General features: G+C 58.2%; 34 protein-coding genes, 1 tRNA gene, 1 rRNA gene and 1 pseudogene. 28 read left to right on the forward strand and 9 right to left on the reverse strand.

What is annotated here, in order from left to right; translation table 11 throughout:
* The 7 genes from rrf to pgaD form a co-directional block, all read left to right on the forward strand.
* A 5S ribosomal RNA gene (gene rrf / locus BLO97_RS28600) occupies positions 1–93 on the forward strand; the annotation flags it as partial.
* Between the two features lie 174 nt (positions 94–267).
* A complete protein-coding gene (locus BLO97_RS28605) occupies positions 268–906 on the forward strand; it encodes an NADH:ubiquinone oxidoreductase subunit N (protein ID WP_092150303.1) in 639 nt (212 codons plus the stop codon).
* A gap of 158 nt (positions 907–1064) precedes the next feature.
* Positions 1065–2570 (forward strand): YdgA family protein, encoded by a 1506-nt coding sequence (locus BLO97_RS28610; RefSeq protein WP_092349484.1) that lies wholly within the window; start codon positions 1065–1067, stop codon positions 2568–2570.
* 246 nt (positions 2571–2816) lie between these two features.
* Positions 2817–5297, forward strand: coding sequence for a poly-beta-1,6 N-acetyl-D-glucosamine export porin PgaA (gene pgaA, locus BLO97_RS28615; protein ID WP_092349487.1), 2481 nt, complete (start codon positions 2817–2819; stop codon positions 5295–5297).
* Positions 5298–5309: 12 nt separating this feature from the next.
* Complete coding sequence (gene pgaB, locus BLO97_RS28620) at positions 5310–7307, forward strand: poly-beta-1,6-N-acetyl-D-glucosamine N-deacetylase PgaB (protein ID WP_092349490.1); 1998 nt, start codon at positions 5310–5312, stop codon at positions 7305–7307.
* Between the two features lies 1 nt (position 7308).
* Positions 7309–8664, forward strand: a complete 1356-nt coding sequence (gene pgaC / locus BLO97_RS28625; RefSeq protein ID WP_092150291.1) for a poly-beta-1,6-N-acetyl-D-glucosamine synthase — start codon at positions 7309–7311, stop codon at positions 8662–8664.
* The gene (gene pgaD, locus BLO97_RS28630) at positions 8661–9167 is read left to right on the forward strand and encodes a poly-beta-1,6-N-acetyl-D-glucosamine biosynthesis protein PgaD (protein ID WP_072347222.1); all 507 of its coding nucleotides are present in this window, start codon (positions 8661–8663) and stop codon (positions 9165–9167) included. The genes pgaC and pgaD overlap by 4 nt, the downstream gene beginning before the upstream one ends.
* 65 nt (positions 9168–9232) lie before the next feature.
* Here the strand turns inward: pgaD and BLO97_RS28635 are convergent, their stop codons facing one another.
* On the reverse strand, positions 9233–10765 hold the full coding sequence (locus BLO97_RS28635; protein WP_092150288.1) for an FAD-dependent oxidoreductase: 1533 nt from the start codon (positions 10763–10765) through the stop codon (positions 9233–9235).
* A 140-nt stretch (positions 10766–10905) separates the two neighbouring features.
* On the opposite strand from BLO97_RS28635, the gene BLO97_RS28640 reads away from it, so the two are divergent.
* The 5 genes from BLO97_RS28640 to BLO97_RS28655 all read left to right on the forward strand — a co-directional run bounded on the left by BLO97_RS28640 (position 10906) and on the right by BLO97_RS28655 (position 14798).
* A complete protein-coding gene (locus tag BLO97_RS28640) occupies positions 10906–11466 on the forward strand; it encodes a YbhB/YbcL family Raf kinase inhibitor-like protein (RefSeq protein WP_092150285.1) in 561 nt (186 codons plus the stop codon).
* Between the two features lie 155 nt (positions 11467–11621).
* Positions 11622–11795 (forward strand): hypothetical protein, encoded by a 174-nt coding sequence (locus BLO97_RS31745; RefSeq protein WP_170862112.1) that lies wholly within the window; start codon positions 11622–11624, stop codon positions 11793–11795.
* A 38-nt stretch (positions 11796–11833) separates the two neighbouring features.
* The gene (locus BLO97_RS28645) at positions 11834–13147 is read left to right on the forward strand and encodes an MFS transporter (RefSeq protein ID WP_092349493.1); all 1314 of its coding nucleotides are present in this window, start codon (positions 11834–11836) and stop codon (positions 13145–13147) included.
* A 286-nt stretch (positions 13148–13433) separates the two neighbouring features.
* Positions 13434–13661, forward strand: a complete 228-nt coding sequence (locus BLO97_RS28650; protein ID WP_256572444.1) for a Wadjet anti-phage system protein JetD domain-containing protein — start codon at positions 13434–13436, stop codon at positions 13659–13661.
* 96 nt (positions 13662–13757) lie between these two features.
* Positions 13758–14798, forward strand: coding sequence for a virulence RhuM family protein (locus BLO97_RS28655; protein WP_092349496.1), 1041 nt, complete (start codon positions 13758–13760; stop codon positions 14796–14798).
* A gap of 86 nt (positions 14799–14884) precedes the next feature.
* On the opposite strand, the gene BLO97_RS28660 is transcribed toward BLO97_RS28655, so the two are convergent.
* Positions 14885–15841 (reverse strand): LysR family transcriptional regulator, encoded by a 957-nt coding sequence (locus BLO97_RS28660; protein WP_256572447.1) that lies wholly within the window; start codon positions 15839–15841, stop codon positions 14885–14887.
* 107 nt (positions 15842–15948) lie between these two features.
* On the opposite strand from BLO97_RS28660, the gene BLO97_RS28665 reads away from it, so the two are divergent.
* The 7 genes from BLO97_RS28665 to BLO97_RS28695 all read left to right on the forward strand — a co-directional run bounded on the left by BLO97_RS28665 (position 15949) and on the right by BLO97_RS28695 (position 22225).
* The gene (locus BLO97_RS28665; RefSeq protein ID WP_092349499.1) at positions 15949–16950 is read left to right on the forward strand and encodes a zinc-dependent alcohol dehydrogenase family protein; all 1002 of its coding nucleotides are present in this window, start codon (positions 15949–15951) and stop codon (positions 16948–16950) included.
* Between the two features lie 103 nt (positions 16951–17053).
* Positions 17054–17635, forward strand: a complete 582-nt coding sequence (locus BLO97_RS28670) for a hypothetical protein (protein ID WP_092150273.1) — start codon at positions 17054–17056, stop codon at positions 17633–17635.
* A gap of 175 nt (positions 17636–17810) precedes the next feature.
* Complete coding sequence (locus BLO97_RS28675; RefSeq protein ID WP_092225633.1) at positions 17811–19481, forward strand: vWA domain-containing protein; 1671 nt, start codon at positions 17811–17813, stop codon at positions 19479–19481.
* A 175-nt stretch (positions 19482–19656) separates the two neighbouring features.
* Positions 19657–20229 (forward strand): RNA polymerase sigma factor, encoded by a 573-nt coding sequence (locus tag BLO97_RS28680; RefSeq protein ID WP_092150306.1) that lies wholly within the window; start codon positions 19657–19659, stop codon positions 20227–20229.
* Positions 20226–20843, forward strand: a complete 618-nt coding sequence (locus tag BLO97_RS28685; protein ID WP_092349502.1) for a hypothetical protein — start codon at positions 20226–20228, stop codon at positions 20841–20843. Before BLO97_RS28680 ends, BLO97_RS28685 begins: the two co-directional genes overlap by 4 nt.
* A 154-nt stretch (positions 20844–20997) precedes the next feature.
* Positions 20998–21699, forward strand: coding sequence for a hypothetical protein (locus BLO97_RS28690; protein ID WP_256572450.1), 702 nt, complete (start codon positions 20998–21000; stop codon positions 21697–21699).
* 1 nt (position 21700) lies between these two features.
* Complete coding sequence (locus BLO97_RS28695) at positions 21701–22225, forward strand: type II toxin-antitoxin system VapC family toxin (RefSeq protein WP_072347243.1); 525 nt, start codon at positions 21701–21703, stop codon at positions 22223–22225.
* Positions 22226–22417: 192 nt separating this feature from the next.
* Here the strand turns inward: BLO97_RS28695 and BLO97_RS28700 are convergent, their stop codons facing one another.
* The 3 genes from BLO97_RS28700 to BLO97_RS28705 form a co-directional block, all read right to left on the reverse strand.
* Positions 22418–23371, reverse strand: coding sequence for an HNH endonuclease (locus tag BLO97_RS28700; protein ID WP_256572453.1), 954 nt, complete (start codon positions 23369–23371; stop codon positions 22418–22420).
* A gap of 218 nt (positions 23372–23589) precedes the next feature.
* The gene (locus BLO97_RS31460; RefSeq protein WP_139197742.1) at positions 23590–23847 is read right to left on the reverse strand and encodes a hypothetical protein; all 258 of its coding nucleotides are present in this window, start codon (positions 23845–23847) and stop codon (positions 23590–23592) included.
* Positions 23848–24487: 640 nt separating this feature from the next.
* Complete coding sequence (locus BLO97_RS28705) at positions 24488–25408, reverse strand: AbiJ-NTD4 domain-containing protein (RefSeq protein ID WP_092349508.1); 921 nt, start codon at positions 25406–25408, stop codon at positions 24488–24490.
* A 316-nt stretch (positions 25409–25724) separates the two neighbouring features.
* Between BLO97_RS28705 and BLO97_RS28710 the strand changes: the two genes are divergently transcribed.
* The 4 genes from BLO97_RS28710 (at position 25725) to BLO97_RS31465 (ending at position 31546) form a co-directional block, all read left to right on the forward strand.
* The gene (locus BLO97_RS28710) at positions 25725–27140 is read left to right on the forward strand and encodes a class I SAM-dependent DNA methyltransferase (protein ID WP_092349510.1); all 1416 of its coding nucleotides are present in this window, start codon (positions 25725–25727) and stop codon (positions 27138–27140) included.
* A gap of 154 nt (positions 27141–27294) precedes the next feature.
* Positions 27295–28866, forward strand: a complete 1572-nt coding sequence (locus BLO97_RS28715; RefSeq protein WP_092349513.1) for a restriction endonuclease subunit S — start codon at positions 27295–27297, stop codon at positions 28864–28866.
* Positions 28863–30461 carry a restriction system-associated AAA family ATPase gene (locus BLO97_RS28720; protein ID WP_092349516.1) on the forward strand — a complete coding sequence of 533 codons (1599 nt, stop codon included), beginning with the start codon at positions 28863–28865 and terminating at the stop codon, positions 30459–30461. Before BLO97_RS28715 ends, BLO97_RS28720 begins: the two co-directional genes overlap by 4 nt.
* Complete coding sequence (locus tag BLO97_RS31465) at positions 30461–31546, forward strand: hypothetical protein (protein WP_139197743.1); 1086 nt, start codon at positions 30461–30463, stop codon at positions 31544–31546. The genes BLO97_RS28720 and BLO97_RS31465 overlap by 1 nt, the downstream gene beginning before the upstream one ends.
* Before the next feature lie 418 nt (positions 31547–31964).
* On the opposite strand, the pseudogene BLO97_RS28735 reads toward BLO97_RS31465, so the two are convergent.
* Together BLO97_RS28735 and BLO97_RS28740 are read right to left on the reverse strand one after the other, a co-directional pair.
* Positions 31965–32622, reverse strand: a pseudogene (locus BLO97_RS28735) (IS66 family transposase); the annotation flags it as partial.
* Positions 32623–32712: 90 nt separating this feature from the next.
* Positions 32713–32789: transfer RNA gene (locus BLO97_RS28740), tRNA-Arg, on the reverse strand.
* A 350-nt stretch (positions 32790–33139) separates the two neighbouring features.
* On the opposite strand from BLO97_RS28740, the gene gabD reads away from it, so the two are divergent.
* The 3 genes from gabD to BLO97_RS28755 all read left to right on the forward strand — a co-directional run bounded on the left by gabD (position 33140) and on the right by BLO97_RS28755 (position 37389).
* A complete protein-coding gene (gabD, locus tag BLO97_RS28745; protein ID WP_063323510.1) occupies positions 33140–34582 on the forward strand; it encodes an NADP-dependent succinate-semialdehyde dehydrogenase in 1443 nt (480 codons plus the stop codon).
* 173 nt (positions 34583–34755) lie between these two features.
* The gene (gabT, locus tag BLO97_RS28750; protein ID WP_092150261.1) at positions 34756–36033 is read left to right on the forward strand and encodes a 4-aminobutyrate--2-oxoglutarate transaminase; all 1278 of its coding nucleotides are present in this window, start codon (positions 34756–34758) and stop codon (positions 36031–36033) included.
* Between the two features lie 138 nt (positions 36034–36171).
* Positions 36172–37389, forward strand: coding sequence for an HDOD domain-containing protein (locus BLO97_RS28755; protein ID WP_092349525.1), 1218 nt, complete (start codon positions 36172–36174; stop codon positions 37387–37389).
* 280 nt (positions 37390–37669) lie between these two features.
* Here the strand turns inward: BLO97_RS28755 and BLO97_RS28760 are convergent, their stop codons facing one another.
* Both BLO97_RS28760 and desA read right to left on the reverse strand, forming a co-directional pair.
* Positions 37670–38659 (reverse strand): GGDEF domain-containing protein, encoded by a 990-nt coding sequence (locus BLO97_RS28760; protein WP_057450587.1) that lies wholly within the window; start codon positions 38657–38659, stop codon positions 37670–37672.
* Between the two features lie 296 nt (positions 38660–38955).
* The gene (desA, locus tag BLO97_RS28765) at positions 38956–40140 is read right to left on the reverse strand and encodes a delta-9 fatty acid desaturase DesA (protein WP_072347251.1); all 1185 of its coding nucleotides are present in this window, start codon (positions 40138–40140) and stop codon (positions 38956–38958) included.
* Positions 40141–40286: 146 nt separating this feature from the next.
* Between desA and dibA the strand changes: the two genes are divergently transcribed.
* Positions 40287–42194, forward strand: coding sequence for a phosphodiesterase DibA (dibA, locus tag BLO97_RS28770; protein WP_092349528.1), 1908 nt, complete (start codon positions 40287–40289; stop codon positions 42192–42194).
* A 167-nt stretch (positions 42195–42361) separates the two neighbouring features.
* Positions 42362–42526 carry a hypothetical protein gene (locus BLO97_RS31750; protein ID WP_175489872.1) on the forward strand — a complete coding sequence of 55 codons (165 nt, stop codon included), beginning with the start codon at positions 42362–42364 and terminating at the stop codon, positions 42524–42526.
* Positions 42527–42664 lie beyond the last annotated feature (138 nt).

Raw genomic sequence — 42664 nt, forward strand, 5'->3', positions numbered from 1 at the left:
ACCACCTGATCCCATCCCGAACTCAGAAGTGAAACGATGCATCGCCGATGGTAGTGTGGGGTTTCCCCATGTGAGAGTAGGTCATCGTCAAGATTGAATTCCCAGAACCCCTGTCTGCATCAGCAGCCAGGGGTTTTGTCGTTTTGGGCCGGTAATCGGATCAAGCCCCTGATGCCCCGGCAAACCCCCAATGCCGTTGCTATGCTGTGATAGTCGGGCCTTGGCGACCAAGGGCCCGCGACGTCACTGGTCATGGGGATTCCAATAATGAAAAACCCTTATGCTCCCGGCTTCTGGTGCGCCATTGCGGCTTTGCTGCTGCTTTCGGCCACTTATTTCTATGGCGTCATGCTCACTCACCAGATCGATAAAGCGCTGTTGTTCCTCGATAGCGCCGCGGCGCTGATCGGCGTGATATCCATTGCGATCGTGGCCTGGGCATCGTTTCAGGGTCAGCGCATCAAGAAAAAACACCTCGAACAAGGTAAGACACTGGTGCTGATTTGGGACACCAAGGTTGCGCTGCGACGTGTCGAAACGGTGTTTGACCGGTATTTCTGGGGCAGTTATTGGCAGCCTGGCCGCACGTTCCAGGAGGTCATGGGGGAGCTCACCGGTACCCCTTTGGAAAAAAGCCTGGAAGCCCTGAAAACCCAATGTGCTGCCCTGGACAAGCAAGTCACCCAGGACGGCTGGCATTGGCTCAACAACGCCCGAGAGTTGTGTGACGTGGCTAATGCCATGGCCCGTGAGCGCTATCAACTGGACTTCTGCGATTCACGCGCAGACTCATCATCGGGCGCGGCAGTGATCAATCGCGATTTCGAAGTGCTGGTGTACACCTGGACGGCCCGTCTCAAGACTTTCGACCATCAGCTCGACGAGATCGAAGTCCAATATTCGTAGACCACCTCGCAAGAAAACGTTTTTACCCCTTTAAACATTGGGCCCGCAGGGGTGCCTGATGGTAATCTCCCCTCCTCTTTTTCGGCGTCGAGCCACACCCTTTGCGGGTCAGGGAAGACGACGGCTTTGTTCAACCATGGATATCGATCGGGTCACTCATGAATAAATCAGCAAGCATACTCCTGGGAATCGTTGTGGCTGTCGGTGCTGTCAGCGCGGGCGGCGCCTGGTACACCGGGACCAAGCTCGAAGGCGTGTTGACGAACGCTATTGCCGATAGCAACAAGCAGATGCAGACAGCCTTGGCCGGGTCCAATAGCACCGCCACCCTGGAGCTGGTTTCCATGGACCGTGGAACGTTCAGCAGCACCGCCCACTACCGCCTCAAGGGCGAGGGCGAGATCTTCGGTGGCGAGCCGGTTGAGTTGCTCTTCGTCGACCAGATCGAACACGGCCCACTGCCATTTTCGCGCTTGATAACACTCAAATGGCTACCGGTCATGGCCACCAGTCACACCGCGCTTGAGCGCAATCCGCTGACCGACAAGTGGTTCGCCGCCACCAAGGACCAATCGCCGCTCAAAGGTGTGGTCAACCTGGGGTACGATCAATCCATCAATGGCACCTACGAGCTGCTGCCCGTGGATACCAAGCTGGATGAGCAATCCCAGCTCACTTTCTCCGGTCTTAAAATCGACCTGGCTGCCAGCGCCCAGGCACAGAAGGTCAAGGCCGACGGCTATATGGACAGCTTCAAGCTGACCACCGTCGCCGAAGACCAGACTCCCGTGCAGGTAGAGCTGAGCGGCCTGACATTGGCGAGCAACCTGAGCAAAAGCTCCTACGGTTACTACATGGGTGACAACACCCTGCTGCTGAGCAACACCAAGGCCACCTTTGGTGAGCCGAAGTCGGTGCTGGGCCTGAAGAACTTCGAGATGAAGAACAGCAGCACCGAGAGCGGCACCAGCGCTTCGGGGCGTGCCGATTACAAGATCGGTGAGTTGTCGTTCAACGACAAGACCATTGGCTCGGCGCAGATGGCAGTCAGCCTGAAGAACCTGGACATCCCGGCCACCATGTCGCTGATGCAGATTTACCAGACCAAGCTGCAACCCTACGAAAAAGCTGCAGCCGAGGCCGCAGCAGCCGGCGAACCGGCGCCAGAGCTGAGCCTGACCGAAGCTGAAGAAGCGCAGGTCAAGGCTGATCTGGAGAGACTCCTGGCCGGCGCCCCGCAAGTGGCGTTGGAAAACCTGTCGTTCAGCACCGCCAATGGTGAAAGCCGCGCCAACCTGATCGTTGATCTGGCCAAGCCGCAGTCCATGGACCTGCCACCGGATGAGTTGGGCCGTCAGTTGCTCGCGCTGCTGGATTTCAATCTCAAGGTTTCCAAACCGATGCTGGTCGACCTGATGACCGTACAGGCACAGATGGAAGGCCAGACGGATGCGAAGTTGATCGCCGATCAGGCCACTGCCACCAGCGATATGTTCAGCGCCATGGCGGTCGGTTCGGAACTGGCAACGCTTGAAGGCAACGATGTTGTCACCAAGCTGCACTACGCCAACAATCAGGTCGATTTCAACGGCCAGAAGATGACCGTTGAGCAATTCACGGCATTCGTGATGAGCAAGCTGGGTGGTGGCGTCGCCGTCCAGTAACGCGCTCGGGCAACACCCCAAACCCGGCCCGTGCATCACGCATGGGCCGGGTTTTTTTAAGCCTATCGATCAGCCCTGCGCCGAAATCTGTAGCGATTCTGAAGAATTGTGGCGTTCCTGAAGATGACCCGCCTGAGAGTGCAAGACTAGGCCCATTAGAGCTTGGCTGGATTCCTTTGATCCGGCTTCCTGTTTGATGGGCAAGGGGGCACTGCGACCCGGCTGGCCATGTAAGGATGCTGACGAATGCCGCGTACTGTGGGTCCTTTTATTCAACGTGGTTTGCGCCCGTTGTTTCGTGTCGCGCTGTGCAGCCAACTGTGCTGGCCGATGCTGGCGTTTGCCGATACCGCCTATGACCAAATGGTGCTCGACGCCCGTGCAGGCCATTACACCCCTGCGCTGACGGCGTTGCGCCAGGTGCCGGCCGGCCAGGCCAGCGCCGCACAGATCAGTGACCACCTGCAGATCGCCAGCTGGGCCGGCCTCGATACCGAGGTGGTGACGGTCTATGAGACCCAAGGCCGCAATCGAGCGCTGCCCGTCCAGGCGCTGACTGCGACGGCTCGTGCCTATCGCAACCTCAAGCGTTGGGATTCGGCGGCCGAGCTGTACCGCCAGGCTTTGGTGATCGACCCCCAGAACCCCGACTTGCAACTCGGCCTGGCCTTGACCCAGGCCGATGCAGGCCAGCCCGACGAAGCCGTCACTCGCGCCAAGGCCCTGGTCGCTGCCAAGCCGACAGATCCGGTGCGTCGACTGGCATTGGGTTATGCCTTGACCCGCGCCGACAGCCCCCACGAAGCGCTGTTCGAATACGACCAGGCCTTCACTCGCGCCGGCAACAGCCCAGAGGTTGCGCGCGAATACATCTACGCCCTGCAACGGGCACGGTTGCCGGAGCCGGCGCTGCGCCTGGCGCGCCTGCAGCCGGGGCTGATCGACCGTGGCGTGCAACGACGCCTAGAGGGTGACGTCGCCGCCGAACGGGTGCGCCTGGCGGACATGGCCAGCCGCAGCGAACATGAGCGCTTCGTCATTGCCGACCGCGCCCTGGCCGACTACGACAAGTTGCTCGCCACCTGGACCCCGGTGGCCGAGGCCCATGACGACGTACTCCGTTGGCGCATCGATCGCATGGGCGCGCTCAATGCCCGCGCCCGTCGAGCAGAAGTGATTGCCGAATACCAGAAGCTGATCGCCGAGGGCGTGAGCATTCCCACTTACGCCCTGCGCTGGGTGGCCTCTTCCTATCTGGAACAGCGTGAGCCGGAGATTGCCGTCGATCTGTACCGTCGGGTCCTGACTGCGCCGGATGCCGATCCCGCGGAGCGTTTTGAAGACAGCACCGCGCTCTACTATGCGTTGCTGGAAAGTGAAAAATCCGAAGAGGCCCGTGCACTGGCCGAAGACATGGCGAAAGCTCAGCGTCCGCGCATCGAGCTCAAGGGCCTGCCGATCGGCAACCCCAACGATGAATGGATGGACGCCCAGCAACTCGCCGCCCAGGCCGGCACGTACGGCGCCGACCTGCCTTCCGCCGAAGCGCGCCTGGACACCCTGGTCAACCAAGGCCCGGGCAACACCGGCATGCGCCTGGCCCAGGCCGATCTGTACCAGGCCCGTGACTGGCCGCGCCGTTCGGAAAACCTGCTCAAAGAAGTCGAGGCGACGATCCCGCGCAACCGTGACCTGGAAATCGCCCAGGCCCGCGCGGCCATGGATTTGCAGGAGTGGCGGCAGCTGGATGCCCTGACCGACGACGTGGTCGCCCGCTACCCGGAAAACGCCCATGTCAAACGTCTGCAGCGCCAGCGCGAGGTACACGACATGGCCGAGCTGCGCATCGAGGCCTACACCGGCAAGAGCTATGGCGGTGGCAATGGTGATGCCGGTGCAGTCACCGGCAGCCGGGACTTTGGTATCGAAACGCTGCTCTACAGCCCGCCCATCGATGAAGACTGGCGGCTGTTCGGCGGTGCCGGCTACGCCACCGGTGATTTCGAGGAAGGTACTGGTCACCACCGTTGGCAGCGCCTGGGCGTGGAGCGTCGCACCCGGGACATGACGCTGGAGGCCGAGGTCTCCAATCACTCTTATGGTTCCGGCGACAAGCAAGGCGCGCGCCTGGCCGTGGCCCAGGACATCGACGACCACTGGCAGTACGGCGGCAGCCTGGATTACCTCTCGGCCAATACCCCGCTGCGGGCGCTCAACAGCGGCATTCGCGCCAACGGCGGTAGCGGTTTCGTCCGCTGGCGGGCCCATGAAAGCCGCGAGTGGCGGCTGACGGTGAGCCCGTCCCATTTCAGTGACGGTAACAATCGCCTCGAAACCCAGCTGACCGGCCGCGAGGGCATTTACAGCACGCCGCGCCTGCAAGTGGAACTGGGTCTGGAAGTCGGTGCCAGCCGCAACAGCGGCTCCAATGAAGTGCCCTATTTCAATCCGAAAGCGGATTTCAGCGTCATGCCGACCGTGAGCGCCAACCACGTGTTGTACCGCCGCTACGAGACCACGTGGAGCCAGCAATTCCAGGTCGGTGCCGGTACCTACAGCCAGCGCGACTACAACACCGGGGCCATGGGATTGCTCGGCTACGGCCAGCGTTTCATCTGGAACGACGTGCTGGAGGCCGGTGCCGCGCTGAGCTGGCTCAACCGCCCCTACGACGGCGATCGCGAAAGCGATCTGCGCCTGCTTGTCGACCTCACCTATCGCTTCTAGAAGAGTTTGAAGATGCCTGTCATTTCGCGATTCATCCTTCTGCTGGGGGTCTTGCTGATCAGCGCTTGTGCCCAGCAAGCCCCGGCATTCACGCCGCCTTCGCAGCGTCCGCTGGCGGCCAATGACGCCCCGTGGCCGAAGAACCATGTGCTCGGCATTGCCTACCACGATGTCGACGACCGTGACCCGGACCAAGCGCTGGTGGCCGTGCGTACCGAACGGTTGATCGAGCAACTGGCGTGGCTGCGGGAAAACAACTACCAGCCGGTCACGGTGGATCAGATCATCACGGCCCGCAATGGCGGCCCGGAACTGCCACCGCGTGCGGTGCTGCTGAGTTTCGACGACGGTTACGCAAGCTTCTACACCCGCGTCATGCCCATCCTGCGTGCCTATAACTGGCCAGCGATCCTTGCCCCGGTCGGCAGTTGGGTGGATACGCCGCTGAACCAAACGGTGGATTTCGCCGGGGTGCCACGCAAGCGTTCCGAGTTCCTGACCTGGGAGCAAATTCGCGAGGTTTCCAAATCGGGCCTGGTGGAAATCGCCGCCCACACCGATGCCAATCACAAAGGCATCCTCGCCAACCCGCAGGGCAACCAGCAACCCGCTGCGACCACCCGGCGCTACGACCCCGCCACCGGTCGTTACGAGACCGAGGCCGAGTTCCAGGCTCGCTTGCGCAAGGACGTGGCGGCCATTTCCGAGAAGATTCGCAAGGTCACTGGCTACAGCCCGCGTGTCTGGGTCTGGCCGTACGGTGAAGCCGACGGTACTGCGTTGCAGGTGATTGGCAACGAGGGCTATCAAATGGCCCTGACCCTGGAGGATGGTCTCGACAGCCTGGATAACCTGATGAGCGGCCCACGCTTCCTGGTGGCGTCCGATCCGGATGGCGCCCATTTCGCCGAAAGCATCGTGTCGGTGCAGACGATGGATCCGATGCGCGTGGTGCATGTCGACCTGGACTACGTCTATGACCCGGATCCGGTGCAGCAGGACGCCAACGTCGGCCAGTTGGTCCAGCGTATTTCCGACCTGGGCGCCAATACAGTGTTCCTGCAAGCCTTTGCCGATCCGAAAGGCGACGGCCTGGTGCATTCGTTGTACTTCCCCAACCGCCACCTGCCGGTACGCGCCGACCTGTTCGACCGTGTCGCCTGGCAACTGCGCACTCGGGCCAACGCCAAGGTCTATGCCTGGATGCCGGTGCTCAGTTTCGCCCTGGACGCGAAGCTTTCGCGGGTACAGCGCTGGGATCCGGAAACCGGCAAGACTGGCGTTGCCCCGGACCAGTACGTGCGTTTGTCGCCGTTCGACCCGAACGTGCGCCAGGTCATTGGCGAGATCTACCAGGATCTGGCGCGGATGAGCTCATTGGATGGCGTTTTGTACCATGACGACGCGGTGTTCTCCGATTTCGAGGACGCCAGCCCCGCAGCCCTGAAAGTCTATGCCGCCAACGGCCTGCCGACGTCCATTGCCGCCCTGCGGGCCGATCCTGTAGCGATGCAACGCTGGACCCGCTTCAAGAGCCGCTACCTGATCGACTTCACCCATGAGCTGACCGCCAAGGTCCGGGCGATTCGTGGTCCGCAGATCCTGACGGCGCGCAATATCTTTGCCGAACCGATGCTCAACCCGCAAAGCGAAGCCTGGTTCGCCCAGAACCTTGACGACTTCCTCGGCGCCTATGACTGGACGGCGCCGATGGCCATGCCGTTGATGGAAAACCAGACCCGCCAGCAATCCGGTCCCTGGCTCGAGCGCCTGGTGGACACCGTCAAGGCCCGTCCCGGCGCGCTCAAGCGCACGGTGTTCGAACTGCAGGCCCGGGACTGGCACAGCAAGCCGGTCAGCGATATCGACGGCGAGCAACTGGCCGACTGGATGGGGCGCCTCAAGCGCAAAGGCGTGACCAGTTTTGGCTACTACCCGGACAACTTCATCGAAGACCAGCCCGCGGTGAAAACCGTGCGGCCGGCGCTCTCCAACAAGTGGAATCCTTGACATGCTCGACAGACTGCTCGCTCTGCTGGTGCTGGCGATCGTCCTTGGGGTGCCCCTGGGCCTGATCTTCCTGGTCACCGGGCAATTCCTGATGGACTTCGTGTTCTTTTACCCGCTGTTCATGTCCGGGCTGTGGATCGCCGGCGGCCTGTACTTCTGGCTGCACTGGGAGCGCCACTGGCCGTGGAAGGACGACACCTTGCCACCGCCCCTGGCCGGCGAGCCGTTGATCAGTATCCTGATCCCGTGCTTCAACGAAGGCGATAACGTCGCCGACACCATTCACGCGGCGCTGGGCCAGCATTACCCGAACATTGAAGTCATCGCCATCAACGACGGCTCCAAGGACAACACGGCCCAGATGCTCGATCAGCTGGCGGGTGAAGATCCGCGCCTGCGCGTCCTGCACCTGGCGGAAAACCAGGGCAAGGCCGTGGCCCTGCGCATGGGCGCCATCGCGGCGCGCAGTGAATACCTGGTGTGCATCGACGGTGACGCGCTGCTGGCGCCGAACACCTGTGCCTACCTGGTGGCGCCGATGCTGGACAACGCCCGCCTCGGCGCGGTGACCGGCAACCCGCGCATCCGTACCCGCTCGACCTTGATAGGCCGGGTCCAGGTCGGCGAGTTTTCCTCGATCATCGGCCTGATTAAGCGCACTCAACGGGTGTTCGGGCGGATCTTCACCGTGTCTGGCGTAATCGTCGCGTTCCGTCGCTCCGCCCTGCACCGGGTTGGCTACTGGAGCCCGGACATGATCACCGAAGACATCGACATCAGTTGGAAGCTGCAACTGGATCACTGGAGCATCTTCTACGAGCCGCGCGCGCTGTGCTGGATCCTCATGCCCGAAACCCTGCGTGGCCTGTGGCGGCAACGGCTGCGCTGGGCCCAGGGGGGCGCCGAGGTGTTGTTCAAGAACATCCGTGGCATCTGGCAGTATCGCCACCGCTACCTGTGGCCACTGTTGTTCGAATATTGCCTGTCCACCGGTTGGGCGTTCACGTTCCTGCTGTCGGTGATTTTCTGGGGGGCTGGCAAGTTCGTCGAAATGCCAGAGGCCATCGCGGTCGATCACCTCATGCCGCCAGCCTTCACCGGGCTGCTGCTGGCCGTGGTGTGCCTGCTGCAGTTCGCGGTGAGCATCCTGATCGACCGCCGCTACGAAAAAGGCCTGTGGCACATCATGTTCTGGGTGGTCTGGTACCCGTTGGTGTTCTGGCTGATCAGCCTCTTCACCACTCTGGTGAGCTTTCCAAAAGTGCTGTTCGGGCAGCATCAGAAGCGTGCGCGCTGGATCAGTCCGGATCGCGGTATCAAACCGTTCGATGATCAGGAAGAGGAAGTGATCCGATGAAAATTATCAGGACCCGGCAACGGCCTTTTCTGGTGCTCATCGATGCGTTTTTTACCGTACTGGCGTGGGTGGGGTTGTTGTACTTGCTGGTCAATGGGCTGTGGCCGCTGTTCGCGAGCCAGGCCGGTCCGCGCCCGGGAGGGTCACTGTTCGATACCCTGGGGACCTTGCAGGTCTATGGATGGATCGCCTTGGTCAACGCGGTGCTGTTGATTACCTGGGCGCGTTACCAACAGCGTAAAAGTCGCAGCTTCGCCCAGCGCCGGTCGCCGGCCCCGGTCGTGAATGACCAGGGCTTGAGCGCCAGTTTCAAGTTGACCGACGAGCGCCTGGACACGCTGCGCCAGCCCGGCTCGAAGACTATTCACAACAATCAGGACGGCGACATCAGCCACGTCGTGCCGCACTTCCACTTGCTCAGCCCCGACTTGCAGCCACCGCCCCTGGCGCCACTGGAGCGGCCGGGCGTGATTCACCTGCCGGCCGATCACTCCGTACATTGATGCAAGCCGTGCCGACGCTTTCGCGAGCAAGCCCGCTCCCACAGGGGATTTTTTGGGGGGCAGATCTACGAAGAGAAATCCCGAACCAGCCGCCATGCCTCGTCCACCGGCAACGGTTGTTTCATGCGCTGGGCCAACGCCGCCATGGCCCGGCCTTCATCACAGGCCACTGCAGCGGCTACGAGGCCGTCCTTGCCCAGCAGGGCAATGAAAGGCGGATGCTCGGGCGTGCCCTTGAATTCCACTTCGTCCCAATGTTCAGCGTGGCCAAGATAGTCGTAGCGTTTGCCAAAGTGATAGGTCCAGAAAAACGGCACGTCCAGATAGCGCTCGTCGCCGCCGAGCATGTTCGCGGCGGCGATGCGCGCCTGTTGCTGGGCCAGGCGCCAATGCTCGATGCGCACAGGCGCGCCGTTGAGGGGGAACGTCGCGATATCACCCACGGCCCATACGCCTTCAGCCACACGCATGCCTGCGTCAACGGACAGCGACTGGTCCTGTTCCCGTGGCAACCCGGCAAACGGCTCGGTGGCCGGGTGCACGCCAATGCCGACGATCACCAGGTCCGCAGCCAGACGCTGGCCGTTATCCAGCACCACGGCTTCGACCTTGTGCGCTCCCTCGATCCGTGCCGCTTCGCCGTCGGTGTGGTACACCACACCGTTGGCCCGGTGCCGGGCCAGGATGGCTTGGCCAACGCTCTCACCCATCTGTGCAGCGAACGGCACCGGATGCCGGGCCAGGACGGTGACGTCCAGCCCGCGCTTGCGCAGGGACGAGGCGACTTCCATGGCGATGAAACTGTCGCCGATGATCACCGCCTGTTGCCCTGGCCGGACCGTGTCGAGAATCTGCCGGGCGTGGGCGATCGAACGCAGCACGAAGACTTGCGGCAATTCGATGCCGGGCAGTGCTGGCATCTTGGGTGCCCCGCCAGTGGCAATGAGCGCGGCGTCGTAGTCCAGCTGCCGGCCATCGGCGAGTTGGATTTGCCGAGCGTCGGGGTCCAAATGGGTGACCTCGCCATGGAGCCTTTCGATGCGTTGCCGGGTGAAGTAGGTTTCATCGCGCAGCGGCGCTGTCTCGTTGACTGCCATGTCGCCGGCCAACACATACTTGCTCAGCACCGTCCGGTCGTAGCCGGCCTCGGCTTCGCGGTCGATCATCAGGATTCGACCGCCAAAACCCTTCTCCCGCAACGCCGCCGCGCAAGCCGTGCCGGCGGCACCGGCGCCGATGATGACAAACGTGCGTGCGTCATCGGCCGGCGGGACTTTATCGGTTGGCAATGGTTGATCGTCGACCCAGACGTCACCGTCCCGGACCTCGACGTGGTAGCGCGCCAGGCTGTCGAGGGCCGGCGGTTCGCACAGGGCGCCGTCTTCCGTGCGGAACGCGGCCTTGTGCCACGGGCAAATCAGCCGTCCGTGGCACACCGCGCCCTTGGCCAGTGGTGCGCCGGCATGCGGGCATTTGCCTTGGAAGGCGCGCACTTGATCACCGGAGCGCAACAGCAGGATGGACGTGTCGTCGATTTTGACTTCGAGGCCGCGATCTTCACGAACGTCGGCGAAACGGGCGACTTGATGCAGAGACATGGTCATTCTCCGGCAGGCGTTTCCCTTTGGAGTCGCAGGAACGGAGCGAGTTTCAGCATAATTGTCACTGCAACCTTGGCGAAGCTGCGGCTATAGTTCGCAAGCCGTCCATGGCCAGACACGCACAAGGTGCCCCCGGTATGACCCGATTGAATTTTTTCTCCCCTTGGCTGGCGGCCGTCGCCCTGGTGCTGTGCGCACAAGGGGCTGTCCAGGCCGAGGAGCGTTTTACCCTCAGCATCCCCGGTGTGTCGGACGACCGCCTCTTCACGGCGGCGGCAGCCAGTGATGCCAACACCTGTGGTGGCAAGAACATTTCTCCGGCCCTGAGTTGGAACGCCGGCCCACCCGGCACCCTCAGCTACGCCATCGTCATGTTGGACCCGGACGGCCAAAGGGGCCAAGGTGTCGACCACTGGGTCCACTACGGCATCAAGGCCACCACGCGGCAGATTCCGGCGGGCGCCGGCACCAAGTCCTCGTTGGAAGGCATGAGTGGTATCAACAGCAAGAACACCCACGGCTACGTCGGTCCTTGCCCGCCTGTCGGCGACAGCGCTCACCACTACCTGATCCAGCTTTTCGCCCTGGACCTGCCGCCGGAGGCACTGCCCGCCGACCTCACACGCGCCCAACTGATGGAAAAAATCAAAGGTCACGTGCTGCGCAACAGCAGCGTAGTGCGCCGCTACCACCGCTGACCCAAGACGACACAACCCCCTGTGGAGAGGGGATTTATCCCCGTTGGGGTGCAAAGCACCCCTTGCCACAATGGCGCCGTCCAGACACAAAATTGGCATCACGCGCCAAAAGCGAGCACTATCGAGCCCCTGTTCACTCATGCCGGAGGATGGCGATGACGCAGAAACCCGACGGCATCGCCCGCCTCCTGAACTGCCCGACCAAGGGCGACGAAATACGCCGGGCCATCGCCCAGAGCCGCAAGGATTTCCTGCCTGCCGACGAGGCCGAAGACGCCGAGCCAGGCCAGCCACCGGTTCAACCGGTGGACACTGATCGCGACGCCTGAGCCGTCGCCCTCTTTTAACTCATCGTTCAAATCTGCCTATGACTGCCATCCCTGTTCTACCCGGTGACCGATTCAGCCGATCCGATTACAAGACCCTGGGCCTGGCCGCCTTGGGCGGTGCGCTGGAAATCTACGATTTCATCATCTTCGTCTTCTTCGCCCTGACTCTCAGCCAGTTGTTCTTCCCGCCGGAAATGCCCGATTGGCTGCGCCTGCTGCAAAGCTTCGGGATTTTTGCCACCGGCTACCTGGCCCGGCCCCTAGGCGGCATTCTCATGGCGCACTTCGCTGATCGCCTGGGACGCAAGCGGGTGTTCAGCCTGAGCATCCTGATGATGGCCTTGCCGTGCCTGCTCATCGGCGTGATGCCGACCTACGCGCAAATCGGTTATTTCGCACCGTTGCTGTTGCTGGCGCTGCGTATCCTGCAAGGTGCGGCGGTGGGCGGTGAGGTGCCCAGCGCCTGGGTGTTCGTGGCCGAACATGCGCCGCTGCATCATCGCGGCTATGCCCTGGGTTTCCTCCAGGCCGGCCTGACCTTCGGCTACTTGCTGGGCGCCTTGACCGCAACGGCGCTGGCGCGGATCTACACACCGGCGGAGATTCTCGATTACGCCTGGCGCCTGCCGTTCCTGTTGGGGGGCGTCTTCGGCGTGATCGGCGTCTGGCTGCGTCGCTGGCTGAGCGAAACGCCGATCTTCATGGCCCTGCAAGCCAATCGCGAAGGCGCAGCGGAACTGCCGTTGCGCACGGTCCTGCGCGACCACCGCCAGGCCTTGCTGCCCGCCGCCATCCTGACCTGCGTGCTGACCTCTGCCGTGGTGGTGTTCGTGGTCATCACCCCGACCGTGATGCAGAAAAGCTTCGGCATGACCCCCAGCCACACCTTCGCCCTGAGCAGCCTGGGCATCGTGTTCCTGAACATCGGCTGCGTCCTGGCCGGGCTCATCGTCGACCGCATCGGCGCCTGGCGCACCGTCATGCTCTACAGCCTGCTGCTGCCTGTGGGCATTGCCGTGCTCTACGCCAGCCTGATCAGCGGCAGCGCCTGGCTGGGCCTGGCTTACGCCTTGGCCGGGCTGGGTTGCGGCGTGGTTGGTGCGGTGCCGTCGGTGATGGTCAGCCTGTTCCCGCCGAAGATCCGCGTGTCCGGCATCTCGCTCACCTACAACATCGCCTATGCCCTGTGGGCCAGCATGACACCGCTGATGCTGATTGCACTGGTGCCGTGGAGCCCGTGGGTGTGCGTGGGGTATTGCGTGGTGATGGGGGCGGTGGGCGTGGCTGCGTCGGCGTATTTCCCGGGGCGGTGGGCGCGCGTTTATGGTTCGGCCCTAGCGTCGGAATCCTGACTACAATCCGTAAGCTTTGTTGTAGGCCTTTTCTGAAGCAGTATGATCCTGCCTGATCCGAGGTAGATTCAGCGCACTTTGTGTTTACCATGGGCATCTCTTCTGTTGGGGAGCCTTGCATGAAAGCTAGTACAGCCATTGCTACGTTTCGTCGGTTGCGGACCCAGCCACTGTGGCGGCTGCTGGCTTTTGATCATGGGCCTCTGACCCTGGGACTGCTCCAGACCCATCTGTACGAAAGCGAGCGGGGTCTGCCCGCGTCCATCTTCCATGCTATCTGCCAAGCGTGAAGACGATACTGATGGATGAGCGTACTTTGTTGTCTTACAAACCATTGTGGGGGGTGGAGAAAGAGCCACACCCCTCCATCACGCTGGCTAATCTCACAGTAGAAGAGCAGGTCCTCTATGAGAAGCTCAAGCGCAACACACTAGGGCAAAACGTGCGTCTAGAGCAGGAGCGAATATCGTGGGATTTCGCCTGGAGAGAGATACAAGAGGTGGCTAGTGATTGAGGAGGGGGTTTATTCATCAGGCCCCGTACGTAGAAATATTGAGGGGGCTACATTGGGGGTTGGTCGCGCTGTTAGTCAAGGCGGAGTCGTTGAGCTATGAGCACGGATAACGCCAATCGCAATACCTCGCAGTTCATCATCTACCAGAGCGAAGACGGGCGAACCCGGTTGGACGTGCGCTTTGTCGACGAGACCGTATGGTTGACCCAAGCCTTGATGGGTGAGTTATTCAGTACCACGCCAGAGAACGTGTTGATGCATCTGAAGAACATCTTCAGCGAAGGTGAGCTTGATCAAAACGCAACCACTAAGGATTTCTTAGTAGTTCGTCAGGAAGGTACGCGTCAAGTGAAGCGCAATCTCAAGCACTACAACCTTGATGCCATTATCTCCGTGGGCTATCGCGTACAAAGCCATACGGCAACGCGCTTCCGTCAATGGGCCACTCGGCAGTTGCGTGACTACATCGTCAAAGGTTTTTTACTAGATGATGAGCGCCTGAAAAATCCCGATCAGCCGTTCGACTACTTTGAAGAGCTGACGCGGCGCATTCAGGATATTCGCACCAGCGAAAAACGCTTCTACCAGAAGATTACCGACATCTACGCCACCAGTGTGGACTACGACCCGACTCAGGAAGCCAGCATCAACTTCTTCAAGACCGTGCAAAACAAAGTGCACTGGGCAATTACCGGGCAGACTGCGGCTGAGCTTATTCACAATCGTGCCGACAGCGGTAAACCCCACATGGGACTGACCAACTGGCGCGGCGCCAAGGTGCGCAAACAGGATGTCGCTAACGCCAAGAACTACCTCTCGGCAGAAGAGCTCAGCGCTTTGAACAATCTGGTCGAGCAATACTTGGTGTTTGCGGAGGGCCAAGCCATGCGTCGCATTCCAATGTCCATGGCTGAGTGGGTGAAAAAACTCGATGGTTTCCTGACATTGAACGACCGCGAAATTCTTGATAGTGCGGGTCAAATTTCTCATGACCTGGCCAAGCAACACGCCGAGTCGCAATATGAGCTATTTCATCAACTGCGCCAGCAAGAAGATACTGCGAGCGCTGACCAAAACCTCATCAATCTGAGCGAGCTTAGTCAATCGCTATCAAACAAGACCCGATCCAGGCCTTGACGTTTTGACTACAAGATTTCCAATCTGTGGCAAGTGGCCACGTTTTGTTGGAGTGTGGCGTCTAGAATTTAGGCCTTTATGAGCAGTCAATGCCTGGCAAGGTTAGTGCTTGGAGCTCCAGCGTCGCCATCACCGACGCTTACGATTATTTGGCTACCGGTCGTTCTAAGACGCCCACGCAAAAAATCCACAAAAGCACGAGTCCGTGCCGAGCGGCGTCGATCTTGACTGAACACGGCGCTGATGGGCAGTGCCAGTGGCTGGTAATCGGCCAGCAGGGGGCAGACGGTACCCTGGCGAACATCGGCAGCGAACAACCACTGCGGTGAAAGCGAAACGCCCAGGCCCGACAGCACCATTTCCCGGATCGCCTCGCTGCTGTTGCAGGTGACGTTGCCCTTGATCGTTACGCTGTGCTGTCGGCCATCCTGGTCGAACCGCCAGACGTCATAATGCTCCAGCAGTGTAAAAGCCAAACAGTTATGGCCGGCCAGGTCAGCCGGTGCGAGGGGCGTGCCGTGCTGTTGCAGATAGGCGGGGGAGGCATACACCCGGCGCGGGCTGTCGCCGAGGGAAACCGCCACCAGTCCTTCGTTTTTCACCGCGCCGATGCGAATCGCAAGGTCGATGTTTTCCTTCAGCACATCTTCGTTCTGATCACTTAACCTCAAGTCGATACGAAGCTGTGGGTGAAGGGCCAGGAACTCGCCCACCAGGGGCGCAATACACAATCGGCCGAAACTGACGGGCGCCGCCACGCGCAGAAGGCCGGCGATCTGTTCCTGCCCACTGGCGAAACTGAGTCGTGCGGCGTCCACGCTGGCGAGTATGTCCTTGCTCTCGGCGTAGAAGCGCTGCCCCTGGTCGGTCAGCGCGAGCTGGCGGGTGCTGCGGGCAAACAGCGCCCCGCCGAGGTGTTGCTCCAACGCGCGGATCTGCTTGCTCACCGCCGGTTGGCCCAGGTTCAGTTCCCTGGCGACGGCCGAAAACGAGCCGCGCTCCACCACCCGCACGAACACCTGCATTGCGTCGAACAGATCCATCTGGATTTAGCCTCTGCCTGGAATAAATCCTATCCATTGTTGCTCACTTATCGGAATGCGTCTTCCCTCGCACTATGAACCTGCCCACTCATTGGAGGTTTACCGTCATGAACAACATCATGTCCGCCGCCGTTGCCGAAACCGCTCAGGCTGCGCTGATTGTCCGTTCCATTTCCCGGCCCATTCCCGGCAAAGGCCAGGTATTGATCAAGGTGCATGCCGCCGGAATCAACCCGCTGGACACCAAGATCGCGGCGGGAGGCGGGGCCCACGCACGTCAGCCGCTGCCCGCCGTATTGGGAATCGACCTGGCCGGGATGGTGGTTGAACGGGGAGAGGGCGTGAATGACTTCGCGCCTGGCGACGAGGTGTTCGGCATGGCCGGCGGGATCGGCGGGGCCCAAGGCGCGCTGGCCGAATACATCGCGGTCGATGCCCGCCTGATTGCGCCCAAGCCTCGCTCACTGAGCATGCGCGAAGCGGCCGCCTTGCCGCTGGCATTCATTACGGCCTGGGAAGGCTTGGTCGATCGCGCCAACGTTCGGGCCGGGCAACAGGGGTTGATTCATGGCGGGGCGGGCGGCGTCGGTCAAATGGCCGTGCAAATCGCCAAGGCCCGTGGCGCCGAGGTCTACGCCACGGGCTCGGCCGACAGCCAGGCTTTCATCCGCGAACTGGGCGCGTCAGCCATCGACTACCGGACCCAGGACACCGACAGCTACGTGCGCCAGTACACCGATGGCGAAGGCTTCGACATTGTCTACGACACCGTTGGCGGCCCGACCCTGGATGCGTCCTTCAACGCGGTAAAGACCTACACCGGCCATGTGCTCAGTTGCCTCGGCTGGGGCCAACACAGCCTCGCGCCGCTGTCGTTTCGGGGGGCGAGCTATTCCGGGGTGTTTACGTTGATGCCGCTGCTGACCGGCAAGGGGCGCGAGCATCATGGTCAGATCTTGCGGGAGGCCGCCGCTCTGGTTGAGTCAGGGCAACTGCGGATCAAGCTGGATCAGCGCCGGTTTGGCCTGGAGCAAGTCAATGAGGCCTTTGCGCAGGTAGCCGAGGGGCGTGGGGCGGGGAAAACGGTCGTGGACATTGGGATTGAGTGAGACGGGACCGCACTCCGTCAGGGCCAAACAACTTGAGCGCTCATACAAACCCCGTAGAATGCAGCCGCCATTATGCCGCTACCTCTCAAGGACGAATTCAAACATGCGAGTTTTTACCCTGTTGCTGGCCCTCTGCCTTATGGCCGGTTGCGCTTCCAAGCCCGACTACTACATTTCCCCTGCGCCGGTGGCGATCCCCGAGACCGCCACCTATTGGATCGACACGTTCAACGTTGAAGTCGTCGGCAAAAACGAACGTTTCCTGCCCGACGAAAAAGTCCGTGACCAGTTGCACACCGACCTGATCGTCCGCCTGCTCGACGGCAATCGCTATGCCTCCAGCAAGGAAACCGCTGATTATCTGCTGGACGTCAACGCCGTCTATGCGCGCCGTATCCAAGACACTCAAGGTGGTTTCATGAACAAAATCGTCGCCGACGGTACGTACCTGGCCAGTGTCGATTTCAATTATCAGGTCAAGGTGAAGAAGGCCGGTGTCGAAGTGCTGCACTTTGCCCAGGCCCGCCAGGGGCTGATGCCGGGTGGGGCGATCGGGCAGCTCGAGGCCATGAGAGGCATCGCGGGCGCCCTGACGAACAAAGGCAACTCCGATGTCGAAGACTATTACACCGGCCATTTGAGCGGATTCATCGCCGATGATCTGCGGGGCATTCCGTCCCGCTAACGATGCCTGCTGCAACGTGCTGGCGATTGGTCCGATCGCGGTAACGGCCTGGCCACCTTGAGGGGGCCAGCCCGGTTTTTCCAGCGTGCCAAAAAAAAACCTGATCGTTAACCCGAACCTCGTGTGCCTTGCGTCTGAGCTTGTGTACGAATCATTCATTCACGAGGTTCAGCCCATGTTCCGTCCACTTCCCTTTATGCGTCCTGCTGCCCAAGGCTTCGCCGTGACTTTGCTGGTGGCGTTGGCCGGTTGTGGGTTGTCTTCCCGGGAGGCTGCCAAGCCATCCGAACCGGTGCCTGTGGCACCCAGCGTTGTACCGCAAGGCGAGATCGCCTACGTGCGCCAACCCATGGCCAAGCGCATGGTCGCCCCGGCATCAATGCCCGCCCCTAGTATGGCGAACGATGCCATCGCCGGGGATTACCGCACCGAACCGCGCGAGCAGTACGCAAAACTGCCGGACAACCCCATCCATAGCGTCGCCGAAACGCCGGTCTCGACCTTCAGCGTGGATGTCGACACCGGAAGTTATGCCAATGTGCGACGTTTCCTCAATCAAGGCAGCCTGCCGCCCGAAGGGGCTGTTCGGCTGGAGGAAATGGTCAACTATTTCCCTTACCACTATGCCCTGCCCAGCGACGGTTCACCCTTCGGTGTGACGACCGAAGTCGCCCCCTCACCGTGGAACCCCCACACCCGTTTGCTGCGCATCGGCATCAAGGCCAGCGACCGCGCCGTGGCGGATCTGGCGCCGGCCAACCTGGTCTTCCTGGTGGACGTTTCCGGCTCCATGGACCGTCGCGAAGGCCTGCCGCTGGTCAAGAGCACGCTGAAACTGCTGGTGGATCAATTGCGCGATCAGGATCGGGTATCCCTGGTGGTCTATGCCGGTGAATCCCGGGTGGTGCTCAAGCCCACCTCGGGGCGCGACAAGGTGACAATCCGCAACGCCATCGATCAACTCGACGCCGGTGGTTCCACCGCGGGCGCCTCGGGTATCGAACTGGCCTACCAGATGGCGCGGGAGAGCTTCATCGACAAAGGCATCAACCGCATCCTGCTGGCCACCGATGGCGACTTCAACGTTGGCGTCAGTGATTTCGACAGCCTCAAGCAGATGGCGGTGGACCAGCGTAAAAGCGGCGTCTCCCTGACGACGCTGGGCTTCGGTGTGGATAACTACAACGAACACCTGATGGAGCAATTGGCCGATGCTGGTGACGGTAACTACGCCTACATCGACAACCTGCTCGAGGCGCGTAAAGTCTTGGTCGACCAGCTCAGCTCCACCCTGGCGGTGGTGGCGCGGGATGTGAAGTTGCAGGTGGAATTCAACCCTGCCCGGGTCAGCGAGTATCGCCTGCTCGGTTATGAGAACCGTGCGCTCAAGCGTGAGGATTTCAACAACGACAAGGTCGACGCGGGCGAGATAGGTGCCGGGCATACGGTGACGGCCTTGTATGAAATTGTCCCGAAGGGCCAACCGGGCTGGTTGGAGCCGCTGCGCTATGCCAGCACGCCCCAGTCGGAGGGGAAATCAGGCGAATTGGCGATGTTGCGCGTACGCTACAAACCCGCTGAGGGCGGTAGCAGTCGATTGATCGAGCATCCGATTGCTGGCGTGCAGAACGACGACAAGCCTAGCGATGACCTGCGTTTCTCCGCCGCCGTGGCGGCCTTCGCCCAGCAGCTCAAGGGGGACGGGCGTTATACTGGGACGATGAGCTTGAAGGACACTGCGCAATTGGCCCGTTCGGCCCGCGGCGATGATCCGTTTGGGCTGCGTGCCGAGTTTGTGCAGTTGGTGGAGCTTGCCCAGAGCCTCGAGCCTGCGGCCAAGCGCTGATCCCGAGCACAACGAGGACCAAAATGTGGGAGCGAGCCAGCTCGCGATAGCGGTGGATTGATCAGCATCATCATTGACTGATCCGACGCCATCGCGAGCAGGCTCTCTCCCACAGTATTCCCTTGTTGTCTGCCAGGATTGTGCTGCAATGACCGGAAAGGAGTTCGTCACCCACATGTCCGCTGCGCTTGATTCTCCCAGCGACGAATCGCTGCTGGCCCGCTACCGCAACGGCGATGGGGCTTCTTTCGAAGTCCTGTACGCCCGCCATCGGCAAGGGCTCTACCGTTTCCTCGTGTCCTTGAGCAACAAGGCCGAACTGGCCGAGGAAGTCTTCCAGGACACTTGGCTCAGTCTGATTCGCAGCACCACCCAGCCACAAGGCCGGGCGAGTTTTCGCACCTGGCTGTTCCAGATTGCCCGCAACCGTTTGATCGACCACTGGCGCAAGCAGGGTGTCCACAATCCGTTGCACGACAGCTACGACGAGCAGCTTCACGTCCAGCCCGACGACACCAGCGGCCCTGAGCAGCAGCTGAGCCTGAGCCGCGACCAGGCGCGTCTCGATGCGGCGTTGCAGGCCTTGCCCGAGGATCAGCGAGAAGTCTTCCTGCTGCGCCTGCACGGCGACCTGGAATTGCCACAGATTGCTGCCTTGACCGGCGCCCCACTGGAAACGGTCAAGAGCCGCTTGCGTTACGCCCAGCAGAAGTTGCATCGGCTGCTGGCCGAGGAGGTACCCGCATGATCGACTCCAAACACACCCCGGATCCGAACGACGAAGTGCTGATCGAGCATTTCCGCCAACACACCAGCGGCGAGCCGCCAGCTTCCCTGGACGCTTTCATCCTGGCCACCGCCCACCGCGAAGCCCCGACGCCTGCACCGAGCTTGTGGCAACGTTGGTTGCAAGCCTGTCAACGGCCGCGCTGGCAAATGGCATTCGCCACGATCGCCGGCGTGGCGCTGATGATCGGCCTGGTGCTGCGCTCGCCCGTGCCCCACGACGAACTGTCCTCACCCGCCTCGATGGAGTTTTCCGCCGATCGGCAAGCGCCTGCCGTTGCCGCTGCACCGCCGCCGGCCATGCCCGCCCCCGCCCCGATTATCCGCATGGCGCCCCAGGGCGAACTGGCCCAAGCCCCGGCAAGTCCGATGCAATCGTTGGCGGAAAAGCCTGCGGCGAAAATGAGCAAATCGGCGCCGGCTGCACTGCCATCGCTGGAGCAGGGCCTGATGGAAATCCTGCTTTTGCGCGAGGCGGGTGAGAGCAAGGCTGCTGATGAAAAGCTGCTGGCATTGCACAAGCGCTTTCCCGAGGAGGACTTGCCGGCGCGGTTGGAGGCGTTGCGCAAGCGTTGAGTGATCAGCGCTTACAAAAGCCCTGGGCATTAACGTTTCCGATCCAAAAAGTGAAGGGTCACTTTTCAGGCGGTTGATGCTCGGTATCGGGTTACAAATGCAGCCATAGCAGGAACACTTGAGCGGAACTATACTCGCCAGCATGAAAAAGCTGATGCTCGAACTCGACGGAACCGACCCAAGCAAGCTCTCCATGGCTCGCTTGACGGATTATCTGTGTGAGCTCGCTGAGCTTTTCGGCTCCCAAGATCATGTTCATTTTGACTCTGTCACCGAAGGTTGTGTCTGCCTGAATACGTGGGTGGAAGACGAGACGTACCCACACGTCTTGAACAGGGTGCGGGAGGCCGCTCAGGGGATTGGACCTAAGCGCGCGAGAAAAGCCTACGTGCAGCTATCCGCGCTGATGGAGCAAGATCGAGTAGATGGCGTCCTTCAGGCAGCGGATGATGCGAACATTCTCCAGTTTCCCAAAGCAAAGACCGCTCCTCCTCCCATGGTCATCATCAAACAAGGCAGCGTACAGGGGCGCCTGTATGTCGTTGGTGGGAAGGATGAGACGGTTCCTGTCCGGCTTGAGGGCGCGGGTGGCGAAACTCTTCTTTGTGAAGCCGATACAGCACTGGCTGAACAGTTGGGCAAGCTTCTGTTCAAGTACGTTCGCGTTCATGGCAAGGGAGAATGGGAAAGTCGGCCGCATGGCGGTTGGCGGCTGCGCAAAATGTTCATTCAATCCTATGAAAAACTTGAAAAAACCTCGTTGCGCAGTGCGGTGACCCAGCTAAAGGAACTCGGTGGCATCACGTGGAGCGAGATGGATGATCCTCATGGAACGATCCAGAACTTAAGGGGATGAGGTGCGCATAGTTCTCGATACCAATGTCCTCGTTCAAGCCTTGGGAAATGCAAAGGACGGTATCGTTCTGGTTGATCCTGCCACTGGTCATAATGTTGATCGGGCGGAGGCTAGGGCTGAAGCCCTAATCGAACTGGTCGATGCCAGAGGTGGAACGGTGCTGATCCCAACACCTGCGTTGGCTGAGTATTTGGTTGGTGTCGATCGAAATTTTCACCAGAGCCATCTGGATGTCATAAACGGCCTTTCGTGTTTTGAGATCGTATCGTTTGACCAGATTGCGGCGGTCGAATGTGCCCGTATGGTCGATGATAACGAGTTGAAGGTGCTTGATCCTGCTGCTACCAAAGCCAAGTTGCGGTTTGATCGTCAGATCATTTCCATTGCTTTGGCAACCAATGCCGATGAGATCTGGACTCATGACGCGGGTCTTTATTCTAAGGCCCAGAAATGCGGGTTGGTTACGAAATCCTTGGGGAATATTGAGCCTGCTCCTGAGCAACTGGAGGTCAAGCTGGACCACTGATAGCTCCTGAGCGCTGACAAAACCAGCGCCCACAAAAAAGCCCCAGGTCTTGCGACCTGGGGCTTTTGATTCTGAAGATGGTGCCCAGGCGTCGTTTGAACTCAGCTCTGCGGACCACATTCTGTAAGGGTTTAGTTGGTTGTGTTTCGGTTAGGCATACACGCTGACAATTGCTGATGCATGCAACGGCTACTAGCGTCGATGCCGTGCGACCACGAGCAATGAGTCGTTCAAGCTTTCTCTATCCGCCGAGAAATGTGCATCCCTATGGCAATTTGGACACAGTGCAACGCAGTTTGAAACTCGATCACTGACTTCAACGCCCAGTATATGGTGGACGTCCAGAAAGCCAGTATACGAGCGACTTGCTCCGCAACCCGGCCGTTCACAACGCGCACCGCAACGATCTATGACCGCTTTTCGGACCTTCGGATCCCGAGCAACTCTGGAAACGGTCACCTGGAAACGTAAGGTTTCATCACGACCCAAGAGCGATAGATCGATACCCGGTAGATCGTGAAAGGTGTCGTTGGTCGCTGTTTCGAAACCATCGGAGCCCTGCCGTCGAGCCAGGTCCTCCACCTCAGGCCAATTCCATAAAACGTCGGCAACCTTGTATGCCTCGTCATAACGATCATCCATCAGCCACATGGTTGGACAATCTCCATTTACCGCATGGTTCTTTTTGAGGCGCCCTAGCTTCCCTTCAGCGATTAGCTTCGCGCTTACATCTCTTTGTCCGTTGATAATTCCAGTTATGGCGTTTACAGGGATTAGGGCCGCGAATTTGATAGCTGATTCATAGCGCTGGACCAAAAGTGCGTGGGTCACACCTTGAGGCGCTTCGCGATCAACGATTTCGGCAATTGTCTTGTCCCAATCACCATCGCTTAGCCGTGCTCGTAATTGTGCCGCAGAGTATTTCTCAGGCTGGTCTTCCCACCGCCAACACAAGCGAACACGGGCGGTGAATGTCTTACCATCAGGTGTGGTGGCGGAAAGAAGTTGAGAATGACCTTTACGTACATCACTCACACCATTGAAACCGATGCCTTCCAAAAAAGGCTTGAGCATTCCACGAGTGACTTTCTCAGCTTCGATGCTTTCGACCGTTCGGAAGGCGCGTTTTTGAGGAGAACTATCCATAGGTGAATACCGTGTAGAAGGCGGTGATGGTGGAAGCACAAATAGTTTCCAGCGCTTCCTGTCGATAGCGATTTGACGATAGGTCAGCCTGAGATTGTTGCTTCAGGGAACGCTGGAGCGACCAAATATTGCTGGGGCCCCTGAGAGATTCTTATGCATACGGGGTCGGAAACCCGCGACATCGTGTTAGCGATAGGCTACGCAGCTTACTGAAAATTTCAAACGTTGAAATTGAAAGGATCTTGAAGAAAAAGAGGCATCGTTACCGTGTCGATAATGATGCCCTTTTGTGTTGCTGATAACGCACGCTTGGCGTTGGTCAACCGAATTAACTCCGTCAACCTGTCAATTAACTTAAAAAATCCAGCCCCTAACACGAACGCGCGGGTTTTCTGCTCCGCACCAACCGCAATTGCCCAGGGGCGCCGACTACCTCCAAAGCTATAGGGCAGATGCACGGGTGAACCGCAGTTCACCAAGTTCACCTGTTCACTAAGCTGGGCACCTTTCCGCTAATAAGATCGTGCGGATTACTCGGCCCGTGTCGAGAGCCGTTACTCAGAGACCCCGGCACTAACGGTTAACCGATTTTTTCTTCGGTCAGCCACCTGAGCTCGTGGGTTTCCGACCCGTATTGAGTGAAAGTCTCAGGAACCCCAGAGTGTTTTCGGGGCACCAACATAGTGCCGTTTCGAAAACGGAGCGATGCGTTTAGTCGCTGATGGCATTAAAAATAGGGGGGGCGGGGATCTCGTTCGGATATCCCCTAAAAAACGGTATAGCAGGTGTCACTCGTATAACAGGTGTTATTAAGTCTTTGAATTAATTTATTAATTTTCTTGTAGCATCTTTCAAGGAATGCATGTACACGTCACGTACCAAAGGCCTATCGGTGTAACGCTGATGTCAGCTCAAAAGTAAAATCTGTGGTACATCCTCCAGAAAGAAGTGATTTGAACCCCAAACTAATGTAGCGCCACTCTGACCAAGACCCCGTCTTTGCATGCTGCGAAGGGAGAGTTACTCAGATGTTGGGAAGCTAAAGAGATGTACGGGAATCAGTTATATATCACCTTGAGAATTGCACAGGACAATGGGACGCCTCCCAATGCAGACTCACGGTTTCTGCCGGGGCGCATTCTTACGCACCAGTAGCTGGATAAGAGCGAACATACGGTGAAAGAGATAGTCGACATGATCCACATCGACGACGGGAATCTGTTTTAGCTCGTGATGTCGAATGAGGTACCCATTGCCGATCAACGTCAGCTGGGACGCTTCGGTATCTAGCACCGATCTAAATGGAATATCAGGGGCTGTTTGCTCCAGGATTATTTGGATAGATTTTTTCTTGTCTGAAGCATGCGCCAAGCTTTTAATGCGTTCGAAGCAATCCCATAAACGCTCCAATGCCTCTCGTCGTTTCAACGGGTCGGGGGCCGAAAACTTGATCCGTGCTTCCTCAAGCATAACGTCTAGGGTCTGGTCACCGGTTCGTAACATAGGCTGTAGCAACGCATCACTGATAATCACCGGTAACAATCGTACTATTTGCCCGTGTGGATTGAGTTCATAGGCAACACCGTTGCGCGCAAAGATAAGGTTAATCTGGTCGCGGAGCTCGATTCGTCCGACACTCTCATCAAACGTCAGATGGTGGTGTTGAAAATGGTTGTGATGCAATCCTAGTATGGGTTTCGCAACGTGGAACCACAAAAATTCCAGGAAATCGAGCACAAGCAAATATGGTGGCGCGTATGGCTCGGCTTCCATCCAAGAGTGTTCCCCAGGAATGGACGCTTGGAGGGGCCAACCAAGGCCTGGCATGTGACTTTTTACCGCCGCCCCAAAGCTGACTTCATCCGTGCCAATTACCGCTGGACCGTCATAGCAACATACGGGGAACGATGACCCAAATGCTCCGCTGTTCACCAAGCCCCTGACAACGGCGATAATGCCTCCCCAAACCTGCGGGGTGATTTCGGTTTCGGTCCTCGGTTTTGGGCCATGCTCTCTATTGCTAAAGTAATTTTCCATTGGCTCTACTCCTTCTTTTGAAGCGAAAATGGGCGCTTTGGTGTTGATGACACCCGAAAGACGGGCGATGGAGAAGCATCAATTTTTTCCTGAGTGTCCATAAATCGGCCCTGATCGAAGGAAAACGATGGTTTTCGAGTTAAAAATGCCATTCGCGAACGACGCTGACAGCGAGACAGGCATCCTTCATTGCCACAGTCGCGCTCTCCCGTACCAAATGACTTATCATAAAATCGCTCTGCGATGTGGCACACTAAGGAAAGACCTACTACACAGACGAACGTTATCGTCCTAACCTGAGCCTCCTGGGACCCAAATGAAGCAAAACAATGTTGTTCAAAAAATTTGGAGCCTTTGTAATATTTTACGGGGCGATGGGATAACCTATTACCAATATATCGCAGAGTTGAGCTATTTATTATTTCTGAAGATCGCTCAGGAAAACGGTTCTGAGGAGCTAATTCCCGAAGGGTTCCGATGGGCTGACTTAGACTCTCATGGCGAAGAGGATCTGTTGGGGTTCTATCAGGAGATGCTTACTCATTTGGGGGCAGCAGCAGGTAACGAAGTGGTGAGAGCGATATATGCTTTCCCTACGACAGTGTTTTCACATTCCGCAAATCTTAAAGCAGTTATCAGTGGAATATCAAAAATCGATTGGCATCAAGTTGATCAGGATGGGTTTGGTGATATTTACAGTGGACTAATTGATAAAAGCGCTCAAGATACTCGTTCGGGAGCCGGTCAATATTTTACGCCGCGCCCCCTGGTAGAAGTAATTGTAAGACTGACGCAACCAAAAGTGGGCGAGCTGATTCAAGATCCATCTATAGGAAGTGGCGGATTTTTGGTCGCCGCCGATGAATTTATTAGGCGTGCGGCTACTAAGAAACAATACAAGGCCAACCCACCAAAATATCAAGGCGTGGAAATAGAAAAGAATACACGTCGTATTTGTCTTATGAACACGTTCTTGCATGGTTTGGATGCGCAAATTATATATGGCGATGCTCTTACCGACGATGCGAGTGCTCTAGAGGCTGCCGACCTAATACTTGCTAATCCACCCTTTGGCAGTAAAGCAGGAAGTAAACGCTCCTTGCGCAAGGATATTCCATTTCCAAATTGTAATAAGCAACTTGCTTTTTTACAGCATATTTATCTAGGGCTTAAGGAGGGGGGGCGATCCGCAGTTGTTCTTCCGGATAATATACTCTTTGAGGGCGGTGTAGGGCGAGCGGTTAGAAAAAATCTTATGGAGGTTTGCAATCTCCATACTATTTTGCGTTTGCCAACGGGCATCTTTTACGCTGCTGGGGTGAAGACAAACGTTTTATTTTTCTCAAAGACAAAAGAGGCAGAGAGAGGCACTAAGGATGTTTGGATATATGATATGCGTGCAAGCATGCCAAGGTTTGGCAAAACTTCACCTCTAGAACAAAAGCACTTTGAAGATTTCATAATAAACTTTGGAGACGATCCTTATGGTAAATCCTCCCGTAAGGATCAGGGGATAAATGGGTGTTTTCGTCGTTTTACCCGAGAAGAAATCGCCAAACGCAACGATAATCTCGATATTTCCTGGCTTAGTGACGACAAGGTCGGAGCTGAAGAAGGACTGACCGAGCTGGAGGATATATCTGCTGCCATTCTTGGGCATCTCCGCTCGGCCCTCTCTGAAATCGAAGCTGTTGAGGAAGAGCTCGCAGAGTCTGTCGAGGTAGAAGAATGACGCCTGCAAGAGTCCTCGCTCGAACGAGCAGTCGCTTTTTTGTTGACTACACTCCTACTGCAACACAAACCTTTGCCACCTTATTCGACCTAAACAGCGAAGCACAGACACCACAAGAGCCAACAGTCCTTTGCTACGAAAGAGGAGGCAGGGAATGAGTGATCTGCCGGACGGATGGGTCGAGGTAACTTTTGATGATGTCGTAGATGTTAATCCGCGAAAGTCAGTTGGCTTAAGCCTTGACGACACCGTCACGTTTGTTCCCATGGCTGCTGTTTGCGAGCTAACGGGCGCTATCGTTCATGACGTTGTGAGGCCATTGCGCGAGGTTAATAAAGGCTTCACTCAATTTGCCGAAGACGACGTAATTTTTGCCAAAATCACCCCGTCTATGGAAAATGGAAAGTCGGCAGTGGCAGTTGGCCTCGAAAACGGAATTGGCTTCGGCTCCACAGAGTTTCACGTATTCCGAAGTCATGGAGGCGTTCTGCCGAGGTACCTCTGGTACTTCATCCGTCAAAAAGCTTTCCGCGAAGATGCTCAGAAAGTCATGTCTGGTGCAGTTGGTCAGCAGCGGGTCCCCGCAGGCTATTTGAAGGACTGCGTGCTTCCTCTGCCTCCCTTAGCTGAGCAGAAACGCATCGTAGAAAAAGTAGATAGCTTGATTGCCCGCACTACTCGTACGCGCAATGAACTTGATCATATTCCGGCTCTGGTAGAAAAGTACAAAGCGCGTCTTTTATCTTTGGCTTTTTCCGGAAACCTTTTGACTGACTCGTCGGGCGCTTTAAAACGGAAGGCCCCGCAAAATTCCTTTCTTAAAGACCTAGTAGAGAGTCTCCGTTACGGAACCGCACAGAAAAGTTTCGAGAGACCAGTAGGCGTTCCGGTTTTGCGTATTCCCAATGTGGTGTCAGGGAAGATAGAGCTAGATAATTTGAAATACTCGGAGCTTGATGATAAGGAGTTTTCTGCTCTCAAGCTCAATGTTGGAGATATTTTAGTTGTTCGATCCAACGGTAGTGCAAGTTTAGTTGGGCGGCCTGCCGTTGTATCCGAAGACGCTATAGGAATGGCTTACGCAGGCTATCTAATTCGCCTTCGATCGTTACCCGATAAAGTGGTGCCAGAATTTCTTGCTCTGATGTTACAAGCTCCTGAAGTTAGAGCGATTATTGAATCTGGTGCGCGATCAACAAGCGGTGTCCACAATATTAACGCCAAAGAGCTTGGAGCGCTTGAGATACCTCTATTTCCTCTAGATGAGCAAAAAGAAATTGTCTGCAGTATCGAGACCGCATTCGCATGGCTTGATCGCGTATTATCCGATTACGATGCTGCGTTTAAATTACTGCCCAAGCTCGATGCTGCGATCCTTTCGAAAGCCTTCCGTGGTGGCCTCGTCGCCCAGGCCTCGAAAGATGAGCCCGCCCGCACCCTTCTTTCCCGCATCCGCGCTGAGCGCGAAATTGCTCCAAAGAGGCAGATGCAAATGCGTAAGACAGCTAATCCGATGATCAAAGACCCGAAAGAGCGCCTTCTTCTAGATAGTGAAAATTGGCCTGATAAGGGATTACCATTTGAAGAAGTTGCTAAACGCAATCCTATCCCGCATGACGAGATGCGTGATGCAATATTCACATTGCTGGCTGAAGAAACGCCGCGACTGCGTCAGGTCTTCGATAACGACGCTGAGTGTATGCACTTGCAACGGGTGAAGGCATGAGGTTACGTCGTCTCAAAATTGAAAGTTCCTCGGCGAGCGGAGGGCTGTTTGATGGACTAGACGTTTGGTTCGGACGGGGGCTAGACGGCAAGTCAAGTGATCCCCTCGCACCGTTATGCATGATCGGACCGAATGGCTCGGGTAAATCGCAATTTCTTCAACTGCTTGCCGAAATTTTTCAGGCAGCTTGGCACGCACATAATCCCGCCGAAGAGCGTAGGAGTGCCAACGAAGATATTCTGTTTTCTCTAACTTATTTGATCAGTTCGCCTGGAGCGGATGCGCCGGAGGAAGTCACGTTATTACGCACAAAAAAAGGGCGTGCCACGGGACCGATTGAGCTTTATCGCGATGGTTCGGAAAAACCTGTAAAGGCGGGCTCATTAGAGTTTGAGAAGTATCTACCTTCAATCGTTGTTGGATACACGTCCGGCGATAACGAGACGCTTAGCTTGCCATTTCTGGTTAGCCGGAGCGGTTATGCACAAGACGTAGCACGAGCTGCTTTCGGCGACACTGTTAAGAATACTGTACCTGACAACCGGTTGATGCTTATTGACTACGGTACCAACCTTGAGGTTCTGTTCTCAAACCTGATCCTAGGTCCTAAAGAGGCACGTGAAGAGATTTTACGACATGCACGTCTTTCGGATCTCGCTTCTTGTCGTTGTGTCGTACGCCTCGCGCATTCCGTAATTAATAAGGCTCCAAAAAAACGAACGGATATTACGGGACGCAAAGGCATTCAGCTTACTGATGAACTTGAGAGCATCATACGATCACTGAAGCGCACGGCAACTTGTTGGACTGAAGACGAGAAAACTGAGACCTATACTTTCGATTTTTTCATAGACGATGCTACTCGGTTAGCGTTCGCCCATTTTTGGAATGATGCGTTTTCGCTCTATCGTGCTTTACACAAGCTCGCGCTCTTGAACGACCTAGCAATCCCGAGGCCTGCGCGGAAGCGATTGGACCGTGCTGTGAAGGAGCGTCGTTTCGCTTCACGACTGCCAGAACCTCAGCAGGAGGACATGGTATTCGGCTTTGAAGAAGTACGATTCTGGCCAGCTGACGAAGGCAGGAAAGCTGTTGACTATGTATCTCTCTCGGACGGCGAGCATCAGCAAGCACTGATCCTTGGGGCGTATGCAATGATGACGGATACCAACGCATTATTTTTACTCGACGAACCAGAGTCGCACTTCAACCCACAATGGCGGGTGAAGTTCGTTCAACGGCTGATGGAGCTAACAGGCTCGCGGGCAAACCAAGAGTTGCTTCTTACATCTCACGCGCCCTTCGTACCGTCTGATATGCCCCGAGAGCAGGTCCTGATTTTCGAGCGGGACGATGGCAAGATAATCGTCAAAGAGCCTCAAATAGAGACTTTTGGAGCCACGTTCGACCGGATTTTGGAGGCTTGCTTCAACATTCGACCGCCGATCTCAAGAATTGCGGAGGAAAGAATCAATGAAGTGCTCATGTCTGAAGATATTGGCGAGGTCGAACGCGTCCTGAGCGAACTTGGCCAGTCGGTAGAGAAGGCTTTTCTGGCAGACCATCTGCGTCGATTGAAGAATAAAAAAATCTGATGCTATTTACCTATTCGCCCCAAGCACTTGTAGAAAATTGGTTGAACCATACCATCATTCAAATCTTGAACGATGGTATGCTGCGGATAATTGGCGGGCATCAAGTCGTTGCGTGGCCTTCGGTGATACCTGTAGCCCGTCGATCAAAGTTAAAGAGCCGCACGGGGATCCGGAAACGCCTCGAAAAATTCTGGATAGAATTTATTGCTCTTAACCTAACCACTCAAGAAGCTTTGCTGGAAACGTTAAGCCAACAGTCGTGTTTACCGGATGCGCTATTTAATAATTCAACCTGCGTTGAGATTGATAGATTTCCCGACGGTATTCGAGACGCGGCAGTCGACCTGTTTAGATTTCTCTTTGAAGAGCAGCTCACTACCATAAACATTGGTAGTGAATGCCTTCGTGATGTGCATTACACTGCTATATATACAGAGTTTCCTTCGCGTGTATGCCCCTTTTGTGGTCTTGGCCATTTTAGAGCCCCAGGTGCACCTAGACATGCACTTGATCATTACATGCCCATTACAAAACATCCTTTCGTAGGGGCTGACTTTCGCAATCTACCGCCTATGTGCAGCGAATGTAACTCTGACTTTAAGAAGAATATAGATATCCTGCGAGATAAACATGGTCGAAGGCGACGTTGTGTCGACCCATACAACGGTCCAATTTTCAGGGTGAGTTTGGCGAAGAGTTCGCCCTTTGCTGGATCTGTTACAAATGGTATTCATCTACCAAAATGGAATATTCAGTTTAAAGGTGGGCCCCAAAGCGAAGCTGAAAATTGGGATCGAATTTTCAAGATTCGAGAGCGTTATGAGCGGGATGTCCTCAACGCTGAATACAGATCTTGGCTTGAGCACTTCGTGCATTGGTATGTGCGGGGGAATCATGGCGGTAATAGGGGGGATGAAATTGCCGCAGCTATTCCTGAATATATCGATACTGTCATCCAGGATGGTTTGGCTGATAAAGCCTTTTTGAAAGCAGAAGTTTTTCGCATGTTGCGTAATGAGTGTCTTAGTTATCGGCGCGGAGAAGATATGAAAGCTTTTTTAGAAGTCTTGGTTACCAACGTATAAAAATCTGCGCAGATCGCTTATCTGCAAACCACTAAAGGTTCCTGATTAATGGAGTAGGTTTTTATTTTAAAGCTATTGATTTGGCTCAAGCAAACAGCCCGCGATCGTGGGCTGATTTGGGATCACGCTGCGAGTAGATCCGCTAAAGAGATTTCATGTGCGGCGGATGCCAGATCGGAACGAGCAAGGCTTGAATGAAACGGACCGAACCGTGGTACGTCAAGTCTGGATAGAGCGTCCCCCATCCCACCCTTCTGATAGCTGACGGCAAGTATCCGCGCTCCAACAGCAACCTACTGCGCGGTAGCTTTACTCCCACTCCTCATCTAATGCAAGACCTATTGCATTCAAGGCTGCCTTTTTTTGTAAGCGCTCCATGAACCCCACAGTAAGCGTCTGCCCAACACACCTTGCGTGATCAAGCGGGCGCCCACCTGTGCAGCAGCAGTTCGGTAATCTCACTCGCACGCTGCGTCGGCAGGCGTGTAAGAACATCCTTCAAGTATGCATACGGATCATGCCCGTTGAGCCGCGCCGACTGGATCAAACTCATGATTGCCGCCGCACGTTTACCGCTGCGTAACGAGCCCGCGAACAGCCAGTTCGAGCGGTCAAGAGCCCACGGCCGAATTATTGTCAATGGGTACGGCCCCGTCATCGAGATAGCGCGTCAGCGCTATCCAGCGTTTGAGGTTGTAATCTAAGGCTTTGGCGATGGCCGATCCCTCAGGCACAAGCTGCCTCTGGGCAATCATCCATGTATGAAGCGCATCGGTGATCGGTGCCGATTTTTCCTGCCGTATTCCCTGCCGGGCACCCGGTTCTAGCTCGTGAACCTCTCGCTCAACTTCGTACAAGGCCGCGATGTAGTGCAGCGCTTTTTCGGCGATCTGGCTCTTGTTGGTCGCGTGCAAGTCGAAGAACTTTCGGCGTGCATGAGCCATGCGGCCGATCTCCGTAACGCCCCGTTCAAATCCTGTCTTGTAGCCAGCGAAGTCATCGCAGACCAGCTTGCCGTTCCAGTGGCGAAGGAAGTTTCGGGCATGTTCGCCAACGCGGCTCGGGCTGAAGTCGTAGGGATGGATAGCCAGAAACAAGAAAGCCCGCACAGGGCGGGCTTCTTGAGGTGTTTCGTAGACTGTCTGAGACAGGTCTAGATTGCTATATGGTGCACCAGGCGGGATTCGAACCCACGACCCCTGCCTTCGGAGGGCAGTACTCTATCCAGCTGAGCTACTGGTGCGACGCGGGCGCCATGATACTCATATGCATGGCGGGCGTCCATGCTGCTGATTTGCCGGTGTTTTCACACTGCTCGGCGGCTCTTGGCTACGCTGATCAGAAAAAACAGGCAAATTCGGTTTTTTCGTTCTTTTTTTCGAACAGCCTATTGTCCTTCACCCCTATCGGCCCTAGGATTCGTTTGAGATTTCAAACGCTCTTGTCTGGGTGCTGAACCGCACGTCTGTGCTTTTGTGCGTTATTTCTGTGCTTCAGCCCGGTGAATGATTTCCCTGACGGCAGCCCCCGAGGCGCCTTTTCTACAAATCTAATTCGCTCCGCGTGCGCGCGGTGCTGTTAAGGAAAGCCGACATGCAGCTTAAAGACACCCAGTTGTTCCGCCAGCAAGCCTTTATCGATGGCGCTTGGGTCGATGCGGACAATGGTCAGACAATCAAGGTTACCAACCCGGCGACGGGCGAAGTGCTGGGCACCGTGCCGAAGATGGGCGCTGCCGAAACCCGCCGGGCGATTGAAGCCGCCGACAAGGCACTGCCGGCCTGGCGTGCACTGACCGCCAAGGAGCGCGCCAACAAGCTGCGCCGCTGGTACGAATTGCTGATCGAAAACCAGGACGACCTTGGTCGCCTGATGACCCTGGAACAAGGCAAGCCACTGGCCGAAGCCAAGGGCGAAATCGTCTACGCCGCCTCGTTCATCGAATGGTTCGCCGAAGAAGCCAAGCGCATCTACGGTGACGTGATTCCCGGCCACCAACCCGACAAGCGCCTGATCGTGATCAAGCAGCCGATTGGTGTGACCGCGGCCATTACCCCGTGGAACTTCCCGGCCGCGATGATCACCCGTAAGGCCGGCCCGGCCCTGGCCGCCGGTTGCACCATGGTCATCAAGCCGGCTTCGCAAACCCCGTTCTCGGCCCTGGCCCTGGTGGAACTGGCGCACCGCGCCGGCATCCCGCAAGGCGTGTTGAGCGTGGTGACCGGCAGCGCCGGCGACATCGGTGGCGAGCTGACCAGCAACCCGATCGTGCGTAAGCTGTCCTTCACCGGCTCGACCGAGATCGGTCGCCAGTTGATGGCCGAATGTGCCAAGGACATCAAGAAAGTCTCCCTGGAACTGGGCGGCAACGCGCCGTTCATCGTGTTCGACGACGCCGACCTGGATAAGGCCGTCGAAGGCGCGATCATTTCCAAGTACCGCAACAACGGCCAGACCTGCGTCTGCGCCAACCGTCTGTACATCCAGGATTCGGTGTACGACGCGTTCGCGGAAAAACTCAAGGCGGCGGTCGCCAAGCTCAAGATCGGCAACGGCCTGGACGATGGCACCACCACCGGTCCCTTGATCGACGAGAAAGCGGTCGCCAAGGTACAAGAACACATTGCCGATGCGGTCAGCAAAGGCGCGACCGTGCTGTCGGGCGGCAAGGCGATGGAAGGCAACTTCTTCGAGCCGACCATCCTGACCAACGTACCGAAGAACGCCGCCGTGGCTAAGGAAGAAACCTTCGGCCCGCTGGCACCGCTGTTCCGCTTCAAAGACGAAGCCGAAGTGATCGCGATGTCCAACGACACCGAGTTCGGCCTGGCCTCGTACTTCTATGCCCGCGACCTGGGCCGTGTATTCCGTGTGGCCGAAGCCCTGGAATACGGCATGGTCGGCGTCAACACCGGGTTGATTTCCAACGAAGTCGCGCCATTCGGCGGCATCAAGGCTTCGGGCCTGGGCCGTGAAGGATCCAAGTACGGCATCGAGGATTACCTGGAAATCAAATACCTCTGCCTGGGTATCTGATCAGCTTCAAGCGCAAAGGGCACGAGAGCGCTGTCCCTTTGCGTGTTTCACCCGTTCTGATTCTTGTGGCCGGAACGCTGCGGCAGTCGATCATCGCATGCTGTCGCAGTTGCCTCCCTGCCATGTATTCCTTGAGCCACGCCGCCCGATGAGCGGCGAATGAGGACATTTTAATGAGCAAGACCAACGCAGACCTGATGGCCCGCCGTACCGCCGCTGTTCCACGCGGTGTTGGGCAGATTCACCCGATCTTTGCCGAGTCGGCGAAGAACGCCACGGTGACCGACGTTGAAGGTCGTGAGTTCATCGACTTCGCCGGCGGCATCGCCGTGCTGAACACCGGTCACGTGCACCCGAAAATCATCGCCGCCGTGACCGAACAGCTGAACAAGCTGACCCACACCTGCTTCCAGGTCCTGGCCTACGAGCCGTACGTGGAACTGTGTGAAAAAATCAACGCCAAGGTGCCGGGTGATTTCGCCAAGAAAACCCTGCTGGTGACCACCGGTTCGGAAGCGGTGGAAAACGCCGTGAAAATCGCCCGCGCCGCCACAGGCCGTGCCGGTGTGATCGCCTTCACCGGCGCTTACCACGGTCGCACCATGATGACCCTGGGCCTGACCGGTAAAGTCGTGCCGTACTCGGCCGGCATGGGCCTGATGCCCGGCGGCATCTTCCGCGCGCTGTACCCGAACGAACTGCACGGTGTGAGCATCGACGACTCCATCGCCAGCATCGAGCGCATCTTCAAGAACGACGCCGAACCGCGTGACATCGCGGCAATCATCATCGAGCCGGTACAGGGCGAAGGTGGTTTCTATGTAGCACCCAAGGAATTCATGCAGCGCCTGCGCGCTTTGTGCGACCAGCACGGCATCCTGCTGATCGCTGACGAAGTGCAGACCGGTGCCGGTCGTACCGGCACCTTCTTCGCCATGGAGCAGATGGGCGTTGCCGCCGACCTGACCACCTTCGCCAAATCCATCGCTGGCGGCTTCCCGTTGGCCGGTGTGTGCGGCAAGGCCGAGTACATGGATGCCATCGCGCCGGGTGGCCTGGGCGGCACCTATGCCGGTAGCCCGATCGCCTGTGCGGCGGCGCTGGCGGTGATGGAAGTGTTCGAAGAAGAACACCTGCTGGATCGCTGCAAGGCTGTGGGCGAGCGTCTGGTGGCCGGCCTCAAGGCGATCCAGAAGAAGTACCCGGTCATTGGTGACGTGCGAGCCCTGGGCGCGATGATCGCCGTGGAGCTGTTCGAAAACGGCGACTCCCACAAGCCGAACGCGGCAGCGGTAGCCCAGGTCGTGGCCAAGGCGCGTGACAAGGGTCTGATCCTGCTGTCCTGCGGCACCTACGGCAACGTTCTGCGGGTGCTGGTGCCGCTGACCGCTCCGGACGAGCAACTGGAAAAAGGCCTGGCAATCCTTGAAGAGTGCTTCTCCGAACTCTGAGTGACGGTTGTGCGCTGATCCACAAAAACCCGCCTTCTGGCGGGTTTTTTCATATTGGCGAAGCTGTCCGGCGAATTTTGAGCTGTCTGGAACGGCCACCAACGTCTAAGGTGCAAGTATGGCAAGGGAGCATGCTGCATGACTGCTGTGGATTTACCCGCTGTACCCCGTGTGTTGATCGCCGAGGCCGATCCGGCGTCCCGTGAGCTGCTTGAGCAGGTGTTGTCGGGTGTGCGCTGCGATGCCAGGGTGGACACTTGTGGCGACGGCAAAGAGGCTTTGGATTTGCTGGCGAAGCATTCCTACGACCTGGTGATCGCCGATTGGGAGCTGCCGGGGGTTGATGGCCTGGCGATTCTGCGTGGCCTTCGCCAGCAGCATCGCACGCCGCCGTTGCCGTTCATCCTGATGAGTCGGCGCAATGACAGCGCCAGCGTGCGCGAGGTCTTGCCGCTGGCGCCGACCGCGTATCTGACCAAACCCTTGAACCGGGACAACCTGACCCAGCGTTTGCAGGGGGTGTTAGTGAACGGCGGTGAAGAAACTTCCAACGATGCGCCGGTTCCGGGGCCGGCGTTGACCTTGCTCACCTTCCTGGAACGTCGGCGTGACCTGTCCGAGGGCGCGCCCTTGATGACCGATGTGCAAGTGGCGGTCAAGCGCAGCCTCAACCCCGGCGGCCTGGACCTGAAACTGCTCGAAGAAGAAATCCGCACCGACCCGCAAATTACCGCCGTGCTGATCGCGGCGGCCAACAGTGCTGCCCAGCATCAGGGCGGTGGCCCGGTGCAGACGGTGGCCCAGGCGCTGCACCAGCTTGGTTCCGGACCAAGCATGAACCTGATCCTCGCCCTGACCCTCAAACGCTGCGCCCGGCTCAGCGTCCCATGCCTGGCGGACTATGCCGAGCGTTACTGGGAGCTGTCGCTGCACACGGCCGAATACGCCCGGACGATGGCGCGCTTGCTGGACCTGGAGCAGGAGCGCTGCTATTGCGCCGGCTTGTTGCATCGCCTGGGCGACCTGGCGTTGCTGCGCTGCCTGGAAGAGTGGAAACAGGCCGGTGGCGAGCTGGACGAGCCGGAGGAAGTCGGCGACTCGCTGGACATGTTCGGCGCCAGTTTCGGCTCGGCGTTACGTGCCCGCTGGCGTCTGCCGTTGGAGCTGCGGGAGTTGATCGCGGCGGTCTATAACTTGGGGGGCGGGGTGTATTCCCGTGAAGCCTTGGTGATGAACATGGCAGCGCAGATGGCGCATCTGCCCGCGCATGAGGGTCTTGAAGAACTGGCCCGTGGCCGCACGGCGCGGCTGCTGAAGATCGGCTTGCCGGAGTTGACACGGTTGCGCCGCAAATAAAGCCACTGCCCAGCCCTGTGGGAGCGAGCTTGCTCGCGATGGTGGCAGTCCAGACAGGCCAGAACCTGTGGCGAGGGAGCTTGCTCCCGCTGGCCTGCGCAGCAGGCCCTCAGCATGCTTACAGGCAGAACACGTTGTTCGGTTTTGCGACTGCTGCGCAGCCGAGCGGGAGCAAGCTCCCTCGCCACAGGGGATTGTCGGTGGCTCGGAATTTCGCATCCGCCTCGAAACCAGAGCTGTGGGAGCGGCATGACTGGGCTCAACAGCACTGCGATTGGCGTCAAGCCGCGATGATGCGGTTCTTCCCTTTGCGCTTGGCTTCGTACATGGCTGCGTCGGCGCGGGCGAACAGGCTGTCGAGGGACTGGTCTTCGGGGGTAATGCCGGTCAGGCCCTGGCTGACGGTAATGCCGAAACTCTGTTCACCGCAGCGGAACATCAGGCGCTGGATTTCCCGTTGCAACCGCTCGGCCACTTGCAGCGCCATGTCCGGGGGGCAGCCGGGGAACACCGCGGCGAACTCTTCGCCGCCGATCCGCCCGAACAGGTCACCGCGCCGGAGCACGGACCGCCCGCTTTCGGCGATTCTCTGCAACACGGTATCGCCTTCCTGATGGCCGTAGGTGTCGTTGATCACCTTGAAGTCATCGATGTCCAGCAACAGGAACGCCATGGGCATACCTTGTAGCCGTGCCTGCTCGAACTCGCGGTGGGCGCATTCGAAGAAATGCCGACGATTGCTGCTTTGGGTCAGCACGTCGGTGGTCGCCAAGCGCTGCAGTTCGCTTTCCAGCAGCTTCTTTTCGGTGATGTCTTCGGCAATGCCCACCACAATCACCGGTTGCCCTGGCTCGGCCTTGCGGTTGATGAAGCATTTGTCGCTCAGCCAGCGGATTTGGCCGTTGCCGGCAATGATGCGGTATTCACGGTCTTCGACGGCGCCTTTGACCAAAACCTCGGCCAGGCTGCGCTCGGCGTACTCCAGGTCGTCGGGGTAAATGGCGTCGCGCCATTCGTTGAAGTCAGCCAGGACCAGGCCGGCGGGGCGGCCGAAGATCCGCTCGTAGGCGGGGCTGACATACAGCACCTGTCGGGTTTCCCAGTTGAACGCCCACAGCACGGCATTGACGCTGACCAGCAACGAGCTGAACAGCTGCTCACGCTCGCTCAGGCGCGCCACTTCGCCTTGGGCATGCATCAGCGCCATGAGCGTCTGGGCTGCCTCGGGCCAATGAGGTAGGGAGTAATCCTGTAGGTTCTTGTCGACCATCGGCACAAATCTCAAAGAGCATGCACTGCTATTGGTTCGCACGCGCTTTCTCCAAAACCCGCCTGGATGGCGAAGTGCTCTTTGAGATAGGAGATTTGGGGCGAAGTTCCTTTTCAGGCGACGAAGGGCGTGGGGATTTAGCGAGTCAGGTGCCAAGTGTTGGACCTGTGGCGAGGGAGCTTGCTCCCGCTTGAGCGCGAAGCGCTCACAAGAAAGAGAGGGCTGCTGCGCAGCCCAGCGGGAGCAAGCTCCCTCGCCACAAAAAAGCCCTTGTCCACAGTGCTGGCGTTGCCTGGTCAGGCCGTGGCAGGCCGTAGCGAGTAGGTCTTGAGTTGGTCGGCAAACTCGCGCAGGGACTGGATGCCGCTAGCCTCGGCCTCGTGGACCCATTCCTTGATGGCGGCGAGCATGTCGTGGCCGTTGCTGCTGGTCTTGACCCAGATCTGCTGCAAGGCCAGGCGTTTCTCGTAGATCACCTTCAGCGCCTGGCTGTGTTCGAGCATGTTCTGGATGCGCACGTGGTGACGCTCGTCCAGCAGGCTGGTTTCCCGCGACAGCAGGCGTTTGGCCCTGTGGAACTGGTGACGCACCGAGTGATCGACCTTTTCCAGTTCCTGCTTCACCAGTGGCGCGATGACCAGCCGGCGGTACTGCGCCATGATCTGGAAACGGTTGTTGAGAATCGCCATGGCCGTGTCCATGTCCAGGTGGCCCTTGCCTTCGACCCGGTGGGCGATCGGCGCAACCCGCTGGACCTTGGCCAGGCGCAGGATACTGAACACCCGTATCCAGGCCCAGCCCAGGTCGAACTCCCATTTGCGTACCGACAGCTTGGCCGAGTTGGGGTAGGTGTGGTGGTTGTTGTGCAGTTCTTCGCCGCCGATCAGGATGCCCCAGGGCACCAGGTTGGTCGCCGCGTCGCGGCATTCGAAGTTGCGGTAGCCCACGGCATGGCCCAGGCCATTGACCACGCCAGCGGCCCAGACGGGGATCCACATCATCTGGATGGCCCAGATAGTGATGCCGATGGTACCGAACAACAGCAGGTCGATGATGCCCATGATCGCCACGCCCAGCAGCGGGAAGCGGCTGTAGAGGTTGCGCTCGATCCAGTCGTCGGGGCAGTTCTTGCCGTAGATGCGCAGGGTTTCCGGGTTTTCCGCCTCGGCGCGATACAGCTCGGCGCCTTTGCGCAGCACGGTGGACAAGCCCTTGATGACCGGACTGTGAGGGTCATCCTCGGTTTCGCATTTGGCGTGATGCTTGCGGTGGATGGCGGTCCACTCACGGGTGTTCTGTGCCGTGGTCAGCCACAGCCAGAAGCGGAAGAAATGTTTGAGGCCGGCATTGAGCTCCAGGGAGCGGTGCGCCGAATAACGGTGCAGGTAGACCGTGACGGCAATGATCGTGACGTGGGTCATCAGCAGGGTGACTGCCACCAGTGACCAGGCCGACAAGCCAAGAAAACCTTCGTACCACATAGGCTGTAGGGCCCTCGATAAAGATAGAAACAGCCGTTGCATTATCACCGGCCCTACAGATAAAACCAGTCGGCCTTTCAGATAAGAGTGGCTGAATGTTTCTTCCTCTATAATCCCCACCTCTCTGTAGGGACATGGATGGCCGAATGCCTGCTTATCAACGCAGTGCCATGCGCGTAGCGCTGCTTTACCTCGTGTTGTCAGTCGTCTGGCTGCAGCTGATTGGTTATTTATTGAGCAGTTTCTTCGATCAATTCGCTGACAGACAACGCTGGCTGCTGATCAACGGCTATGCCTGGGTCCTGCTCAGCGCCGGGTTGATCTTCTTGGCGCGGGCGCGGATCTCGCGATTTTTCGCCAAGGGTGAGCACGGCGCCGATCGCGAGCGTCTGCGCCAGGCTGCCGCCGTCTTCGATTGCACCCGCGAAGGGGTGTTGGTGACCGACCGCAACGGCCTGATTGTGCACGTGAACCGGGCCTTCATGGCGATCACTGGTTATGTGCGGGATGAAGTGCTGGGCCAGCGCCCCAGCCTGTTCAAGTCCGGTCGTCATGGGGCGGAATTCTATCGCGACATGTTTACCTCCCTGGACAGCCAGGGGGAGTGGAGCGGCGAGATCTGGAATCGGCGTAAAAGCGGTGAGATCTACCCGCAATGGCAGACGATCCGCGTCATTCGCGACGACAGCGGCGAGGTCAGCCATTATGTCGCGGTGTTTTCTGACATCAGTGCCATCAAGGATTCCGAGCACGAACTGGCCTACCTGGCCCATCACGACCCGCTGACCGGCTTGCCCAACCGCCTGCTGTTTTCCGATCGTACCGAGCAGGCCCTGGCGTCGGCGCAGTTGCACAAGCGTGGCTGTGCCCTGTTGCTGCTGGACCTGGATCACTTCAAGAACATCAATGACAGCCTGGGTCACAACGTAGGCGATGAGTTGCTCAAAGGCGTGGCCGAGCGGTTTCGCGGGCTTTTTGCGCCGGGCGTGACCCTGGCCCGGCTGGGGGGCGACGAATTTGCGGTGCTGGTGGAAAACTGCTCGCAGCCAGGCCAGGCAGCGGCGCTGGCCCGGCGCATCCTAGACGCCTTGAAAGAGCCCCTGCGGTTCGATGACCATGCATTGTTCATCAATGCCAGCATCGGCATCAGCCTGTTTCCCGGCGATGCCCTGAGCGCCGGGCAGCTGCTGCGCAATGCCGATTCGGCGTTGTTCAAGGCCAAGAGCGCCGGACGCGACGGCTACGCCTTGTACACCGAAGAACTCACCGCCCACGCCCAGCAGCGGGTCGAGATTGCCTTCGAATTGCGGCGCGCGCTGCAGCAACAGGAGTTGCGCGTTCACTACCAGCCGGTCCACGACTTGGCGACCAGTCGTCTGATCGGTGTCGAGGCGCTGGTGCGATGGGAGCATCCCACGCGTGGATTGGTGTCGCCGGCCGAGTTCATTCCCATTGCTGAACGTACCGGCCTGATTGCCCAGGTCGATGCCTGGGTCATGGACCAGGCCTGCCGGCAAATGTGCCAGTGGCAGCAGGCCGGCGTGGCGCTGTCGTTTGTCGCCGTCAACGTATCGAGTCGGTTGTTTGCGCGTCGCGAGTTGTATGACCAGGTCGCGCAGGTGTTGCACGACACGGGCCTGGATCCGGGTTGCCTGGAGCTGGAAGTGACGGAAAGCGCGGTGATGGATGACCCGGAGGTGGCGCTGGAGCAGATGCATCGCCTGCGGGAGCTGGGCGTGCGCTTGGCTATCGACGATTTCGGCACGGGCTATTCGTCGTTGCTGCGGCTTAAGCGTTTGCCGGTGCAGAAGCTGAAGATCGATCAGGGTTTTGTCGCGGGGTTACCGTGGGATGAGGATGACGCGGCGATCGTCCGGGTGATCATCGCCCTGGCCCACAGCATGGGCATGCAAGTGCACGCCGAGGGCATCGAGCAGCGTGAGCAGGCGGCATTTTTGCTGGGACAGGCGTGTGAGCTGGGGCAGGGCTACTGGTTTGGCCGGCCCGTGGCGGCGGCGCAGTTGGATTGGCACTGTGCGCCGGTCATTGCTTGATCGTCAGTGGTATTGGTGTTGATCGGGTACATATCCGTTGCTGCGGTAACGGCCACTTAGGGTTCCGCCCTGACGGCGGCTCACTTTTGAGAAGCCCGGAAGCCGGCCCAGTCAAAAGTAAGCAAAACGCTTTTGCCCCACCACTCGGTGCCTCGCCTAGGCTCGGCATGCCCTCTCTCCGGCATTGCTCCGTGGGCCGCCGCGAAGGGCCATCCATGGCCCAGCGCGGCTACCTCGGCATCCATGCCGAGGTGCCCACTACGCAATGCCTGCGTTCGGCCATCGTGGTTAACGGGGCGCCCGAGATCAACGTCCACCGCGAGGCGGCCTAGTAGCCGACCTGGCTCTGGGTGAGACCGCGTTTCCCCTGTGGGAGCGGGCTTGCTCGCGAAGGCGTCGGTTCAGCTTGCATCCAAGCTATGTGCTACCCCTTGGCCCCAGACGCCGCCATCTCCTTGGTTTCCAAATGA

Origin of the sequence: Pseudomonas sp. NFACC05-1 (genome assembly GCF_900100135.1) — a bacterium.
GTDB classification, from domain to species: Bacteria; Pseudomonadota; Gammaproteobacteria; order Pseudomonadales; family Pseudomonadaceae; genus Aquipseudomonas; species Aquipseudomonas fluorescens_Q.

Excerpts from the sequence above, each read along its gene's own strand:
- BLO97_RS28655 (WP_092349496.1), top strand. The coding sequence starts at position 13,758 with ATGAGCACGGATAACGCCAATCGCAATACCTCGCAGTTCATCATCTAC.
- BLO97_RS28680 (WP_092150306.1), top strand. The coding sequence starts at position 19,657 with ATGTCCGCTGCGCTTGATTCTCCCAGCGACGAATCGCTGCTGGCCCGC.
- BLO97_RS28690 (WP_256572450.1), top strand. The coding sequence starts at position 20,998 with ATGCTCGAACTCGACGGAACCGACCCAAGCAAGCTCTCCATGGCTCGC.
- desA (WP_072347251.1), bottom strand. The coding sequence starts at position 40,140 with ATGTGGTACGAAGGTTTTCTTGGCTTGTCGGCCTGGTCACTGGTGGCA.
- BLO97_RS28705 (WP_092349508.1), bottom strand. The coding sequence starts at position 25,408 with ATGGAAAATTACTTTAGCAATAGAGAGCATGGCCCAAAACCGAGGACC.
- BLO97_RS28605 (WP_092150303.1), top strand. The coding sequence starts at position 268 with ATGAAAAACCCTTATGCTCCCGGCTTCTGGTGCGCCATTGCGGCTTTG.
- BLO97_RS28700 (WP_256572453.1), bottom strand. The coding sequence starts at position 23,371 with ATGGATAGTTCTCCTCAAAAACGCGCCTTCCGAACGGTCGAAAGCATC.
- BLO97_RS28675 (WP_092225633.1), top strand. The coding sequence starts at position 17,811 with ATGTTCCGTCCACTTCCCTTTATGCGTCCTGCTGCCCAAGGCTTCGCC.
- gabD (WP_063323510.1), top strand. The coding sequence starts at position 33,140 with ATGCAGCTTAAAGACACCCAGTTGTTCCGCCAGCAAGCCTTTATCGAT.
- BLO97_RS28720 (WP_092349516.1), top strand. The coding sequence starts at position 28,863 with ATGAGGTTACGTCGTCTCAAAATTGAAAGTTCCTCGGCGAGCGGAGGG.
- pgaD (WP_072347222.1), top strand. The coding sequence starts at position 8,661 with ATGAAAATTATCAGGACCCGGCAACGGCCTTTTCTGGTGCTCATCGAT.
- gabT (WP_092150261.1), top strand. The coding sequence starts at position 34,756 with ATGAGCAAGACCAACGCAGACCTGATGGCCCGCCGTACCGCCGCTGTT.
- BLO97_RS28760 (WP_057450587.1), bottom strand. The coding sequence starts at position 38,659 with ATGGTCGACAAGAACCTACAGGATTACTCCCTACCTCATTGGCCCGAG.
- BLO97_RS28685 (WP_092349502.1), top strand. The coding sequence starts at position 20,226 with ATGATCGACTCCAAACACACCCCGGATCCGAACGACGAAGTGCTGATC.
- BLO97_RS28755 (WP_092349525.1), top strand. The coding sequence starts at position 36,172 with ATGACTGCTGTGGATTTACCCGCTGTACCCCGTGTGTTGATCGCCGAG.
- BLO97_RS28635 (WP_092150288.1), bottom strand. The coding sequence starts at position 10,765 with ATGTCTCTGCATCAAGTCGCCCGTTTCGCCGACGTTCGTGAAGATCGC.
- BLO97_RS28710 (WP_092349510.1), top strand. The coding sequence starts at position 25,725 with ATGAAGCAAAACAATGTTGTTCAAAAAATTTGGAGCCTTTGTAATATT.
- BLO97_RS31465 (WP_139197743.1), top strand. The coding sequence starts at position 30,461 with ATGCTATTTACCTATTCGCCCCAAGCACTTGTAGAAAATTGGTTGAAC.
- BLO97_RS28660 (WP_256572447.1), bottom strand. The coding sequence starts at position 15,841 with ATGGATCTGTTCGACGCAATGCAGGTGTTCGTGCGGGTGGTGGAGCGC.
- pgaC (WP_092150291.1), top strand. The coding sequence starts at position 7,309 with ATGCTCGACAGACTGCTCGCTCTGCTGGTGCTGGCGATCGTCCTTGGG.
- pgaA (WP_092349487.1), top strand. The coding sequence starts at position 2,817 with ATGCCGCGTACTGTGGGTCCTTTTATTCAACGTGGTTTGCGCCCGTTG.
- pgaB (WP_092349490.1), top strand. The coding sequence starts at position 5,310 with ATGCCTGTCATTTCGCGATTCATCCTTCTGCTGGGGGTCTTGCTGATC.
- dibA (WP_092349528.1), top strand. The coding sequence starts at position 40,287 with ATGCCTGCTTATCAACGCAGTGCCATGCGCGTAGCGCTGCTTTACCTC.
- BLO97_RS28645 (WP_092349493.1), top strand. The coding sequence starts at position 11,834 with ATGACTGCCATCCCTGTTCTACCCGGTGACCGATTCAGCCGATCCGAT.
- BLO97_RS28715 (WP_092349513.1), top strand. The coding sequence starts at position 27,295 with ATGAGTGATCTGCCGGACGGATGGGTCGAGGTAACTTTTGATGATGTC.
- BLO97_RS28640 (WP_092150285.1), top strand. The coding sequence starts at position 10,906 with ATGACCCGATTGAATTTTTTCTCCCCTTGGCTGGCGGCCGTCGCCCTG.
- BLO97_RS28610 (WP_092349484.1), top strand. The coding sequence starts at position 1,065 with ATGAATAAATCAGCAAGCATACTCCTGGGAATCGTTGTGGCTGTCGGT.
- BLO97_RS28670 (WP_092150273.1), top strand. The coding sequence starts at position 17,054 with ATGCGAGTTTTTACCCTGTTGCTGGCCCTCTGCCTTATGGCCGGTTGC.
- BLO97_RS31750 (WP_175489872.1), top strand. The coding sequence starts at position 42,362 with ATGCCCTCTCTCCGGCATTGCTCCGTGGGCCGCCGCGAAGGGCCATCC.
- BLO97_RS31745 (WP_170862112.1), top strand. The coding sequence starts at position 11,622 with ATGACGCAGAAACCCGACGGCATCGCCCGCCTCCTGAACTGCCCGACC.
- BLO97_RS28665 (WP_092349499.1), top strand. The coding sequence starts at position 15,949 with ATGAACAACATCATGTCCGCCGCCGTTGCCGAAACCGCTCAGGCTGCG.